Origin of the sequence: Rhizomonospora bruguierae (assembly GCF_018397995.1) — a bacterium.
Lineage (GTDB): Bacteria > Actinomycetota > Actinomycetes > Mycobacteriales > Micromonosporaceae > Rhizomonospora > Rhizomonospora bruguierae.
The window spans coordinates 1-55,833 of record NZ_BBQH01000039.1 but is presented as its reverse complement, the minus strand read 5'-3'; the positions used below and the strand labels follow the sequence as shown (position 1 = coordinate 55,833).

Genomic DNA, 55,833 nt, shown 5'->3' with positions numbered 1-55,833 from the left:
CGGCGGGGGAGGAGCCGGTGGCGCTGGCCGAAGCGGGCCGGTTCCCGTTCGACGGCTCCATGCCGGACTTCCGCCCCGACCCGGCATGGCCCGACCCCACCCGCCCTCACGGCTGGGAAAGGCCCCGCGCGTCTTCGTGAACATCGGTCGCGTCCCGCGCGCCGGCGGGGAGCGGATCGAGCGGCAGGCCGACCCGAGCGGCCCACGCCGTGAACTCGCCCGGGCCGCAGGGCAGTCGCGCTCGCGGACGCGGCCGTCAGCCCGCACGAGGCACCGTTGCCCTCGCCGCTGCGTCGGCATAGTCATTCCGCGTCCTCCTGGCGCGGCGGTAGGTCCTCGGCCGTCACCTGCCCGTGCAGCAGCTCAACGGTGCGCGCGGCATTGATCAACCCGTGTGCGAAGGCGGCCAGAACGGCGCGGGCGTAACGTGGCGGAACCTGTCCTGGGAGAAGGTCCGGCCGGGGTTCCCATCCCGCGGCGTCTAACAGCTCCGCTCTGGTCGGAGCGGTGTTGCGCCAGCGGGTGAGCGGCTCGGCGCCGACGGCCCGTGCGTTGCGTAGCTGCTGGAGGGTGAGGGTCCAGGAGACGCGGTACCGCGCGGACAGCCTGACCGCTGCCGTCCTGCCGTTGCCGGGATCTGCCGTGACGGTGCTCCATTGTGCCCGGACGGCGCCCCGCGGCAGGAGGAACTCGGCGGCGAACGAGTTGATCAGTGCCTCCCGCTCACTTCGTGACGCGTGCACGGCGAGGTCGGACGAGTACTCGTCACCGATCAGGAAACGCCCCAGTTCGTGCGCGGCGACGACCCGGATCGCCGGCCGTACTGATCACCGCCACGCCCAGGCCGCCCACACTGACCGAAGCGCCGTCACCGGGAAGCTGCGTAGGCAGAACCAACAGGCCGAGCCTTTCGCAGGTGTCGGACATGGACGGGACGGGCTCGAGACCGATGCCGAGTACCTCGCGCACCGCCCGCGCCGCGTCCGCCGCCGACGACGCGTCGGTGACGGCCGGGACCGCGGGGGGGGTGCCGCCACGGACAGCAGCCCCAGGTCGACCATCTGGCGGACGTTCCCCGGTACCAGGAGGTCAGCCTGGTATCGATGTGGAATGTGGCGGGAATCTTGCGAGGGCTGGCTTGGCTGCCACTCGTCCGGGTACGGGCGGACCAGCACGATCAACGGCATGACGATCGCATTGGACGCAGGCGCCGCGCTGCTGGTCATCGACGTGCAGGCCGCCTTCGACGACGAGTCCTACTGGGGTAAGCGCAACAACCCGGAGGCCGAGGCGAACATCGCGGCCCTCGCGGCGGCCTGGTCGGCGGCGGGGCGGCCGGTCGTGCGGGTCCGGCACGCGTCCACCAATCCCGCGTCGCCGCTGCGCCCGGAGCACCCCGGTCACGCGTACAAGGCGGTGGTGGCGGGGCTGTCGCCGGCGCTGGAGGTCGTCAAGAGCGTGCACTCGGCCTTCCACGGCACGCCGGATCTTGGGGCCTGGCTGACCGCCAACGGCGTCCGGCAGGTGGTGGTGACGGGGGTGCAGACCAACCGCTGCTGCGAGACCACCGCGCGGCTGGCCGGCGACCTCGGGTACGACGTGCTGTTCGCGCTGGACGCGACGTACACCTTCACCGAGGGCGATGTCACGGCGGACCAGTTCGCCGCCGTCACCGCCGCGAACATCGAGGGCAACTTCGGGCGCGTGGTGAGCGCGGCCGACCTGCTCTAACCCGCTCCCGCGCCGCCAATCTTGGAGTCGTAGCCGGTGTATAAGCCCGAAACCGGACGCCATAACCCCAAAGTCGGCGAAGGGGTCGGCGGGGTGGGGGCGCCGATTCGGTGGGCGGGGGTGGCGTCTGGCAGAATGGTGCGCTGGTATCCGGTGCGCGTCCGGCGCCCTCTAACCCGGACGCGATGCCAGTCCCGAGCCGCCGCTTGGCGCCACCCCACGGTGCCTGCCGGTGCGCTCAGCTTTCAGCCAGGTAGGAGCGAGCACAACGTGGCCGTAAAGATCCGGCTCATGCGGTTGGGTAAGATCCGCAACCCGCAGTACCGCATCGTCGTCGCCGACTCGCGCACCAAGCGCGACGGCCGGGCGATCGAGTACGTCGGGATCTACCACCCGAAGGAGGAGCCCTCGCTGATCGAGGTCAAGTCCGACCGGGTGCAGTACTGGCTGTCCGTCGGCGCCCAGCCCAGCGAGGCCGTCCAGCGGCTGCTGGAGAAGACCGGCGACTGGCAGAAGTACAAGGGCCTGCCGGCCCCGCCGCCGCTGCTGACCGCGCCGGAGCGGGCCGACCGCAAGGCGCGGTACGAGGCCGAGGCGCAGGCCGCGGCTGGCGTGGCGGCCGAGGCGCCGGCCAGGGCGTCGAAGAAGGCGGCCAAGGCGGCCAAGCCCGTCGAGGGCAAGGGCGACCGGGCCGAGGCAACCACCACCGAGGAGCAGCCTGGTGCGGACGCAGGCCAGCAGCAGGGCTGAGGCCCCGCTGCGCCCGGCGCTGGAACACCTCGTCAAGGGCATCGTCGATCATCCGGATGACGTGCGCGTCCGGATGATCGACTCCCGGCGCGGCAAGCGCCTGGAGGTGCGGGTGCACCCCGAGGATCTCGGCACCGTGATCGGGCGCGGCGGCCGGACGGCCAAGGCGCTGCGGCAGGTGATCGGGTCCATTGGCGGGCGCGGCGTGCGCGTGGACATCGTCGATTCGTACTGATGCTCCTGTACGTCGGGCACGTGGCGAAGCCGCACGGTATCCGCGGCGAGGTCATCGTCGCCGTCCGCACCGACGAGCCGGCGGCCCGGTTCACGCCCGGGGCGGTGCTGGCCACCGAGGTGGACCGGCCCGCGCCGCCGGGGGCGTGGCAGGTGCCGGCGACGCTCACGATCGAGGCGGTCCGGGCACACCAGGACCGCCTCATCGTCGCGTTCGAGGGCGTCCACGACCGCAATCTGGCCGAGGCGCTGCGCGGCGTCGTGCTCGGCGTGGACAGTTCGCGGGTCGGCGCCCCCGAGGACCCGGACGAGTTCAACGACCACCAGTTGATCGGGCTGAGCGCCGTCTCCCCGGCCGGGGAGACGCTCGGCGAGGTGGTCCGGGTCGACCACGCCCCCGCGTCCGACCTGCTGGTGCTGCGCCGACCCGAGCACCGGGAGTCGCTGATCCCGTTCGTCAAGGCGATCGTGCCCGAGGTGGACCTGGCCGGCGGCCGGGTCGTGGTGGACGCCCCCGAGGGCCTGCTCGACCTGTGATAGGACGCCACCCGTGCGCACCGACATCGTCACCATCTTCCCCGAGTACCTGGCGCCGCTGGACCTGTCCCTGATCGGGCGGGCCCGGCAGGCCGGGCTGCTCGAGGTGGCCGTGCACGACCTGCGCACCTGGACCAGCGACGTGCACCGGACCGTGGACGGCAGCCCGTACGGGGGCGGGCCGGGCATGGTCATGCGCCCGGAGCCGTGGGGGTTGGCGCTGGACGGGCTCGCCCGCGCCGATTCGACCCTCGTGGTCCCGACGCCGGCCGGTCGTCCATTCACCCAGGCGATCGCCCACGACCTGGCCGGCGCCCCGCACCTGATCTTCGCCTGCGGCCGGTACGAGGGCATCGACCAGCGGGTCCTGGACGAGTCGGCGGACCGGATGCCGGTCCACGAACTGTCGCTCGGGGATTACGTGCTGTTCGGCGGTGAGGTGGCGGTCCTGGTGATCCTGGAGGCGGTGACCCGGCTGCTGCCCGGGGTGCTCGGCAACGCCGAGTCGCTGACCGAGGAGTCGCACGCCAACGGCCTGCTGGAGGCGCCGGTCTACACGAAGCCGGCGGTGTGGCGGGGGCGGGAGGTGCCCCCGGTGCTGCGCTCCGGCGACCACGGGAAGATCGCCCGCTGGCGCCGGGAGGAGTCCCTGGCCCGGACCGCGCAGCGCCGGCCGGACCTGCTGCCGCCGCCCTGATTTCGGGTCCGAGGGACTCATGTGGCAAAGTAGGGAGGTTGCCGCGACCGGCCGCGCTCGCGGGCGGGCGGCGAGCCCAAGGTTTCGTGAAAGATCGCACGCCGGGTGTGCCGGGTGTGCCCCTTAGTCGTGAGGAAGCAGCAGCGATGAACACGCTGGACTCGCTCGACGCCCAGTCGATGCGGACCGACATCCCGGACTTCCGCGCCGGCGACACGCTCAAGGTGCACGCCCGGGTCGTCGAGGGCAACCGCTCCCGGGTGCAGGTCTTCCAGGGTGTGGTGATCCGCCGCCAGGGCTCCGGGCTGCGCGAGACGTTCACCATCCGGAAGATCAGCTTCGGCGTCGGCGTGGAGCGCACCTACCCGGTGAACAGCCCGGGCATCGACCGCATTGAGATGGTGACCAGGGGCGACGTGCGCCGGGCCAAGCTCTACTACCTCCGCGAGCTGCGCGGCAAGGCCGCCAAGATCAAGGAGAAGCGGGAAAAGCTGCCCAGCTGATCGACGAGCATCAGCGGTCTCGAGCGGTACGCTGGCCACGGTGACGTACGGGGAGAGCTTCGACCGCGAACGCGGCGCGCGCGATCATTCGCCCTACCGCCCGCAGGACACCGGATCCGGTGCCGCGGGCGGTAGTCGTGCCGTGGGTCGCGTACCCCAGGGCGCGGCGCCCCCGGATGAGCCGGAGCCGCTGCCGGGCCGGCGGATGCGTCGCCGCCGGCAGCACATGCCGCTCTGGCAGGAGCTACCGCTGCTGCTGATCGTCGCGTTCTGCCTCGCCGTGCTGATCCGCACGTTCCTGCTCCAGGCGTTCTTCATCCCGTCCGGATCGATGCAGGACACCCTGCTGATCGGCGACCGGGTCCTGGTGAACAAGGTCGTCTACGACGTGCGGGACCCGCACCGCGGCGAGGTGGTGGTGTTCCGCGGCACCGACCGGTGGGCGCCCGAGCCCGGCACCACCGCCACGCCGACCGGCTTCGCCGGCAAGCTCGGCCAGACCATCGGGGATCTCGTGGGCGTCAGCCGCCCCAACGAGAAGGACTTCATCAAGCGGGTCATCGGCCTGCCCGGCGACCACGTGGCGTGCTGCGACGGCCAGGGCCGGGTCACGGTCAACGGGTACCCGCTGAACGAGCCGTACGTAGTGCGCGACTCGCCGCTGGACGTGCCGCCGAGCAGCAACGGCGAGTGCGGGCCCCGCCGGTTCGCCGAGGTGGTGGTGCCGCCCGGCCATCTGTGGGTGATGGGCGACCACCGCGCCATCTCGCAGGACTCCCGCTGCCAGGGCCCGGTGCCCATCCGCAACGTGATCGGCCGGGCCTTCGTGATCGTCTGGCCCAGCAACCACTGGGACACCCTGCCGCTGCCCGGCGACACCTTCGACGGCGTGCCGGCGGCACCGGCGTCCGGGTCCGCGCCGGTGGCGCCGCAGGTGGTCCCGCAGGGCTCCGAGCGGGCCGCCCCGGCGAACCCGGGCGGCTCCGCCCCGCCCAAGGGAGGGGGCGGAATCGTCGTGATCCTCCCCGTCCTCCTGGCGCTGCCGTTCGCCGCGCGTTCCGGACTTCGGTCACCACGCCGAGGACGTAGGCTCTGACGCGTGATTGACGAGCACACCCAACGCCGCCGCAGTTCGTTCTGGAAGGAACTGCCGATCCTGCTGGGCGTGGCGATCCTGGTCGCCATCCTGGTTCGGACGTTCGTGCTGCAGACGTTCTATATTCCATCCCCGTCGATGGAGCACACGCTCAACATCGACGACCGAGTGCTCGTCTACAAGCTCGTCTACGACTTCCGCTCCCCGCACCGCGGGGAGATCATCGTCTTTGAGGCCCCCGCGGACTGGCGCACCGGCCCCGAGGGCGAGGACTTCATCAAGCGCGTCATCGGCGTCGGCGGCGACCGGGTGGTCTGCTGCGACCCGCAGAACCGCCTGGTCATCAACGGCCAATCGCTGGACGAGCCGTACATCTACACCAACGAGGGCGGTATCCAGGACGCCCCCGCCAAGGAGCCCTTCGACATCACCGTCCCCGCCGGCCGGCTCTGGGTGATGGGCGACCACCGGGCCGCCTCCGGCGACTCCCTTGAGCACTACAGCGGCGGCGACGTCAACGACGCCACCATCAGCGAGGACGCGGTGATCGGCCGGGCGTTCGCGATCTTCTGGCCGGTGGGGCGCGCCACCTGGCTCACGGTCCCCAAGCCGTTCGACAAGATCCCCGACCCGGCGCCGAAGTAGCCCGTGCGGGGGCTCTCGCCGCCGGCGGGTGTCTGTCGTGGGCGGTCCCGGGGCGGTGCGTACTCTGGGCGGGTGACCGAGGTGCCGTTGCGGCGTTCCGCCGCCCGTGTGATCCTGGTCGACGAGGCGGACCGCGTCCTGCTGTTCCGGGGCTGGGATCCCGTTACTCCCGAGGTCCGCTACTGGTTCACCGTCGGCGGCGGGCTGCGCGACGGCGAGTCCGCGGCGGAGGGCGCCGCGCGCGAGGTGGCCGAGGAGACCGGTCTCGCGGTCACCCCCGCCGATCTCGGCGCCCCGGTCTGGCGCGATGTGGCCGAGTTCCCCTTCGACGGTCACCGGTACCGGCAGGAGCAGGTGTTCTTCCTGCTCCGTGCACCGGCGTTCGAGATCGACACGGCCGGCTTCGACCCGGTCGAGCGCCGCTCGATCGATACCCACCGCTGGTGGACGGTCACCGAACTGGTCGCCGCCGACGAGCCCGTCTACCCGCGCGACCTGCCCGAGCTGATGGCACGCCTGCTGTCCCCCGCTGGCGGCGAGATCGGTGGTGCCGGCGCGGCGGTCGCGGACGGGAAGGGGATTCACTCGTGCTGACGCCGCCGCGCACCGTGGTGCGCCGCGAGGCCGGGATCTACGCCCTGGAGCGGGCCCTCCAGCGCCGCGGCTTCCGCTACGTCGCCGGCGCCGACGAGGCCGGCCGCGGCGCCTGCGCCGGCCCGCTGGTGGCCGCCGCCGCCCTGCTCCCCGAGGGCCGCCGCGGCGAGATCGAGGGGCTCACCGACTCCAAGCTGCTCACCCGTGCCGCCCGCGAGCGCATCTACGCCGAGGTCGTCGCCCGCGCCCTGGCGTACGCGGTGGTCGTCATCCCGCCCGGCGACGTCGACGCCCGTGGCCTGCACGTCTGCAACCTGGCGGCGATGCGCCGGGCCCTCGCCTCGCTGGCGGTCCGCCCCGACTACGTGCTCACCGACGGCTTCGGCGTGGACGGCCTCGGCGTGCCCGGCCTGGCGGTCTGGAAGGGCGACCAGGTCGCCGCCTGCGTGGCCGCCGCCAGCGTGCTTGCCAAGGTCACCCGGGACGGGCTGATGCGCGACCTGCACGAGCGGTACCCGGACTACGGCTTCGCCGAGCACAAGGGCTACGTCACGCCCGAGCACGCCGCCGCGCTGGAGCGCCACGGGCCCTGCCCGGAGCACCGCTTCTCGTACGTGAACGTCGCCGCCGCGGACCGCAGGCGCCGCGGGCTCCTCCCGCCGGAGCCGCCCGCGCCGGGTCAATCGGACCCGCCAGGGGGTACGGTCGGCGTGGCGTGCGGCGACACGGCGCGGTCGCCGATGCTGGTGGGGGAAGATGGGGCCATGGAAGGCGGGGTTCGATGAGCGCGGAAGATCTCGAGAAGTACGAAACCGAGATGGAGCTGCAGCTCTACCGCGAGTACCGGGACATCGTCCGCCAGTTCTCCTACGTGGTGGAGACCGAGCGCCGCTTCTACCTGGCCAACCAGGTCGACCTGCACGTGCGCAACTCGGACGGCGAGGTCTACTTCGAGGTGGAGATGCACGACGCCTGGGTCTGGGACATGTATCGTCCGGCCCGGTTCGTGAAGAATGTCCGAGTAATGACGTTCAAGGACGTGAACGTCGAGGAACTGGAGAAGCCCGACATCTCGCTCCCCACGGACTCCAGCTTCGGCGGCTGACGGCGCCGTGACCGAACGCCACCTGGTCGCCATGCCCCTCAGCAGCCAGGACCCCATCGCCGTCCGGGCCGAACTGCTGGCCGCCCAGCGGGACTTCTGGGACGGCCGTGACACCACGCATCTGCACCACCCGGTCTGGTTCCGGCAGTTCGCCGGCCACGGCCTGGTCATCCGCGACCTGACCGTGCCCGTCGCCCCGGTCTCCGGCGCCGTTCCGGGCCTGCTGAACCCGCCACGGTCGGCCGCCGTCGCCTACCTGCTGGGGGCCGTCACCGCCGATGGCATCGGCTACGTCCACGTCGTCGCGGCCCGCCGCTCGCACCGCGGTCGCGGGCTGGCCCGCCGGATGTGGGCGACCTTCGAGACGCGCGCCCGCGAGGCCGGCGCCAAGGAACTGCACGCCATCACCACCCCCGGCAACACCGGTTCGATCGCCTTCCACACCGCGATCGGCATGACCGCCGTGCGCCTGCCCGACTACAGCGGCCCGGGCGAGGACCGCATGCTATTCCGCCGGACCCTCTAGCCCGGCGGTTGTCCACAGGTCGCCCGCCGTCCACAGGTTGATGGCGGCGCGGTGGCAGCGGGCACGGCGGGCGGCCATGCTGCCGCCATGAAGGTGTACCGATGGGCTGCCGCGGTGGCCGTCGCCCTCTGCATCGCACTGTCCCCGTCGGCGGGCATGGCTGGCAGCGCCCGTGTTCTCGCGCGAGCGCCCGGCGAGGCGCCCTATCGCTGGCCGCTGGACGGGTCCCCGGCCGTCGTCCGCCCGTTCGACCCGCCGGCCGCGCGGTGGCTCGCCGGTCACCGCGGCGTCGACCTGGCGGCCACCCCGGGAGCGGTGGTCCGTGCCGCCGGTGCGGGCAGCGTCCACTTCGCCGGTCGGGTCGTGGACCGCGGTGTGGTGAGCGTCGACCACCCCAACGGACTGCGCACCACCTACGAACCGGTGGAGCCGACGGTGAGAACCGGAGAGATCGTGTCCGCCGGCGCGCCGATCGGCGTCCTGATGCCGGGTCACGCCGGCTGCCCGGCGCCCGCCTGCCTCCACTGGGGTCTCCGGAGCGGCTCCGTCTACCTTGACCCGCTCGCCCTCCTCGGCCAGGCCCGGGTGCGCCTCCTACCGTCGCCGCTGGCCGTTTCCCGTCTGCCGGCCCGATCCGGCCGTGCGCGCCTGCGGGCCGGCTTGCGGGGATCGGGGCCGCGCGGGTGGGTGGGTCAGCCCAGCAGGGTGGGCAGCGACCGGGCCAGGCGCTCGTACTCCTCGGGTCGGTTGTAGACCTGGGCGCACACGCGCAGGTAGCCGCGACCGTTCCAGGCCGCGATGTTGACTTCGGCCGCGAGTTGTTCGCCGATCCGCTGCCGCAGCGCCGCGGCGGCGTCCTGGGTGGTGGCGATGCCCGCCGGGAGGGGAATGAGGCGCATGGCGACGGGGCCACCCGGGTCGGGCAGCTCGGCGGGCGGGAGGTTGAGAGCCTCACCGATGACCCGCTGCCCGTAGGCGGCGAGGGCGGTGTTGTGGGCCCGGACGGCGTCGACGCCCAGGGTGCGGAGCGTGAACAGGCCGGCGGGCGCGGCCAGCCAGCTGGTGTAGTCGGCGGTGGCTCGCCACTCGACGTTGGTGGGGAAGCCGGACTCCTGCTCCCAGGAGACGACGAGGGGTTCCATCCGTTCCCGCCACGCCGGGGCGACGGTGAGCAGCGCGGTGCCGCGCGGGGCGAACGCCCACTTGTGGAAGTTGCCGACCCAGAAGTCGGCGCCGATGGCGGTCACGTCGACGGGCAGCATGCCGGGCACGTGCGCCCCGTCGACCAGGATCGGGACCCCTTGCGCGCGGGCGGCGGCGGCGATGCGGGTGACCGGGAGCAGCCGGGCGGTCGACGAGGTGATCTGGTCGACGATGAGCAGTTTCGTGCGGCCGGGGCGCAGGGCGGCGGCCAGCGCGGCGACGATCGCGTCGTCGGCGGCGTCCAGCGGGATGTTGACGGTGCGGGAGGTGGCGCCCGTGCGCCGGCAGGTGACGTCGACGGCGAGCCGCACCGCGCCGTACCCGCGGTCCGTGGTGAGGATCTCGTCGCCGGCACCGAGGCGGAGGCTTCCGAGCACCAGGTTGGTGCCAACGGTCGCGTTCTCGACCAGCGCGGTGAGCGCGGGGTCCGCACCGACGAAGGACGCCAGGTGCCGGCGGGTGTGCGCGATGCGGTCGACGAGGCCGACGGTGTGGAAGCGCAGGGGGTTGCTTTCCGCTTCGTCCCGCAGCCGCTGCTGCGCCCGCTGAACGCTGATCGGCACGCTGCCGAACGAGCCGTGGTTGAGGTGGGCGACGGCCGGGTCGAGGGAGAACAGCAGCCGGCCGCCGGGGATCGCCGCCGGCGGCTGGTGACCTCGGTCTCCCACAGGCAGATCGTACGGGTCGGGGGCCGTTCAGGCCCGCGGATGCGCCTGCCGGTACGCCGCCCGCAGCCGCTCGACCGAGACGTGGGTGTAGATCTGGGTGCTGGACAGGGCTGAGTGGCCGAGTAGTTCCTGCACCGAGCGCAGGTCCGCACCGCCCTCGAGCAGGTGGGTGGCGGCGGAGTGGCGCAGGCCGTGCGGCGCCGTGTGCGGGAGCCCGGCGGCCCGCGCGTAGCGGCCGACGAGGCGGCGCACCCCCGTGGTTTGCAGGCGCCCGCCGCGCGCGCCGAGGAAGAGCGCGTTGCCGCTGTCGGGTGCGGCCAGGGCGGGCCGGCCCAGGCGCAGGTAGCCGGCGAGCGCATCGTCGGCCGGCTGTCCGAAGGGGACGGTTCGTTCCTTCGCGCCCTTGCCGAGCACCCGCACCACCCGGCGGCCGTGGTCCACGTCGGGCAGGTCCAGCCCGCACAGTTCGGATACCCGCACGCCGGTTGCGTACAGCAGTTCCAGCACGGCCCGGTCCCGCAGCAGGACCGGGGATGTCTCCTCGCCGGGTGCGGTCAGCAGTTTGGTGGCCTGGTCGGCGCGCAGCACCGAGGGCAGTTCGCGGTGCGCCCTCGGGCTGGCGAGCTGAGCCGCCACGTCGGTGTCGAGCAGGCCCTCCCGGTGCGCCCAGACGCTGAATGTGCGCGCCGCCGCCGCCCGCCGGGCCAGCGAGGAGCGGGCGGCGCCGAAGGTGCGCATCTTCGCCAGCCAGCTCCGCAAGACCGTGATGTCCAGTCCGCGCGGGTCCGGGCAGCCCATGCGGACGGCGTGGTCGAGTAGGGCGACGATGTCCGCCACGTAGGCCCGGACGGTGTGCGCGGACCTGTTCTCCACGCTGGACAGGTGCCGTGCGAACGCGTCTACCGCGTCGCGCATTTCGCCCGGCAGCTCCGTGTGTGTCTGTTCGGTGCCGCGCCCACGCCGAACCATGCCCATGAGCATTGACCGTACGGCCTGAACTGTTAAGCACGCGCGTCATCACCGCCCCTCTTTCCATGCCGTGCGCCACAGCTGCGGGATCGCGGACCGGATCACCCGCGCTTGCGGCGCGGGGCGAGGGTGAAGAGCCCGCCCGGCTCCTGCCGTACGAAGCCCTGGAGGACCAGCGCGGGGAGGGCGCGCATGGCGCTGCGCAGGTCGACACCGGCCCGCGCCGCGATTTCCTCCGCTCCGGCGGGCGTACGGGTCGGCACGCCGTCGAGGATCCGGTTCAGCACCGGGTCCAGCCGGTCTTCGGGGCGCTCCGGGCCGCGTACCGGCGGGGCGAGGTCGGCACCGATCCGCCCCACCTCCTCGAGGACGTGCGCCACGCCGGTGACCAGGCGGGCGGCCGGCTCGTCGCGGAGGAACTCGTGGCAGCCGACCGACATCGCCGACGTCACCGGCCCGGGGACGAGCATCGCCGGGCGCCCGATCCGCGCCGCGCGGCGCAGGGTGTGCAGCGCCCCGCTGCGCTCCGACGCCTCGACCACCACGGTTCCGGCGGTCGCCGCCGCGATGACCCGGTTGCGGATGAGGAACCGGTGGCGGTGCGGTGCGGCGCCTGGTGGCCATTCGCTGATGACGAGGCCGGTCTCGGCGATCCGGTCGAGCAGCGCGGCGTTGCCGACCGGGTAGCTGCGGTCGATGCCGCAGGCGAGAATGGCCACGGTCCGGCCGCCGGCGGCGAGGGCGCCCCGGTGGGCGGCGGCGTCGACGCCGAAGGCGCCGCCGGACACGACCGTCCATCCCCGGTCCGCCAGCCCGTACGCGAGGTCCGACGCGATGTGCGCGCCGTACGGGGTGGCGGCCCGCGAGCCCACCACCGCCACCGACCGTTCCAGCGCCTCCGCCACCGGCCAGCCTCCGCGCACCCACAGGCACAGCGGCGGGAACGCGTCCCGGTCGGTCGCGGTGGCGCCGGCGCGCGCCATCCGGGTCAGGTCGGCGACCTGGGCCGGCCACTCCTCGCCGTCCTCGGGGATCAGCACGCGGGCGCCGAGCCGTTCGGCGCGTTCCAGCGCCAGCGCGGCGACCTGGCGCGGGTCGGCGTCGGCGAGCCTGGTCCGCGCGGCGGCGCGCAGGGCACCGTCGGCCAGGGTGCCGTCCATGAGCCCGGCGAGCGCGGCCACGGGGCCGTGCCGCTGGACCAGCCGCCAGATCGCCTCGTTGCCCGGTTCGATCAGCCAGGTCAGCGCGGTCCGCGCCGCCCGGATCTCGTGCAGCGGCTCCGTCATGGCCGGCTCCCCGTGCGTAGCATCGTGGCCTCACCGAGGTCGCTCGCGTCCGGACGGCTCCGGCCGTCCAGGTCCGCGATGGTCCACGCGAGCCGCAGAACCCGGTCGAAGCCGCGGGCCGAAAGCTCGCCACTGTCCATGAGCCGGCGCAGGCCGGTGGTGTCCCGGTTCGGCAGGCGCCACGGCGAGCGGCGCAGGACCGCGCCCGGCACCCGTGCGTTCGTGCGCCAGCCGCCCTCGCTCCACCGCGCCGCGGCGGCCGCCCGCGCCTTGGCGACCCGCTCCGCGACCGGACCGGACGGCTCGTTCGGCGTGCCGCCGGCCAGCAACTCCGCGGCGCTGAGCGGAGGCAGGTTCACCTGGACGTCGATCCGGTCCAGTAGCGGGCCGGAGAGCCGGCCGAGGTACCGCCGGCGCACCGCGGGGGCGCACTCGCAGAACTGCTTGCCGCCCGGCTTCGCGCAGGGGCACGGGTTCGCGGCGATGACCAGTTGGATGCGGGCGGGGTACTTGGTGGTGCCCCGGCTGCGCGCGATCAGGACCGTGCCGTGCTCCAGCGGCTGGCGCAGCGCATCCAGTGCCCGGGCGCTGAACTCGGGGCACTCGTCCAGGAAGAGCACGCCGTGGTGGGCCAGCGACAGTGAACCCGGGCGGGCCAGCCCGCTGCCGCCACCCACGAGCGCGGCCACGCTCGTGGTGTGGTGCGGCGCCTGGAACGGCGGCCGGCGCAGCAGCGGTGCGCCGGGCGGCAGCGTGCCGGCGATCGAGTGCACCGACGTGACCTCCAGCGAGGTCTCGTCGTCCAGTTCCGGGAGGATCGACGGCAGTCGCTCGGCGAGCATGGTCTTGCCCGCACCCGGTGGACCGATCAGCGCGAGATGATGCCCGCCGGCCGCGGCCACCTCCAGCGCCCGCCGGCCGAGCAGTTGGCCGCTCACGTCGGCCAGGTCGAGCCCCGCCGCCTCGTTTCCCGGCGGTGCCTCGGGCGGCTCCAGCAGCGGGGCACCGTCGCGGACATAGGCGATCAGCCGGTGCAGCGTGTCGGCCGCGCGGACCCGCAGGCCGGGCACGAGCGCCGCCTCACGGGCGTTGGCGACCGGCACCACCACCCGCGCCACCCCGGCCCCCGCCGCCGCCGCGACCATCGGCAGCACGCCGCGCACCGGGCGGACCGTTCCGTCCAGGCCCAACTCGCCGAGGACGGCCACACCCTGCAGCGGCGCCAGCGGCAACTCGCCGGCGCCGGCTAGCAGGGCGAGCGCGATCGCGACATCGAACCCCGAGCCAAACTTCGGCAGCGTGGCGGGGAGCAGGTTCACGGTGATGCGGCGGTTCGGCCACGACTCGCCGGAGTTCACGATCGCCGCGCGCACCCGGTCCCGCGCCTCGTGCAGCGCGGTGTCGGGCAGCCCGGACAGGGCCACGGCGGGTAGCCCGGCGGCCAGGTCCGCCTCGACCTCGACCGGATGGCCGGCGAGGCCCACCAGGCCGGCGGAGAGCACCTTCGCGTAGCTCATCAGAAGGCCCCACGCACGTGCTCCACCCGGGCCGGCCCCTGCCGCTGGGGCAGCACCGACACCACGTCGAAACGGACCTCCCGCGGCTGCACCCCGGTGGCGGCCAGCCAGGCGGCGGCGAGCCGGCGCAGCCGCCGCGCCTTCGCCGGGTGCACCGCCAGGATCGGCGGCCCGAAGGCGCCGGTGCGCCGCGTCTTCACCTCGCAGATGACCAGGGTGCCCGCCCCGTCCCGGGCGACGATGTCCAGTTCGCCCTCCGGGCAGCGCCAGTTGCGGTCCAGCACCACCAACCCGGCGGCCCGCAGGTGCTCGGCGGCGACCCGCTCCCCGTACGCCCCGACGGCCCGTCTCACCTTCGTCATGCGCCCACCGTGGACCGCCCGCCCCGCCCCGCCAACCGCCCACTCATCAACCTGGGGACAACCCGCCCACTGTGGGCAACCACCCCCACCACAGGTGGATCTGCTACGGCAGCACGCCTGCCCCGCGCTCCGCCGCCCACGGCCCCCGGCGCTCTCCCGCGCAGCTCACGCCCCTCCCGCACTGCCTGTATCCTTCTGCGTCGCATCCTCCCGCGCTCGCGTCGCACCCGTGAAAGCGTGCGCTTGGGGCCCCGATGGGTTGGCCTGGCGATCGACGAGGCGGGTGTGGGGAGGTCGCGCGCTGTGTTCGGCCCGCTGTCCGTGGAGAGCTCGACGATGAGGTAGCAGGCGTCGCGGACGGCCCTGTCGCGGCGCTGCTGGTCGGCCCGGCCCTTGGGTGGAGGGGTGGGGCCGTGTTACGTCGCGCTTTGCTCTGCCTCCCGATGGAAACACCGCCCTTACACCGCCGCCCGGAGGGCAGCCCGGGCTGGCCGAGCGGCTGGCGGTCCGCGGGAGAGGGACCTTGGTACGACACGGTGGGGCTCGTGCTGCCCGGCAACACCGGCGAGGGGGTGCGGCGGCTGTAGCGGTGGCGGTACTGGCGCAGGTCGCATACGGTCCGGCCGTGGACGAGCAGCGGGAGTCGATGCCCGGCGAACGGTACGGCACGCCGGGGCCGGACACCCGGAACGGGCACCTGCCGGCCGGGCAGGGGCGCGCCGAGAAGGGCCGCCCGGCCGGGCAGCGGCAAGTGGAGGAGGGCTATCCGGCCCGCCAGGAGCACGTTGGGGAGGACTACCACGCGCCAGAGCCGCGCCATGGGGTGCCGGATGGCGGGTGGAGCAGCGGGTCGGAGCCGACCGGTGCCGTCCCGGCGGTCGTGCCGTCGGCGGCGGGCGAGACCGGGAGCATTCCACGGTTCCGGACCGAGCCGATCGACCGGGCGGCCCTGCGCCGCGATGGGCCGCGCGGTGACGCGACGGCTGTCCCCCAGCGCGCGGAGACCCAGCGCGCGGAGACCCAGCGCGCGGAGACCCAGCGCGCGGAGACCCAGCGCGCGGAGACCCAGCGCGCGGAGACCCAGCGCGCGGAGACCCAGCGCGCGGAGACCCAGCGCGCGGAGACCCAGGGCACAGAGCCCACCTATGCAGCGCCCCCGCATACAGCACCCCCGCGCATGGAGCCTCCGGCCGGCGAGGCGTTCTACCGGGCCCGGCGGCCGGCGTTCGCGGTCCTGCTCGGCCTGGGGGTTCTGGTGCTGGAGGTTCCGGCGCTGCGGATCCTGATCACCGCCGCCCTGCGGGAGCCGGTGTCCGGGCCCGGGGTCGTGGTCGTGGTCGGCACCTTCCTGGTGCTCGGGCTGCCCCTGTTCGGGGCGGGGCTGTACGGGCTGGCCGGAGGGGCGGGGAAGGTGCCCCAGCGGGCCGGCGAAGCCTGGTTGCGGCCGCCCGTTGCCTACCTCCTTGTCGCCCTCGTTCTGTTTGTCGCCGCCGGCCTGGCGGTCGGGTGAATTCGCGACACCGCCGTCCCGGGGGCAAACATGCTGGTTGAGCCGCGGCGCGAGCTGTCCTGATCACCCCGCGAGGCGGGCGGACGGGCCCACCGGTCGGGGTTCGGCTTTGGCGGGTAGACTTTCCCGCTGGCGACCACCTTGCGTGGTCGACCTCGCGTGCCCGAATCCCCCGAGATGTGTCGGGGGCCGGCGGCCACCCTGGTCCCGAGCGTTCCCATCGTTCCGGGTCGGCAGGCCGGCGGCCGGGCGCCAGGGCGGGGGCCGACCGGTGCCCCGCGACAACCAGGGACGTACGAGGAGTGCATCGACCATGGCCGTCGTGACCATGCGCCAGCTGCTGGAGAGTGGTGTCCACTTCGGGCACCAGACCCGACGCTGGAACCCGAAGATGAAGCGCTACATCTTCACCGAGCGCAACGGTATCTACATCATCGACCTGCGTCAGACCCTCGATTACATCGAGAAGGCGTACGAGTTCATCCGCACCACGGTCGCCGAGGGCGGCACGGTGCTGTTCGTGGGTACCAAGAAGCAGGCCCAGGAGGCCATTTCCGAGCAGGCCACCCGGGTGGGCCAGCCGTTCGTGAACCACCGCTGGCTGGGCGGCATGCTGACCAACTTCCAGACGGTGTACAAGCGGCTGCAGCGGATGAAGGAGCTGGAGTCGATCGACCTGACCGGCACGGCGGCCGGGTACACCAAGAAGGAGACGCTCCAGCTCTCGCGCGAGAAGGAGAAGCTGACCCGCACCCTGGGCGGCCTGCGCGACATGCAGAAGGTGCCCTCGGCGATCTGGGTGGTGGACACCAAGAAGGAGCACATCGCCGTCGACGAGGCCCGCAAGCTGGGCATCCCGGTGATCGCGGTGCTGGACACCAACTGCGACCCCGACGAGGTGGACTTCCCGATTCCGGGTAACGACGATGCGATCCGCTCCGCCGAGCTGCTGACCCGGGTGGTCGCGGCGGCGGTCGCGGACGGCCTGATCGCGCGTTCCGGCAAGGCGCAGCGCGGCGGCGCGGAGGAGAAGCCGCAGCCGGGCGCGGTGGCCTCCGGCGAGCCGCTCGCCGAGTGGGAGCGGGAACTGCTGGAGGGCCCGGAGGCCAAGGGCGACTCCGAGGCGCCGGCACCGGCGAACGCCAGCTGACCCCGACCCCGATAACTCCAAGAGAGAGTCAAGAGAGAGTCATGGCCAACTTCACCGCCGCGGACGTCAAGAAGCTCCGCGATCTGACCGGCGCCGGCATGATGGACTGCAAGAAGGCCCTGGAAGAGTCGGCGGGCGAGTTCGACAAGGCCGTCGAGATCCTGCGCGTCAAGGGCGCCAAGGATGTCGGCAAGCGGGCCGGGCGGACCACCGCCAACGGGCTGGTGGCGCACTCCGGCAACGCGCTGCTGGAGCTGAACTGCGAGACGGACTTCGTGGCCAAGAACGCGGACTTCATCGCGCTGGCCCAGCGGCTCGTCGAGGCGGTGGACGCGCAGCGTCCGGCCGGCGTCGACCAGTTCCTGGCCGCCACCCTGGCGGACGGGCGCACGGTCGCCGACACGGTCCAGGAGCAGTCCGCCAAGATCGGCGAGAAGCTGGTGATCAACCGGATCGGCGTGCTGGAGTCGCCGGTCGCCGTGTACATGCACCGCAAGAGCCCCGACCTGCCGCCGCAGGTGGGCGTGATGGTGGCCTACCGGGGTAAGACGGACGAGGCGGCCGAGTCGGACGCCCGGGGCATCGCGATGCAGATCGCGGCGATGCGGCCGAAGTACGTCATCCGGGACGAGGTGCCGGCGGACGTGGTCGAGTCGGAGCGGCGGATCGCCGAGCAGACCGCCCGCGAGGAGGGCAAGCCCGAGGCCGCGATGCCGAAGATCGTGGAGGGCCGGGTCAACGCCTTCTTCAAGGACTTCGTGCTCGTGGAGCAGGCGTCGGTCGCGGACCAGAAGAAGTCCGTCAAGCAGGTGCTCGCCGACGCGGGCATCGAGGTGACGGGCTTCGTCCGCTTCGAGGTCGGCCAGGCCTGAGGCCGCGGGTCGCCCGCCCACGGCCGGAGCGGGCCGGGCGGCCGGCGGAGCGTGACGAACAACCGGGGAGGTCGCGGTGTCCTCGATGAGCACCGCGACCTCCCCGTCACATAGTGTCTGAAGCGGGTCGTTGGAGGGCGGGTAGCGATGACGGTGGCCACGGAGCAGGACCGCGGGATCGAGCCCATGTCGCTTCCGCTCACGCGGGGGCGCCGGGTGGTGCTGAAGCTGTCCGGCGAGGTCTTCGGCGGCGGCGCGATCGGCGTGGACCCGGACGTGGTGCAGTCGATGTCGCGGCAGATCGCCACGGTGGTGCGCCGGGGCATCCAGGTCGCGGTGGTGGTCGGCGGCGGCAACTTCTTCCGCGGCGCGGAGTTGCAGAAGCGCGGCATGGACCGGGCCCGCGCCGACTACATGGGGATGCTCGGCACGGTGATGAACTGCCTGGCCCTGCAGGACTTCCTGGAGAAGGAGGGCATCGAGACGCGGGTGCAGACCGCGATCACGATGGCCCAGGTGGCGGAGCCGTACATTCCCCGCAGGGCGATCCGGCACCTGGAAAAGGGGCGGGTCGTCATCTTCGGCGCCGGCGCCGGTATGCCGTTCTTCTCCACCGACACGGTCTCCGCGCAGCGCGCCCTGGAGATCCACGCCGATCTCGTGCTGATGAGCAAGAACGGGGTGGACGGGGTCTACACGGCGGACCCGCACACCGACCCGACCGCGCGCAAGCTGGACACCATCACGTTCTCGGAGGTGCTGCGCCGCGGGCTTCGGGTGGCCGACGCCGCCGCGTTCAGCCTGTGCGAGGAGAACGGCCTGCCGATGCTCGTGTTCGGCGCGGAGGGCGCCGACACGCTCATCAAGGCGGTCGGCGGAGAGCAGATCGGTACCCTCATTACCGCCTAGGGCGGGGGAGGCATTCGCAAGCGCCCATGAAGGAGGCGAGGGACCAGGTGATCGACGATACCCTCCTCGAAGCCGAGGACAAGATGGATCGGGCGATCGAGCACGCCAGGGAGGAGTTGGCGGCGATCCGCACGGGCCGGGCGAACGCCGCCATGTTCTCCCGGATCGTCATCGACTACTACGGCAGCCCCACGCCGCTGACGCAGATGGCGTCGGTGGGCACGCCGGAGCCGCGGATGGCCATCATCAAGCCGTACGACGCGTCGCAGCTGTCCGCGATGGAGAAGGCGATCCGGGATTCGGACCTCGGGGTGAACCCGAACAACGAGGGCAACCAGCTGCGCATCCTGCTGCCGCAGATGACCGAGGAGCGGCGGCGCGACATGATCAAGGTCGCCCGGGGCAAGGGCGAGGAGGCCAAGGTGGCGGTCCGCAACATCCGCCGCCGGGCCAAGGAGGAGCTGGACCGGATCGTCAAGGACGGCGAGGCCGGCGAGGACGAGGGGCGCCGGGCCGAGAAGGAGCTGGACGACCTCACCCACCGGTATGTTTCGAACGTGGACGAGCTGGTCAAGCACAAGGAAGTCGAGCTGCTCGAGGTCTGATGGCACGCCTGGACCCTCTCGAACCCCTCGACGACCCCGAGTACGGCCGGCATCGGGCGCGGCAGGTCAGTGCCGCGCCCGACGCGTACCCGGAGCCGGACACCCCCACGGCGGACCTGCCGCGGGTCGACAACCCGGACGACCTGCCGGATCTGGAGCGGGAACTGGACGAGGTGGCGCAGCGTCGCGGCCGGCCGCCGGGCGGGCGCCGGCGCGCGAAGCACAGCCGCGCCGGGCGGAACCTGCCCGCCGCGATCGGCGTGGGCGTCGCCCTCGGTGCGGTGGTGCTCGCCTCGCTGTTCGTCTGGCGTCCCGCCTTCCTCGGCGTGGTGGGCCTGGCGATCGTGGTCGCGGTGTGGGAGATGGTCCGGGCGCTGCGCGCCTCGACCGGGGCCAACCCGCCGCTGGTGCCGCTGATCGCCGGGGGCCTGGCGATGGCCGGGCTGGCCTGGTATGGCGGCCCGGACGCGCTGATCCTGGGGCTGCTGGTGACCGTGCTGGCCGCGATGGTGTGGCGGCTGGCCGACGGCCCCGCCGGCTACCAGCGGGACGTTACCGCGACCGCCCTGATCGCCGTGTACGTGCCGTTCCTCGGCGGCTTCGCGGTGCTGTTGGCCGAGCCGCAGGACGGGCAGTGGCGGGTCCTGGTCACGCTCGCCGCGGTGGTGCTCTCCGATACCGGCGGCTACCTGTTCGGGGTCCTGTTCGGCAAGCACCCGATGGCGCCCAGCGTGAGCCCGAAGAAGTCCTGGGAGGGGCTGGCCGGCTCGATGCTGACCGCCGCCGCGGGCGGCGCGCTGCTGCTGTGGCTGCTGTTCGACGTGGCACCGTGGTGGGGTGCGGTGTTCGGCGCCGCGCTGTCGGCGGCCGCGGTCCTCGGTGACCTGGCCGAGTCGATGCTCAAGCGGGACCTCGGCATCAAGGACATGAGCAATCTGCTGCCCGGGCACGGCGGCGTGATGGACCGGCTCGACTCCGTCCTGTTCACCGTGCCCGTCGGGTACATCCTGTTGGCGGTCCTGACCTGACCGTTCGTCGGCCGGACTTGCCCTCGGGCGGCAGCGCCGGAGCGCAAGGGAGTGCCTGGCCAGGCCAGATGTGGCAGATCCGGGCGGGGTCCCGACGGTGCCGGGTCCGGGCGTGGGAGACTTGACGCGCGATGACGACGACCCCCCTGAGCCCGCCGACCGAGCCCGCCGGGATGCCCGCCGCCGGCCCGGCGCTGCCCGTGCTGGGCGCGCCCCGGCGCCGCGCGGCCATGCCGCCGCGCCACCTCGCCGACCTGGATCTCGCCGGGCGTCGGGCCGCCGCCGCCGAGCTGGGCGTGCCCGCGTTCCGCGCCGCCCAGCTCTCCACCCACTACTTCGGCCGGCTGGTGCGCGACCCGGCCGGGATGACCGACCTGCCGGCCGCCGCCCGGGAGCGGCTCGCCGCCGAACTGCTGCCCCCGCTGCTCACCCCGGTGCGCGAGCTGGCGTGCGACGACGGGGCGACCCGCAAGGCGCTGTGGCGGCTGCACGACGGCTCGCTGGTGGAGAGCGTGCTGATGGGGTACCCGGACCGGGTCACCGCCTGCGTCTCCAGCCAGGCCGGCTGCGGCATGGCCTGCCCGTTCTGCGCCACCGGCCAGGCCGGGCTGACCCGCAACCTGTCCACCGCCGAGATCGTCGACCAGGTGGTGTACCTGGCGGGCGTGGCCGCCGGCGGGGCCGTCGCGGGCTCGCCGCCGCGGCTGTCGCGGGTGGTGTTCATGGGCATGGGCGAGCCGCTGGCGAACTACCCGCGCGTGGTCGAGGCGGTGCGCCGGCTCACCGCCCCCGCGCCGGAGGGTCTGGGCCTGTCGCAGCGGCACATCACGGTGTCGACCGTCGGTCTGGTGCCGGCCATCCACCGGCTCACCGAGGAAGGGCTGTCGGTGACACTTGCGCTCTCGCTGCACGCGCCCGATGATGGCCTGCGCGACGAGCTGGTGCCCGTCAACCAGCGGTGGAAGGTCGCCGAGGTGCTGGAGGCCGCGTGGCGGTACGGGGCGCGCACGGGGCGGCGGGTCTCCATCGAGTACGCGATGATCAGAGACGTGAACGATCAGCCGTGGCGGGCCGACCTGCTGGGTCGGCTGTTGGCCGGCCGGCTGGCGCACGTGAACCTCATCCCGCTCAACCCGACTCCGGGCAGCCGCTGGGACGCCAGCCCGAAGCCGGTGGAGCGGGAGTTCGTCCGCCGGCTGCGCGCGGCCGGCGTCCCGACGACGGTGCGCGACACCCGGGGTCGGGAGATCGACGGGGCGTGTGGACAGCTTGCTGCCAGCGAACCCGGCAGCGCGAACGGAAGGTGACTTAAGTGGCGAGTCAGGGTCAGCGGTTCCGGCGCCGGGCGCTCCGCCGCGGGTACAAGGTTGACGAGGTGGACTCGTTCCTTGACCGGGTCGAGTCGACCCTGAACGGTGACCCGATGGGCGCGCCGGTCACCTCGCAGGAGGTCCACGACGTGGTCTTCCGGGTGCGCTTCGGCGGTTACGACGAGTGGCAGGTCGACCTGCACCTGGACCGGGTCGAGCGCCAGCTCGCCGAGTTGGAGGACCGGGGCGGCTTCGCCCGCGGCCCCGAGCCCCGCACGGCCGGCATGCCGGGTGGCGGCATGGACCGGATGGGTCCGCCGGAGCGCATGGGCCCGCCGATGCGGGATGACCGCATGCAGCCCCCACCCCGTCCGATGTCCCCGCCGCCGGCGCAGCCCGCCCCACCGCACGACCCGCGGTACGGCGGGTACGAGGAGCCGTCGTACGCGGGCGGCGGTTACGACGGTCCGGGGGGTTACGACGGCCCGGGTGGCGGCTACGGTCCCCCGCCCGGCGGCGGCTACGACCCGCGCATGTACGACGCGCCCCGCGGCTTCGACGGTCCGCCGTCCGGTGGGTTTGACGGTCCGCCGCCCGGTGGTTTCGATGGCCCGCCGTCCGGTGGGTTTGACGGGCCGTCCGGTGGTTTCGACGGCTTCGAGGCCGGCCGCCACGGCAAGATGGACATGACCGCTGAGATCCGCATGCCGGAACGCGGCGACCCGTACGGCGCCCCGATGGGCGGCCCCGCACCCATCCCCGGCCTTCCGGTCGAGCTCCAGCGCATCGACCAGCTCCGGCGCACGTTCCAGGTCCGGCGGTTCGGCAGCGGCTACGACCCCCACCAGGTTGACCGGCTGTTCGACGGCCTACTCAACGCGATGGCCGGCCGCGGCTCGATGCCGATCACCGAGAACGAGCTGGACTCGACGCAGTTCAGCCTGGTGCCGGGGGGCTACTTCGAGGCCGAGGTGGACGCGGCGCTCCGCGAGGTCCGTGACCTGCTGCGCCGCCATTGATCCGGTGACCCCGCCGCCGATCCCGCACCCGTGTCGCCACGGGGCGGTCGGCGCGGGTGGGTCAGCGGAGGCCGTTGCGGCGCAGGACGGCGTCGCCGATGACGATGGCGACCAGGCCGGCGGCCAGGGCGATGAGGAAGTAGTCCTCGACGTGGCCGCGGTGGTTGCCGATCGTGAGCAGCAGCAGCGCCGCCGCGGTGCCCAGCGCGCCGATCCGGCCGAGCTTGCGGTTGCCCGGCTTGTGCTGGTCGGGGGAGGTTACCGGCTCGTCGCCCGCCACGGTCGGTCCTTTCGTCGTCGGTGCGATCAGTTTGGCATGACCACCGCCGTAGCCGGCTGCCCGGGTCCCGTTTAGGCTCCGGTAGCTTCGGAACGTATGTCAGTGTCAGCGACCGAGGGAGTTGCACGGTGCGGATCACGGGTACCGGTCACGCGAGCATGCGGATCGACACGCCAGCGGGGAGCATCCTCTGTGACCCGTGGGTGAACCCCGCCTATTTCGCGTCCTGGTTCCCGTTCCCGGATAATTCGGGGCTGGACTGGGAGTCCCTCGGCGACACCGACTACCTGTACGTCTCCCACCTGCACCGGGACCATTTCGACGCCAAGCACCTGCGCCGCTTCGTCTCGAAGAAGGCGACCGTGCTGCTGCCGGAGTTCCCGACCAGCGAGCTGGAGGACGAGCTGCGGGAGCTGGGCTTCACCAGCTTCCTGCGGACGAAGACCGAGCAGGTCGTCGAGCTGGACGGCGGCCTGAAGGTGATGATCCAGGCGCTGACCAGCCCCACGGACGGCCCGATCGGCGACTCCTCGCTGTGGGTGGAGTACGACGGGATCCGGTTGCTGAACCAGAACGACGCCCGCCCCACGGATCTCGGGCTGTTCGCCTCGCTCGGGCATGTGCACGCGCACATGCTCCAGTTCTCCGGCGCGATCTGGTACCCGATGGTGTACGAGCTGCCGGAGTCGGCGAAGCGGGCGTTCGGCAAGCAGAAGCGGGACCGGCAGTTCGACCGCACCTGGCGGTACATCGACGACCTGAAGGCGTCGTCGGTCTTCCCGATCGCCGGGCCGCCGTGCTTCCTCGACGACGAGCTGTGGCAGTTCAACGACATTTTCGGGGACGAGGGCAACATCTTCCCGGACCAGGGCAGGTTCCTGGAGGAGTACGCGAAGGTGGGTGGCACCAACGCGGTGGTGCTGCTGCCGGGCTCCGTGACGGAGGTGACCGCCGAGGGCGCGACCGGCGTGACCCACCCCGACGGCGTCACGCTCGAGGAGTTCTTCGCCGACAAGGAGCGGTACCTGCGCGAGTACCGGGACCGGCAGCGCGTGGTGATCGCGGCGGAGAAGGAGTCGTGGCGGCACCCGGAGATCGACATCCTGAAGGAGATGAAGCGGCGCATCGAGCCGCTGCTGGAGGAGTCGGTCTACCTGGCCAAGGGCGTCGGCGGGCCGGTGCGCTTCGACCTGGTCGGGTCGTCGGGAGACGCTGGCGAGGAGACCGTTGAATCCATTGTGGTGGACTTCCCGGGCAAGGAGGTGCGGCGGTACGCGGACGAGAAGGTGCGCTACCGGTTCCGCACCGAGCGGGCGCTGGTGGAGCACCTGCTGCACACCGGCGAGGTGGACTGGGTCAACTCGCTGTTCCTGTCCTGCCGGTTCTCGGCGGCGCGGATCGGCCAGTACAACGAGTTCGTGTACGCGTTCTTCAAGTGCCTGTCCGAGGAGCGCCTGCAGTACGCGGAGGGCTGGTACGCCGAGCAGAAGCCGGACGCCGAGGACGTCAAGCTGGGCGACTGGATCGTGCAGCGGCGCTGCCCGCACCTGAAGGCGGACCTGACCCGGTTCGGCGTCATCGACGGCACCACGCTGACCTGCCAGTTGCACGGCTGGAAGTTCGACCTGCCCAGCGGGCGCTGCCTGACCAGCGTGGGCCACGAACTGCGCTCCAAGCCGGCGGCGGACGCGCCCGCCGAGGTGGTCGAGGTGGCCGAGGCCACCGACGTGGACGGCTGATCCACCGGCCGGGTCAGCTGCCCTGACCGGCCCCCAGATCCGCGAGGACGCGGCGGGCCGCGTTGTGGCCCGCCGCACCGATCACGCTTCCGCCCGGGAAGCAGCCGGCGCTGCCCGCGTACAGGCCGTCCAGGCCGGTCGCGTACGGCATCCGGTCGGTGAACGAGACGGTGTTGTCCACGTGGTGGATGTGCCCACCGGTGATCCCGAACCGCTGCTCGATGCCGGGCGGGGTGAGCGGCAGGGTGTCCGCCACCAGGTCCGACGTGCCGGGGGCGTATCGGTCGCAGAGCGCCAGCAGCGACTCCACGTACCCCGGGAGCGCCTGTTCCCAGGTGCCGTCTGCCAGTTCGTAGGGGACGGACTGCACGAACAGCGCCGACGAGTGGTGCCCCGCCGGGTCCCGCAGCGACGGGTCGACCGTCGTGTGCAGGTACCACTCGATGGTGGGCTCGGCGGGCAGCCGGCCGGCGCACACGTCGGCCCACATCCGGCGCAGTTCGGCCATCGGCTCGCCACCGCCGTCCGACCCGGGCAACAGGTGGATCGTCGCGCCGAACGGGCTCGGTGCCTCCGGCGGCAGGCAGGAGAAGCGGGGCAGGTCGCGCAGGGCCAGGTTCACCTTGAGGGTGGTGCCGGTGCGGCGGGCCGCCGCCATCCGCCCGGTCAGCGCGGCCGGCAGCGCGCCGTCGGGGGCCAGGGCCATCAGCCGGTACGGGTCACAGGCGCCGAGGACGGCCCGGGCGGCGATGTGGTGGCCGCCGGCGAGGACCACGCCGGCGGCGGCGCCGGCGTCGACCGCGATGGACTCGACCGGCGTGCCGGTGAAGATCTGCGCGCCGGCCGCGCGGGCCGCGTCGGCGAACACCCGGGAGACGGTGCCCATGCCGCCCTGGGCGATCATCCAGGTGCCGTCCGCGCCGGGCAGCCGGCACATGTTGTGGACCAGGAAGTTGTGCCCGGTGCCGGGGTCGTCCGGGCCGGCGTTCAGCCCGGACAGGCCGTCGGTCACGGCGTACATGGCGACCAGCAGGTCGGAGCGGAACTGGAAGCGGGCCAGGTAGTCGGCGACCGAGCCGCGTACCAGGTTGATGAACGTGCTCTGCAGGGCGGGCCGGATGTACCGCTCGGCGGTCTCCTCGACCGGCAGCGGCTCGGCCAGCCAGGCCGGGCCGAGGTCGTTGCGCATCGCGCCCAGTTCTTCCTGGAGGGCGTCGTCGGCGGAGACATCCTCGGGGGTGAAGAACGAGGCCATCTGCTCGCGGATCGCCTCCCGGTCCCGGCCGAACAGCAGGTACGGCGAGCCGGATCCGCCCGGCGTGGGCAGGAAGTAGTGCGGATCCCGCCGCAGGGTCGGGATCGTCACGTCGAGGGTGCGCAGCAGCTCCGGCGGCATCAGGCCGAGCAGGTAGGAGCCGGTGGAGTGGCTCAGTTCCGGCACCTTGGGGAAGGGCCGCTCGGTGCGGGCCGCGCCGCCGATCACGTCGGTGGCCTCCAGTACCACGACCTTCAGGCCGGCGCGGGCGAGCAGGACGGCCGAGACCAGGCCGTTGTGGCCGGCACCGACCACGACGACATCGGCGCGCGAGGGGAGCTGCGGAGCGGTCATAGCAGGCGAGCGTAGCGGTGCCGGTCAGGCCGGCGCCCCGCCCAGGGACTTGACGACCCGCCGGACTTCTATCTCGAACAGTGGCGTCACGTCCGAGACCGCCCAGTGCAGGTGCCCGAACACCTCCATCGCCACCATGCCGTACAGGCGGGTCCAGGCGGCCAGGAACTCGTAGATGACCTCGACCGGCAGTTCGGGCTCGCCGTGCCTGAGCCGGAACGGTCCGAGGGTCGGGGCGAACGCCTCGGCCAGGTGGGGCGGGGGTGTCGTGGGGAACGGGCGCTGCGCCCACAGGTGCGCGAGCGTTTCCAGGAAGGGTGCGCCGAACCGGGCGGCGGCCTCCCCGCCCGGGCGGCAGGCCGAGGCGGCGGCCGCGTAGGCGTCGATGCCGGGCACCGGGTTGCCGAAGATCAGGCCGAATTCGGCCGGGTGCGCCAGGGACCACGCCCGGAACGCGTGCGTCATCGCGATGAGTTGCTCGACCGGGTCGGCGCCGGCGGCGTGCCGCGCGTCCTCCACGGCCACCCGCAGTTCCTCGTAGATGTCCTCGGCCAGGTGCAGGACCAGCGCGTCCAGGCTGGGGAAGTACCGGTAGATGGCCGGCGCGGTCATGCCCATGTCCCGCGCGATGGCGCGCAGCGAGATGGCTGGGACGCCGCCGGTGGTGAGCAGCCGCCGGGCGTGGTCCTTCAACTCCGTCACCGTGGCGGCACGCAGTCGTTCGCGGCGGCTGGGTGACGCCATCGTCATAGTTCCGCTCACTCCCTTGACCGGGCGAACGCCGCTTGCGATAGTGAACGGCGTTTATGGGGGTAAAGCCTGTGTGCAGCTTACCCGGTAGTCGAGGGGGTGCGCGATGTTCGCGTGGTGGGGGGCCGCCGTCGTCCGGGCGCGGTGGCTGGTGCTGATGGCGGCGGTGGTGTTCACCACCGTCGGCGCCCTGTGGGGGACCGGCGTATTCGGCCGGCTGCACGGGGGCGGCTTCGACGACCCGGACAGCGAGGCGGTCCGGGCCGCGAGCCGGATCTCCGCGGAGTTGGGTCACCAGAACGTCGACCTGCTGCTGCTCTACAGCAGCCCGGACCGGACCGTCGACGATCCGGCCTTTCGCGAGCCGGTCACCGCCAAGCTGGCCGAACTGCGCGCCCGGCCCGAGATCGGCAACGTCGTGAGCTGGTACGACACCCAGGCGCCGGACCTGATCTCGGCCGACCGGCACGCCACCTACGCGGCCGTCCGGTTGCGCGAGTCCGACCAGGACAAGCAGAGCGCGGCGTACAACGCGCTCAAGCCGGACCTGGCCGTGCCCGGCCTCACCAGCCAGGTCGGCGGCAACGCCGCGTTCATGGTCTCCGCCAACGAGCGGACCCGGGCGGACATCGGCCGGGCCGAGCTGCTGTCGATGCCGGTCCTGCTGATCCTGCTGATCCTGATCTTCGGCGGCCTGGTGGCCGCGTCGATGCCGCTGCTCACCGGCGTGCTGGCCATCCTCGGCGCGTTCATGGCCGTGCGGCTGCTCAACCTGGTCACCGACGTCTCGGTCTTCGCCATCAACATCATCACGCTGATCGGCATGGGCATGGCGATCGACTACGCGCTGTTCGTGGTCAGCCGGTTCCGCGAGGAACTGGCCGCCGGGCACGGGACCCCCGAGGCGATCCGGCGAACGATGGCCACGGCGGGCCGCACGGTCCTGGTCTCCGGGCTCACGATCGCGCTCGCCCTGGCCAGCCTGCTGATCTTCCCGCAGCCGTTCCTGCGCTCGATGGGACTCGGCGGGATCGCCGCCGTCCTGGTCGCCATGGTCGCCGCGCTGACCGTGCTGCCCGCGCTGCTGGCCGTGCTGGGTCACCGGATCAACGCGCTGCGCATCCCGCTGCCGTGGCGCCGCCGGGCCGCCGGGCCCCGCTCCGTCACGGACGGGGGCTGGGCGCGACTGGCCCGCAGCGTCATGCGCCGGCCGGCGCTGTACCTGGTGGGCGTGTTCGCGGTGCTCGCCGTGCTGGCGTCCCCGTTCCTGCGGGTCGAGTTCGGCGGCATGGACGAGCGGGTCCTGCCGACCGGCACGGAGTCGCGGGTGGTCAGTGAACGGATCCGCGCCGAGTTCCCCAACGGCACCGTCGCGCCGATCCAGGTCCTCATCTCCGGCGACGCCGCCGGGGCTGCGGCCGCCGCGCCGGCGTTCGCCCAGCGCGTCGCCGCGCTGCCGGACGCCTCCGGCGCGACCGTCATCGCCCAGCGCGGCGGGTCCGCCCTGATCTCCGTCACGTACCCCGGCGAGCCGGCCGGTGGGGCCGCCGAGAACCTGGTCCGCGCCATCCGCGACCTGCCCGCGCCGACCGGTGCGGAGGTCCTGGTCGGCGGGCGCACCGCGCAGAACATGGACCTGCTGTCCAGCATCGGCGCCCGGCTGCCCTGGATGGCCCTGATCATGGCGGGCGCCACGTTCACGCTGCTGTTCCTGGCCTTCGGCTCGGTGGTCCTGTCGCTCAAGGCCGTGCTGATGAACCTGGTCTCCATCGGCGCGTCGTTCGGCGTGGTCGTCTGGGTCTTCCAGGAGGGGCACCTCGCCGGCCTGCTGAAGTTCACCAGCCTGGGCGCCATCGAGCCGTCCAACCCGATCCTCATGCTGGCCGTCCTGTTCGGGCTTGCGACCGACTACGAGGTGTTCCTGCTCTCCCGGGTCCGGGAGGAGTACGACAGCACCGGGGAGAACCGCACCGCCGTGGCCAACGGCATCCAGCACACCGGACGCCTCATCACCGCCGCCGCGCTGCTGCTCATCGTCGTGGTCGCCGGCTTCGCCACCGGCGGCGTGCAATTCATCAAGCTCATCGGCGTCGGCATGATCGTCGCGATCGCGGTGGACGCGACGCTGGTCCGGGCGTTGCTGGTGCCGGCGACCATGCGCCTGCTGGGCCGCTGGAACTGGTGGGCGCCGGGGCCGCTGGCCCGGGTGTACCGGCGCTACGGCATCCGCGAGTCAGCGGGCACGCCGGAGATCCGCGAGCCCGTGCCGGCGAGCTGACGACAGAGGCGGCGGGCGAGGCCCCGGCCCCTGCCCGCCGCTTGCCCGTGGCCCCTGCCCTTCGAGATCACCCGCAGGGGTTTCCAGGCCCTGGGCGGCGGTGGAGCACAATAGCGCCGTGACCGTACCGCGCGACATAGTCCTGCTCGGCTCGACCGGCTCCGTGGGCACCCAGGCGATCGACCTCGTGCGCCGCAATCCGGACCGGTTCCGGGTGGTGGCCCTGGGCGCCGGCGGCGGGAACGTGGAACTGCTCGCCGCGCAGGCCCTTGAGCTGGGGGTGGAGGCCGTCGGGGTGGCGAGGGCCACCGCCGCCCAGGATCTCCAGCTCGCCTTCTACGCGGAGGCGTCGCGGCGCGGCTACGCGACGGGCGACTACAAGCTGCCGAAGATTGTTGCTGGGCCGGACGCGATGGCCGAGTTGGCCAGCTGGCCGTGCCACACCGTGCTGAACGCCGTCGTCGGCTCGCTGGGCCTGGCGCCCACGCTGGCGGCCCTGCGCGCCGGGCGCACCCTGGCGCTGGCGAACAAGGAGTCGCTGATCGCGGGCGCCCCGCTGGTCCGCGCCGCGCTGACCCGTCCCGCCCTGCTGGACCAGATCGTGCCCGTGGACTCCGAACACTCCGCGCTGGCCCAGTGCCTGCGCGGCGGCGCCCGGGGCGAGGTCAGCCGGCTGATCCTGACCGCCAGCGGGGGCCCGTTCCGGGACCGCCGCCGGGAGGAGTTGGCCGAGGTCACGCTCGTCGACGCGCTCGCGCACCCCACCTGGGACATGGGGCCGGTGGTCACGATCAACTCGGCGACCATGGTGAATAAGGCGCTGGAGGTCATCGAGGCGCACGAGTTGTACGCGGTCCCGTACGACCGGATCACCGTGATGGTGCACCCGCCGTCGGTGATCCACTCGATGGTGGAGTTCGCGGACGGCTCCACCCTGGCCCAGGCCAGCCCGCCGGACATGCGCCTGCCGATCGGCCTGGCGCTGGCCTGGCCCGAGCGGCTGCCCGGCGCCGCCCGGCCGGTGGACTGGACCGCCGCGCACACCTGGGAACTGCGCCCGCTGGACGACGAGGCGTTCCCGGCGGTCCGCCTCGCCAAGCAGGCGGGCGCGGCCGGGCACTGCCGCCCGGCGATCTACAACGCGGCGAACGAAGAGTGTGTGGCCGCGTTCCGCGCCGGCGCCCTGCCGTTCCTGGGCATCGTGGACACTCTCGAACGCGTCCTTGAGGGTGCACCGGAGTTCGCCGAACCGGGTACCGTCGAGGAGGTGCTCGCCGCCGAGTCCTGGGCGCGAGCGCGGGCTCGCGAGATCATCGACACCGTCCGCACGGCGGCGAAAGGGAGCTGAATGTACCTGCTTGGGGTGGTTCTGTTCGCCCTGACGATCCTCATCTCGGTGAGCCTGCACGAGGCCGGCCACCTGCTCACGGCCAAGGCGTTCGGGATGAAGGTCACGAGGTACTTCGTCGGCTTCGGCCCGACGCTGTGGTCCTTCCGGCGCGGCGAGACCGAGTACGGCGTCAAGGGCATCCCGCTCGGCGGCTTCTGCAAGATCGTCGGGATGACCCCGCAGGACGACGACGTGGCCCCCGAGGACGAGCCGCGCGCCATGTGGCGGTATCCGGTGTGGAAGCGCACGATCGTGATGTCCGCCGGCTCGATCACGCACTTCCTGCTGGCGTTCGTGGCGCTCTGGCTGGTCGCCATGTTCATGGGGCTGCCGAATCCGGCGATCAAGACCCCGCTGGCCGCCTACGTGAAGGTCACCGACTGCGTCGTGGTGCCCAACGAGGTCCGCGACTGCCAGCCCGGCGACCCGCCCAGCCCGGCCAGGCAGGCCGGCCTGCGCGACGGCGACGAGATCACGGCGGTGAACGGCACCCCGGTCACCACCTACGACGACCTGCTGGTCCAGTTGCGCGCCGCGAAGCCGGACAGCCCCGCGAGCATCACCTACGTCCGGGACGGGCAGCCGCACGACGCCCGGGTGACCCTCGGCGCGGTCCAGCGGCCCCCGCTGGACGATCCGGCCGGCTCGACCACCGCGGTCGCCGCGCTCGGCGTCTCCGGCCCGAACCTGCCGCCCGGCGTCCCGCCCACCGTGACGTACGGCCCGGTCGATGGGTTCAACGCCTCGGTGAAGTTCACCGGGCAGGCGTTCCAGGCCACGTTCGCGGCGCTCAAGCAGTTCCCGAAGAAGATCCCCGCGCTGTGGACCGCGATCACCGGCGGTGAGCGGGACGTGAACACCCCGATCAGCGTGGTCGGCGCCACCCGGATCGGCGGCGAGGCGGTGGAGCACGGCGCCTGGGAACTGTTCGTCTCGCTGTTCATCACGCTGAACTTCTTCATCGGCGTGTTCAACCTGCTGCCGCTGCTGCCGCTGGACGGCGGGCACATCGCGATCGCCTGGTTCGAGCGGGTCCGCTCCTGGCTCTACGCCCGGATCGGCCGGCGGGACCCCGGCCGGGTGGACTATCTCAAGCTCATGCCGGTGACCTACGCGCTGATTCTCGTCGGCGGCGTGTTCACCCTGTTGACAATCACCGCAGACATCATCAACCCGATCAGGCTCTTCCCGTGAGTGAGACCACCGTGACCGCAGTCAGTCTGGGCATGCCCGCCGTCCCACCCCCGCCGCTGGCCCCCCGCCGGGCCAGCCGGCAGATCATGGTCGGCCCGGTGGCCGTGGGGGGTGGCGCACCGGTGTCGATCCAGTCGATGACCACCACGGTCACCGCCGACGTGAACTCCACGCTCCAGCAGATCGCCGAACTGACCGCGGCGGGCTGCCAGATCGTCCGGGTCGCGGTGCCGTCGCAGGACGACGTGGAGGCGCTGCCGGCGATCGCGAAGAAGTCGCAGATCCCGGTCATCGCGGACATCCACTTCCAGCCGAAGTACGTGTTCGCCGCGATCGACGCCGGCTGCGCCGCGGTGCGGGTCAACCCCGGCAACATCAAGAAGTTCGACGACAAGGTCGCCGAAATCGCCCGCGCCGCCTCCGACGCGAAGGTGCCGATCCGGATCGGCGTCAACGCCGGCTCGCTGGATGCCCGCCTGCTCGCCAAGTACGGCAAGCCGACCGCGGAGGCGCTGGTCGAGTCCGCCCTCTGGGAGTGCTCGCTGTTCGAGGAGCACGGCTTCCGGGACATCAAGATCTCCGTGAAGCACAACGACCCGGTCGTCATGATCCGGGCGTACCGGCAGCTTGCCGAGCAGTGCGACTACCCGCTCCACCTGGGCGTCACCGAGGCCGGTCCGGCGTTCCAGGGCACGGTCAAGTCGGCGGTGGCGTTCGGCGCGCTACTCGGCGAGGGCGTGGGGGACACGATCCGGGTCTCGCTGTCCGCCCCGCCGGTCGAGGAGGTCAAGGTCGGCGCGGCGATCCTCGAGTCGCTCGGCCTGCGCGAGCGCGGCCTGGAGATCGTCTCGTGCCCGTCCTGCGGTCGGGCCCAGGTCGACGTGTACACGCTCGCCGAGCAGGTCACCGCCGCCCTGGAAGGGCTGCCGGTGCCGCTGCGGGTGGCCGTGATGGGCTGCGTGGTGAACGGGCCGGGCGAGGCCCGCGAGGCCGACCTCGGCGTCGCCTCCGGCAACGGCAAGGGGCAGATCTTCGTCAAGGGCGAGGTCATCAAGACCGTGCCGGAGTCGCAGATCGTCGAGACGCTTGTCGAGGAGGCCCTCCGGTTGGCCGACGAGATGGGTGCCGACCTCCCGGAGGACCTGCGCGACCTCCTGCCCGCCAAGCCCACCGTCACGGTCCAGTAAGCCCCGGTAAGCCCCGCGCGGTCAGCGCTGCGGCGGGTTACTCGGCCTCGGCGAGGATGGCGTAGAGCTTGCGCTTGGTCTCGTTGAGGACCTCCAGGGCCCGGGTGCGCTGCTCCGGGGTGCCGCTGAAGCCGACCTGGCGCAGCGCGTTCATGATCCCGAAGGCGGCGTCCCGGAAGTCCTGCGCCTGGGAGACGGTGTCGTCGGCGTACTCCTCCCATGGCGCGTTCTGCGCCGCCTGGGTCGCCTCCGCCTGCCCGGTCTCGGTCAGGGTGAACCGCTTCCGGCCGTTCTCCGTCTCGCTGGTGATCAGGCCCTCGTCCTCCAGCAGTTGGAGGGTCGGGTAGATCGAGCCCGGGCTCGGCCGCCAGATGCCGCCGGTGCGGCTCTCCAGCTCCTGGATCATTTCGTACCCGTGCATCGGGCGCTCGCTGAGCAGGGCGAGCACGGCGGCGCGCACGTTGCCGCGCCGGCCGCCCCGGCCGCGCCCCCGACCCCGCCAGTCCCCGTGGCCGTGCGGCCCGGGCGGGAAGGGGGGCCGGAACCCGAAGCCCCGGTGCCGGGCCTCGTGCATGGCCCAGAAGTCCCGCTTGAAGTCACGCATGTCGTTCCCCCATGGTCGATGTGTTGCCGATATATCGGAAGTGTATCGGCGACATTCTTGTGTGGGCAAGCCCTCGTTCTAACAGTACGGGCGTACGGCTAGAGTCGGCGCCGTGCCGCTTCTCCCCGAACCCGGTCCGACCCGGGTGCTCAGCCTCGCGACGCTGGTCAACACCGTCGGCCGGGGCGTGTACCTGGCCGCCAACGCGCTGTTCCTGACCCGCTCGGTCGGGCTGTCCGTCAACGAGGTCGGCCTCGCGCTGACGCTCGCCGCGCTGGTCGGCGTGATCCTCAGCACCCCGGCGGGCCACCTGGCGGACCGGTACGGCGCGAACCGGCTCCAGTTGCTCGCCCTGGTCTGGTCGGCGCTGGCGACCGTGGCCCTGCTGGCCGTGCGCACGTTCCCCGCGGCCCTGCTCGTCGCCGCCCTGGCCGCCGTCGGCGACGCGACCGTCCGCGCCGCCCGCGGCGCGGTGATCGCCGCTGCCGTCCCGGCCGGCCAGCGGGTACGCACCCGCGCCTACCTGCGCGCCACCACCAACGTCGGCATCTCCCTCGGCGCCGTGCTGGCCGGCGTCGGCCTCACCCTGGACACCCGGCCCGCGTACGTGGCGATGATCCTGGTCGATGCGGCCTCGTTCCTCGCCGCCGCCGCGATCCTGACCCGGCTGCCGGCGCTGCCGCCCGCCCCCACGGCCCCTGGGCAGCGCCGCGGGCTGATCGTCCTGCGCGACCGGCCGTTCCTCACCTTCGCGGTCCTCGACGGCCTGTTCATGATCCACCATTCGCTGCTGACCATCGGGTTGCCGCTGTGGATCGCCGAGCAGACCCGGGCGCCGCGCTGGATGGTCTCCGTGCTGCTGCTGCTTAACACCGTGATGGTCGTGCTGTTCCAGGTGCGCGCCTCCCGGGGTACCGAGAGCCTGGCCGGCGCCGCCCGGGCGGCCCGCCGCGCGGGACTGGTCATCGCGCTCGCCTGTGGACTGTTCGGCCTCAGCGCCGGCGTCCCGGCGGCCGTCGCCGTCCCGCTGCTGCTGATCGGCGCGCTGGTGCACGTGGTGGGCGAGTTGTGGCAGTCCGCTGCCGGCTGGGGCATCTCCTTCGGCCTCGCCCCCGCCCACGCGCAGGGCCAGTACCAGGGTGCCTACGGCATGGGCGCTCAACTCGGCGGCATGGTCGCCCCGGTCGTGGTGACCAGCCTGGCGCTCGGTTGGGGGCTGCCCGGCTGGCTGGTCCTGGGCGCGGCCTTCCTGCTGATCGGCGCGCTCGTCCCCGCCGTCGTCCGCTGGGGCGAGCGGACCCGGGCGCCCGAAGGGGAGCTGGTGACGATCAGCTGACCACCCACCCCCGCGGTGGGGCAGCATCTGGCAGTCTTGATTGGTGCTGACGATGCCGGTCCGCCATCTCGGTGACGCCGAGCGGGGCGCCGTGGAACGGCTGCTGGAATGCGACCCGTACGCCGCCGCCCAGGTGGCCGAGCGGGTGGCCGCCCGCGGCCTGTCCTGGTGGCGCGCCGACGGGCGGATCTTCGGGTACGGCGGGCGCCGGCAGCTCGAGTCCGTGTGCTGGCTCGGCGCGCACTGCACCCCGGTCCTGGCCGCGCCGCCCGCCGTCGCCGCCTTCGCCGACCAGCTTGGCACCGAGGAGCGAGCCTGCTCCTCGGTGGTCGGCCGGGCCGACCAGGTGCTCGGGCTCTGGGAGCGGCTCGGCGACGTCTGGGGCCCAGCCCGCGACGTGCGCCCCGACCAGCCCCTGCTGGTCGTGGACGCCCCGCCCGCCGTCCAGGCCGACCCGGGCGTCCGCCTCGTCCGCCCCGACGAGGTCGACGCCCTGTACCCCGCCTCCGTCGCCATGTACGCCGAGGAGGTGGGCGTCTCCCCGGTCGCCGAGGACGGCGGGCGCGGCTACCGCCGCCGGGTCGTCGAACTGGTCCGGGCGCGGCGGGCGTACGCCAAAATCGTGGATGGCGAAGTGCTGTTCAAGGCCGAACTGGCCGTGGTCACCCGGCAGACCGCCCAGTTGCAGGGCGTGTGGGTGGCGCCCGAGTTCCGTGGTCGCGGCTACGCCATCGCCGGCGTCGCCGCCGTCGTCCGCGACGCCCTCCGCCGCGTCGCCCCCACCGTCAGCCTCTACGTCAACGACTACAACGCCCCCGCCCGCCGCGTGTACGACCGCTGTGGCTTCCGCTCCGCCGGCACCTTCGCCACCATCCTCTTCTGACGCCCCACCCCGCCCGTGTCTCGCGAATCATGGTGGTGGATCGTTAGAGTCGCCCCGTGGATCTGGACGACACCGCCGCCCGGCTCGGGGTACCCGTCGAGGACGTCGAGCGCGTGCACCGGCTCGCCGGCGACCGGCCATCGGCTCCGCTGCCCGCCAAGGCCGACGCGCCCGCGATCCTCGACCGGCTCGCGGTGCGGCCGGACGACGCCGCCGAGATCATGGCGGGCTGGCCCGACCCGGACTCCCCACTATGGACCCCCGAGCTGCGCTGGCTGCTCGACCGCTCGATCGCCCTGGTCAGCGCCGATCTCGGGGGTCACGGCTGGCTGGTGCCCGGCCCGGAGCTGCCGCGCGAACGGGGTCCCGCCTGGCGGCATCTCTACGTGTACGCGTACCTGGCCCTGGTCGACGTCGTCACGGGGTACCACCGCGCCCACGGCATCGCCGATGCCGTGTCCTGGGCGACCCTCGCGGACCTGGGCCGCAACCTCGCGATCGACCGGCGGATGCAAGGCGAGGGCTGGCCGGTCACGCAGAGCTGGCTGACGCTGCACGCGCGCGGCGGCGTCTACGAACTGGGCCGGCTCCAGTACCAGCGCGGCAGCACCACCATCGACCTGCACATCCCGGACAACGGGCCGCTGACTCCGCAGGCCGTCTCGGCGTCGCTCGACGAGGCCCGGGCGTTCTTCCCCCGCCACTTTCCCGACGAGCACTACACGGCGTTCGGCTGCGGCTCGTGGCTGCTCGACCCGCAACTGTTGGATTACCTGCCGGGGGACGCCAACATCGCCCGGTTCCAGCGGAGGTTCGAGCTGGAGCCGTATGAGGAGCCGGAGGGGCTGGACGGCGACGTCGAGGTGCTGCGGTTCGTGTTCCGCACCCTGACCACGCCGCTCGACCAGCTCCCGCGCCGCACCGTGCTCCAGCGCGCGGTCGTCGACCACCTGATGGCCGGCCGCCACTGGCAATGGCGCCGCGGCCGCTTCCCGATCTAGCGGCACCCCTGGATCCCGTCTCGCGGATCTTGCCGGGTCGGGACAGCGCCGGACCCTAGGTGGGCTGCTGATCTGGGCGGCCGGCTACCGAGTTCAGGTGCGCCAGGGCGAGCCGGTACGAGGTGAGCAGGCCCGTCTCGGTGTACGGCAGACCCAGTTCGGCGCAGTACTCCCGGACAACGGGCCGGACGCGGCGCAGATTGGGCCGGGGCATGCTGGGGAACAGGTGGTGCTCGATCTGGTAGTTGAGTCCGCCCAGGAGCACGTCGACCACCCGGCCCCCGCGCACGTTGCGGGAGGTCAGGACCTGCTTGCGGAGGAAGTCGAGGCGCTGGCCCGGACCGATGATGGGCATGCCCTTGTGGTTCGGCGCGAACGAACATCCCATGTAGACGCCCCACAGTCCCTGGTGGACGGCTATGAACAGCAGCGCCTTGCCGGGCGACAGGACGGCGAACACCGCGGTCAGGTAGGCGGCGGCGTGCAGGAGCAGCAGGACGGCCTCGGCGGTGCGGTGGCGCACGGGCGTGCGGCGGATGGCCAGGCCGCTCGCCACGTGCAGGTTCAGGCCCTCGAGGGTCAGCAGGGGGAAGAACAGGTACGCCTGTCGGCGGGCCAGCCAGCGGCCGGCGCGGCCCCGCCGCTCCGCCGCCTGCTCCGGGGTCCAGGCGAGGACGCCCGCGCCGACGTCGGGGTCCTCGTCCTCGTGGTTGGGGTTGGCGTGGTGGCGGGTGTGCTTGTCCATCCACCACCCGAAGCTCAGCCCGATCGCCAGGTTGCCGAGCAGCAGGCCGCTGATCTCGCTCGGGCGCCGGGTGCGGAACACCTGCCGGTGCCCCACGTCGTGGCCGAGGAACGCGACCTGGGTGGTGGCGACGGCCATCGCGGCGGCCACGGCGAGCGTCCACCAGGAGTCGCCGACCAGCGCGAACGCCACCCAGGTGGCGGCCAGTGCGCCGATGGTGGCGGCGATGGCGACCGTGTAGAAGCCGGGGCGGCGGCGGGTGAGCCCGGCGGCGGTGACGCGCCGGGACAGGTCGGCGAAGTCGCTGCCCCGGGTGCGGGTGGCGGGTGGCGCGTCGAGGGTCGTGCTCGCGGTCATCTGGGCTCTCCCGTTCCGGCCGGCGGTCGGCGCCCCTTCAGCGTTCCGGTCCGAAGGCCCGGCGGACATGGCGTCGACCCCCCAAGATCTGGTCGGGTTATCCCTACCCCGTGCCGGCCGCCCGCGGGGATCCCAGCCGCGGTCGCCCGCGCCTAGTGCCATTCGGCGGGGGCGGCGGCGCGGCGCTCGCCGGCCGCCACGAGCGAGGTGGCGAGCGACTTCGCCACCAGTGGCAGGGTCTCGCCGCGGCGGATGGTCTGGATGCCGGCCAGGTTGCGCTGCCGAACCTCGCGCAGGAAGTCCGACAGGGGGGACCGGAACACGCCGTAGTCGTCGTAGTGGATCGGCACCGTGACGGCGGGCCGGATCATCTGGACGGCGTCCGCGCCCTGCCCCGCGTCCATCGTCAGCAGGACGCCCGCCACCCGGGCCCCGCCGAGGTGGATCAGCATCGCGTCGATGCCGGGGAACCGGCGGGGGATCTCCGACAGGAACGGCCGGCGCAGCGTGTCCCCGGTGATGTACAGCCGCAGCCGGCGCTTGCCGTCCACGGTCAGGTCCAGGAGGCTGCCCATCACGTCGGGCATCAGCCGGTCGACGGGCCCGGGGCCGTGCTGGCCCGGGGTGGCGGTGATCCGCAGCGCGGCGGAGCCCCGGCGCCACTCGTGGCTGTCCCAGGTGTTCAGCGGCCGGAGCGCGAAGAAGCCCCGCCGGCGCAGCCTACGGGCCGCCTGCGGGGTGGTGACGATCGGTAGGCCGCGGGCGAGGCGGCCGCTGGCCACCCGGTCGAAGTGATCGCCGTGCAGGTGGGACAGGACCACCGCGTCCAGCGGCGGGAGTTGGGTGATGTCCAGCGCGGGTTCGGTGCGGCGCTTGGACATCAGCCCGTACCCCAGGTGTACCCGCTGCCCGGCGTGCAGGAAGTTAGGGTCGGTGAGCAGTGTGAACGGGCCCAGCCGCAGCAGCGTGGTGGCGGTGCCGATGAAGGTGACCGTGTCGGTGGCCATTGCCGCGGGCTACCCCACCCGCCCGGAACCATGCGGTTGCGGGCACGGGAACTGCGCGGTGCGGGTGGCGTGGGGCGTCGACGCGGTGCACACCACCGCGGCCGCCCCACGCCACCGCGATGCCCGCGGGACCGGGGCGGCGCGGGCGTTAGGGCGCCGTCTTCCCGATGCCGGTCGCGGGCCGGTCGCGCCGCCGGTAGCGGAGGCGGCGCTCGCGGAACGTCTCGGTCACGCCGGTAACGATGCCGGAAATCGCCCGGCGCCGGCAACGCATTTATCGATCTCCCGGGCGTCGGCTGGACGCACCCTGTCCGGCCGTAGACCATTGACCCCCATGAGAGGACGACCGTGACCCAGCCCCCACTCACCGTCGAGGAGTTGCGCCTCGCGGTCGACGCCGGCGAGATCGACACCGTCGTCCTCGCCCTGGTCGACATGCAGGGGCGGCTCCAGGGCAAGCGCTTCCATGCCCGGTTCTTCCTGGACGAGGTGGTGGCGCACGGCAGCGAGGGCTGTACCTACCTGCTCGCCGTGGACGTCGACATGAACACCGTGGACGGGTACGCGATGTCGGGATGGAGCCGGGGGTACGGCGACTTCGCGATGCGGCCGGACCTGACCACGCTGCGCCGGGTGCCGTGGCAGCCGGGCACCGCGATGGTGCTCGCCGACCTGGCGTGGCCGGACGGCTCCGGCGAGGTGGTCGCCTCGCCGCGGCAGATCCTGCGCCGGCAGGTGGCGCGCCTGGCCGAGCACGGCTTCACCGCGTACGCCGGGACCGAACTGGAGTTCATCGTCTACCGGGACTCGTACGAACGGGCGTGGCAGCGGGGGTATCGGGAGCTGACCCCGGCGAACCTGTACAACGTCGACTACTCGCTGCTCGGCACCGCCCGGGTGGAGCCGCTGCTGCGCCGGATCCGCAACGACATGGCCGGCGCCGGGCTGGTGCCGGAGAACGCCAAGGGCGAGTGCAACCTCGGCCAGCACGAGATCACGTTCCGGTACGACGAGGCGCTGCGCTGCGCCGACCACCACGCCGTCTACAAGAACGGCGCCAAGGAGATCGCCGCCCAGGAGGGGATGGCGCTCACCTTCATGGCCAAGCCGAACGCCCGCGAGGGCAACTCCTGCCACATCCACTTCTCGCTTCGGTCGGCGGACGGCCGCCCGGCGATGCACGGTGACGGGCCCGGGCACCTGTCGCCGACGGGGCAGCGCGTGGTGGCCGGGCTGCTGGCCACGCTGCGCGACTTCAGCGTGCTGTATGCCCCGAACATCAACTCGTACAAGCGGTACCAGCCGGGCTCGTTCGCGCCGACCGCGCTGCGCTGGGGTGGCGACAACCGCACGTGCGCGTTGCGGCTGGCCGGCCACGGCGCGGGGCTGCGGGTGGAGAACCGGATGCCGGGCGGCGACGTGAACCCGCACCTGGCGATCGCCGCGCTGATCGCCGGCGCGGTACACGGGCTGGCGAACGACCTGCCGCTGGAGCCCGAGTACCGGGGCAACGCGTACGAGGACGCGGAGGCGCCGCGCGTACCGGCCACGCTACGGGACGCGCTGGCGCGGTGGGAGTCCTCCGACCTGGCCCGGGCGGCGTTCGGCCCCGAGGTGGTCGAGCACTACGCCAACAACGCGCGGGTCGAGGTCGCGGCCTTCGACGCGGCGGTCACGGACTGGGAACTGGCCCGGGGATTCGAGCGCCTGTGAGCGCGAGGAGCGCCCGGAGCGCGTCGGGCCGGAGGACCGGTGGTTGCGGAGGAAGTACCGCAGTCGCGAGCGAAAGGATGGCTCTGTGAGCGCGAGGAGCGCCCGGAGCGTGCCGGGCCGCAGGACCGGTGGTTGCGGAGGAAGTACCGCAGTCGCGAGCGAAAGGATGGCTCTGTGAGCGCGAGGAGCGCGGCGGCTGGTGACCGCGTGCACCAGGTGATCAACCCGGCGACCGAGGAGGTGGTCGCGGAGGTGCCGTCGGCGACCGCGGCGCGGGCCGACGCCGCCATCGAGCGCGCGAGGGGAGCGTTCGAGGGTTGGCGGGCGGTCACGCCCGGCGACCGGGCCCGGCTGCTGCGCCGGTTCGCCGCGGTGGTTGACGCGCATGTCGAGGAGCTTGCCGGCATCGAGGTGCGCAACGCCGGGCACACCATCGGCAACGCGCGCTGGGAGGCGGGCAACGTCCGGGACGTGCTCGACTACTACGCGGGCGCGCCGGAGCGGTTGTCCGGCCGGCAGATCCCGGTGCCGGGCGGGCTGGATGTGACGTTCCACGAGCCGCTCGGCGTGATCGTGCCGTGGAACTTCCCGATGCCGATCGCCGGCTGGGGTTTCGCCCCCGCGCTCGCCGCCGGTAACACGGTTGTGCTCAAGCCCGCCGAGTTGACCCCGCTGACCGCGTTGCGCCTGTCTGAGTTGGCGCTGGAGGCGGGGCTGCCGGCGGGGGTGCTGACGGTGATTCCGGGGCGCGGCTCCGTGGTGGGGGAGCGGTTCGTCACCCACCCGGCGGTCCGCAAGGTCTGCTTCACCGGCTCCACGGATGTGGGTAGGCGCATCATGGCCGGCTGCGCCGGGCGGGTGAAGCGGGTCACCCTGGAACTGGGCGGCAAGAGCGCGAACATCGTGTTCGCCGATGCCGACCTGGAGCGTGCCGCGGCGTCCGCGCCGTCCGGCGTCTTCGACAACGCCGGCCAGGACTGCTGCGCCCGCTCGCGGATCCTGGTCCAGCGTTCGGTGTACGAGAAGTTCCTGGCGTTGCTGGAGCCGGCGGTGAAGGCGTTCCGGGTGCTCGACCCGGCGTCGCCGGACGCCGAGATGGGTCCCCTGATCTCGGCCGCGCACCGGGCCACCGTGGCGTCTTATGTGGACGGCGCGACGGTGGCGTACACGGGGAGCGCCCCGGCCGGGCGTGGCTACTGGTATCCGCCGACGGTGCTGCTGGCCGGGTCGCCGGCGGACCGGCACTGGCGCGAGGAGATCTTCGGCCCGGTCGTCTCCGTGCTGCCGTTCGACGACGAGCCGGACGCGATCCGGCTCGCCAACGACACCGAGTACGGGTTGTCGGGCTCGCTGTGGACCCGGGACGTGGGCCGGGCCATCCGGGTCGCCCGCGCCGTGGAGACCGGCACGCTCAGCGTCAACTCGCACTCGTCGGTGCGCTACTGGACCCCGTTCGGCGGGGTGAAGCAGTCCGGTCTCGGCCGCGAACTGGGTCCGGACGCGCCGCTCGCCTTCACCGAAACCAAGAACGTGTTCATCGCAACGGACTAGTGGGGGTCGCAAGTGGAGGGTCGGCTGGACGGGCGGGTGGCCGTGGTGACCGGCGCCGGCAGCGGGATCGGGCTGGCGAGCGCGCGTCGGCTGGCTTCCGAGGGCGCCAGGGTGGTGTGCGTCGACGTGAACCCGCGGGGCGGCAAGGAACTCGCCGATGAGCTGGGTGGCGAGTTCGTCGCCTGTGACGTGGCCGACGAGGCCCAGGTGCGGGACCTGTTCGACGGGGTGGCCGAGCGGCACGGCCGGATCGACATCGCGGTCAACAACGCCGGCATCTCCCCGCCGGACGACGATTCGATCCTCGTCACCGGGCTGGAGGCGTGGGAGCGGGTGCTGCGGGTGAACACCACCAGCGTGTACCTGTGCTGCAAGTACGTGATCCCCCACATGCGCCGCCAGGGCAGGGGTTCGATCATCAACACCGCCAGCTTCGTGGCCCTGATGGGCGCCGCCACCAGCCAGATCGCCTACACCGCGAGCAAGGGCGGGGTGTTGGCGATGACCCGGGAACTGGGCGTCCAGTTCGCCCGGGAGGGCATCCGGGTCAACGCGCTGTGCCCCGGGCCGGTCGCCACCCCGCTGCTGCTGGAACTGTTCGCCAAGGATCCGGAGCGGGCCGCCCGCCGCCTGGTCCACGTGCCGATGGGGCGGTTCGCCGAGCCGGGCGAGATCGCCGCCGCGGTGGCGTTCCTGGCCAGCGACGACGCGTCGTTCATGACCGCCGCCGAGTTCGTCGTGGACGGCGGGATCACCGGCGCGTACGTGACCCCGCGATGACCCGTCCGGTCGTCGGCATCACGTCCTACCTGGAGCCCGCCAGTTGGGGTCCGTGGCGGGGCGTGCCGGTCGCGTTCGTGCACGAGCGGTACGTGCGGGTCATCAACGGGGCGGGCGCCCGCTGCGTGGTGCTCCCGCCGGACCCGGTCGACGCGGACGTGCTGCGCATCCTGGACGCCCTGGTGATCGCCGGCGGCCCCGACGTGGATCCGGGGAACTACGGCGCCCCCCGGCATCCACTGACCGACAGCCGCCCGGACCGGGACCGCGCCGAGCTGGCCCTGCTCGCCGCCGCGCTCGCCGCCGACCTGCCGGTCCTCGGCGTCTGCCGGGGGATGCAACTGCTCACCGTCGCGTACGGCGGGTCGCTGCACCAGCACCTGCCCGAGGTGATCGGCGACGACCGGCACCAGCCCGCGCCGGCGGTGTACGGCACGCACCGGGTGCGGTTCGCCCCGGGGAGCCGGATCGCCGGGATCATGGCCGGCGACGGCGAGGTCAACTCGTACCACCACCAGGGCGTCGCGGACCCGGGCCGGCTCACGGTGACCGGCTGGGCCGACGACGGGGTGGTCGAGGTGGCCGAGGACCCGGCGAAGCGGTTCGTCCTCGGCGTGCAGTGGCACCCGGAGTACCTGGACGATGTCCGCCTGTTCAGGGCGCTGGTCGCGGCCGCCGGATGACGGGATCGCCGTTCCCCTCCGGATCGGTGATGGAGCACGATCGGTGGATGGGGAAGATTTACGAGTCCATCGATGGCCGGCTGCGGGAGTTCATCTCGGCGCAGCGGATGTTCTTCGTGGCCACCGCGCCGAGCGGGGACGGCGGTCACGTCAACCTCTCGCCCAAGGGCATGACCGGTACGTTCGCCGTGCTGGGCCCGCACCGGGTGGCGTACCTGGACTTCCACGGCAGCGGCGCGGAGACGATCGCGCACCTGCGGCAGAACGGCCGGATCACGCTGATGTTCTGCGCGTTCGAGGGGCCGCCGAAGATCGTCCGGCTGCACGGCACGGGGTCGGCGGTGGTGGTCACCGACCCGCGCTGCGCCGACCTGCTTGCCGCCTTCCCCGACCCGCCGGACCCGCACGGCCTGCGCGCGGTGATCACTGTGGACGTGCACCGGGTCAGCGACTCGTGCGGCTACGCCGTGCCGCTGATGGCCTACCAGGGCGACCGGGACCTGCTGGTGCGCTGGGGCGAGCGGCGGGACGCGGCGGCGCTGTCCGAGTACCGGGCGACCCGCAACGGGGTGAGCATCGACGGCCTGCCCGTATTCTCCTGACTCGCGGGGAGGGCTGCGGTCTCCCACCCGCCGCGTACCTCGACGTGCCGGGCGCCGGGCACCGCCAGCACCGCTCGCGCGGAGCGGGTGAGTGGAGATCCCGGCGCGGGCGGCGTAGCTCGGTCACGGTGGCGCGTGACCGGAGGGAGGGGGCCAAGCGACCTCGGCGCGGAGTGGGCGCTGGGCGCCGAGGCCAAACCACGTCGAGGACGCCGGCCAGGGCCGGCCCGACAGCCCGCTAGTCTGGGTGGCATGAGTGTCCGCGCAGCGCTGGCGCCCGGCAAGCAGACCCCGCGGCGCACGGTACCCCCGCACATCACCCGCCCCGAGTATGTGGGCAGGCCCGGCCCCCGGCCGTGGCGGGGGTCGCACGTGCAGAGCGCCGAGACCATCGAGAAGATGCGACTCGCCGGTCGGCTCGCCGCCCAGGCCACCCAGCTCGCCGGCGAGCACTGCAAGCCCGGCGTGACCACCGACGAGGTCGACCGGGTGGTACACGAGTTCCTCTGCGACCACGGTGCCTACCCGTCGACGCTGGGCTACAAGAACTTCCCCAAGTCGTGCTGCACCTCACTGAACGAGGTGATCTGCCACGGGATCCCGGACAGCACGGTGATCGAGGACGGCGACATCGTCAACGTGGACGTGACCGCCTTCATCAACGGCGTGCACGGCGACACGGACGCCACATTCTGCGTCGGCGAGGTGTCGCAGGAGGCGAGCCAGCTCGTCGAGCGCACCCGCGAGGCGACCATGCGGGGCATCCGGGCGGTGGCGCCGGGGCGCCCGCTGAACGCGATCGGCCGGGTGATCGAGGCGTACGCCAAGCGCTTCGGCTACGGGGTGGTACGCGACTTCACCGGCCACGGCATCGCCGAGACCTTCCACAGCGGCCTCTACGTGCCGCACTACGACAACCCGCGGCTCACCACGATCATGGAGCCGGGGATGACCTTCACCATCGAGCCGATGATCACGCTGGGCACACACGAGTACGACATGTGGCCGGACGGCTGGACCGTGGTCACCAAGGACCGGCGCTGGACCGCCCAGTTCGAGCACACGGTGGTCGTCACCGACGACGGCTACGAGATCCTGACGCTGCTGTGACGGCACCCCCCGCCGCGCTCATCGAGCGCCACCACGCGGACGTCTCCGGCGGCTGGCTGCGCCCGGCCGTGTTCGGCGCGATGGACGGCCTGGTCACCAACATCGCCCTGATCGCGGGCGTCGGCGGCGGCGCCGTGCGCCCCGGCACCATCCTGCTGACCGGGGTGGCCGGCCTGGTCGCCGGCGCGGTCTCGATGGGCCTGGGCGAGTACACCAGCGTCAAGTCCCAGAACGAGCAGGTGGCTGCCGAGGTGGCCAAGGAGCGGCTGGAGCTGGAGCTCAACCCGGAGGCGGAGGCGGAGGAGCTGGCCCAGATGTGGGTCGCCCGCGGCCTGTCCGAGGAGCTGGCCCGCCAGGTCGCGGAGGAACTGCACCGCCGGCCGGAGGAGGCGCTGCGCTTCCACGCCCGGGAGGAGCTGGGCGTCGACCCGGACGAGCGGCCCAGCCCGTGGGCCGCCGCCGTCTCCTCGTTCATCTGCTTCTCGATCGGCGCCGCGGTACCGCTGGTCACGTACCTGCTGGGCTTCACCTCCCTGCTGCTGGCGCTGGGCACCGGCGGCCTCGGGCTGTTCGTGGCGGGCGCCGTGACCGCCCGGTTCACCGGGCGGCGCTGGTGGTGGAGCGGGCTGCGGCAGCTCGTCCTGGGCGCGGCGGCGGCCGCCATCACGTACGCCATCGGGGCCATGATCGGCATCGGCGGGGGCCTGGGCTGACGGCGTCGACCGCCGCCCGCCCGGGCCCGGCGTCCCCCCGTGACTACTCCAGCCGGCGTTCGATGGGCAGGCGGGAGCGGGTGAGCAGGCCGGCGCCGAGCATCGCGACCAGCGGCACGACCAGCACCACGAGCAGATTCCGCCACGGCACCGTCAGCGGGAACGCGATCATGACCGGCCAGGAGTCCACCGCCGCCCGGTTGAACGCGGTGAGTATCGCGAAGGCGACGCCGAGCCCCGCCGCGACCCCGAGCACCGCGCCCAGCCCGGCGATCACCCCGGACTGGCTCAGCGACAGCAACCGCCGCAGCCGCGGGCTGGCGCCCACCGCGGCGAGCGTGGACAGGTCGGCCCGCCCGTCCGCGGCGGCCAGCCCGGTCGCGATGCCGGCCGCGCCGAGCGTGATCAGCGCGGCGGCCGCCGCGAGCACGTAGAGGAACGGGTCCTCCTGCGGATCCGCGCCCCGCTCCACGCCGATGTTGTTGCCGATCGTCGGCTCGATCCGCTGCACCGCCGCGCGCAGGGCGTCCTCCTGCGCCTGCGTCGGGACCGACGCGGTCGCCGCGACCAGCGCGCTGGGCAGCGCCGCGAGCCCGGTGCGCTCGGCCAGCGCCGGTGAGACGAACCAGGTGGGGAACCGGATGCCGCTGGTCATCAGGTACGCCGGCACCGTCAGGTGCGGCAGCTTCTCCTCCGACACGTCCGGATGCTGGCCGTCCTGCACGACGACGGTCGTGTGGCCGTCCTTGACGTACCGCGGATCCGCCACCACCACGCCGCCCGCCGCCAGCGCCCGCCGCGCCCCCGCCACGTCGGCCGGGGAGGCGTCCAACACGGCGGCGACCAGGGTGCCGTCGTCGACGGCGGGGAAGCTGTTGTTGCTGAACACGAACTTGCCGCTGGAAGCGTTACACCGCCAGTCGGCCAGCGCCGCCCGTCGCTGCTCCACGGTCAACGGCTGCGTCAACTGGTCCACGAAGCACCGGTTCTCGTCCGGGACCGCCAGCCACAGCGAGCAGTAGACCTCCGGGTCGGTGCCGGCCGGGCAGCCGTAGTCGCGTACCTGGTAGGTGTCGCGCACCCACGGCATGGACCGGGCCGCCTGCTCCACGCGGCTCGCGATCTCGTCCCGCGACTGGTCGGTGTAGTAGCTGATCTTCACGTACCCGGTCGGCAGCCCCGGCGTGTAGGACGCCTCCTGCCTGGCGGTGCTGCTGGTCAGGTACACCCCGAGGGCGACGCTGCCCGCGACGGCGGCCATGACCGCGGAGATGGCGGGCGCGGCGGCGGCCCGGTTGCGGGCGGCGTCCCGCAGCGCGATCCGGGGCGCCAAATGCAGCCGGGCCCCGAGCCGCGCGATCAGCCCAACCAGGGCCGGCGTGCACAGCACCAGCCCCAACTCCACGACCGTCAGGCCGGCCAGGATCGCCCGGCGGTCCGTCCCCCGCGCGCCGTAGGCGCCGATCGCCGCGCCGACCGCGGTGAGGGCCAGCCCGAGCAGCAGCCAGCGCTTGCGGGAGCGGACCGCCCCCCGGCGGCCGGTCAGCGCCGCCACCAGGTCGAACCGGGCGGCGGTGACCGCCGGCACCAGCGCCGCCAGCAGGCCGGTCACCACCGCCAGGACGGCGATCACCAGCAGCGCCACCGGCCAGACCCGGTACCCGGCGGCGCGGGATTGCAGCAGATACTGCTCGGCCAGCGGCCGGGTGGTGAAGGCGAGCACGATACCGAGCGCGATGCCCACCACCGCCCCGACCGCCCCGAGGACCACCCCGTCGGCGAGCACGATCCGCCGCAGGTGCGCCGGGGTGCCCCCGTTCGCCGCGACCAGCGCGAGGTCCCGCTGCCGCCGCCGGGCGCCGACCGCGAACGCCGGACCCGCCAGCAGCACCACCTCCAGCAGCCCCAACCCGGCGATCAGCCCACCCATGCTCAGGGTCTCGCCGTTGACCGAGCGGCCCGGGTCGTCAAACGGGTAGGCGGTCTCCTCGGGTGACGGCGGGTTCTTGGACACGGCCCGGGACGCCACGACGATGCCGCGCTCGTTGTAGCGCTCCACGTCCGCCCAGGTGACCGGGTGCGGCGTGTCCGCCAGCCAGGTCGCTCGCGGCTCCCTGCCAGACCCCGCCGGCACCGGGACGTGCCCGGGCGCGAACACCACCCGCTGGCCGAGGTCGGCGGGGAACTCGACCACACCGGTCACCCGCCACGCGCCGCCCGCGGTGCCGGCGACGCCCCGGACCGTGTCGCCAATCCGCACGCCGAGCCGCTTTCGGGCGGCCACGGTCACCGCGATCTCGCCGGGTTGCCTCGGCGCGGCGCCGTCCAGCAGCTTGACCATGCCGGCAACCAGTGGGTCGGTGATGTCGACCCCGACCGCGTCCAGATCGCCCGCACCGGTCCCGGTCGCCAGCGGTACGTGACTCTCCGCCACCGGAATCACCCGGCTCCCGACCGGCAGTTCGGCCAGAATCTCCCGCTCGGTGACGGGCTCGTGCAGCGGCGCATCGCTCATCGAGCTCCAACCGTCCCAGGTCTGGGTGGTGGGGCCGGCGTACTGCCAGGTGAGCGACGCGTCCGCGGCACCGTGCCGCTGGACGAACTCCTCCTCGGGGGTGAGCGTGAACATGTCGTAGCTGACCGCCGCGTACGTCAGCGCCAGCACCGGCAACGCGATCATGGCCAGGACCATGGCCGAGCGTCCCTTCGACCGCCGCGCCTCCCGCCGAGCGATCCGCAACGCCGACAACCAAGACCTCACAGTGCCAGCCTTTCGTTCGCGACTGCGGTGCTTCCTGCGCGGCGGCCGGTCCTGCGGTCCGGCGCGCTCCGGGCGCTCCTCGCGCTCACTGTGCCAGCCTTTCGTTCGCGACTGCGGTGCTTCCTGCGCGGCCGCCGGCCGGCGCGCTCCGGGCGCTCCTCGCGCTCACTGTGCGCTCTCCAGCAGGTCCTCGGGCCGGGCGAGCGGCCCGGCCGTGTCGACCAGCACCCCGTCCCGCAGGAACAGCACCCGGTCCGCCCACGCCGCGTGGCGGGCCTCGTGGGTCACCAGCACCCCGGCCGCGCCCGCGTCCACCCGCGTCCGCAGCAGGCGCAGCACCGCCTCGCCGGTCTGCGAGTCCAGCGCGCCAGTCGGCTCGTCGGCCAGCACCAGCCGCCGCTCACCCACCAGCGCCCGCGCGATCGCCACCCGCTGCTGCTGGCCGCCGGACAGCTCGTCCGGGAACCGCCCGCCCAGCCCGTCCAGGCCGACCTCGTCCAGCGCCTCGGCCGCCGCCCGCCGGCTGGCCCGGGGGCCCGATCCGTCCAGTTCGAGCGGCAGGGCGATGTTCTCCATCGCGGTCAGGCTGGGCAGCAGGTTCAGCGCCTGGAAGACGTATCCGACGCTGCGCCGGCGCAGCCGCGCCAACTGCCGCTTGGACAGCCCGCCCAGCGACGCCCCCTCGACGCACACCTCGCCCGCGGTGGGCCGGTCCAGCCCGCCGGCCAGGTTCAGCAGCGTCGACTTCCCGGACCCCGACGGGCCCATCACCGCGACCAGTTCGCCGGGGGCCACGGCCAGCGAGACGTCTCGCAGCGCGTGCACGGCCGTCTCGCCCGTGCCGTGCGTGCGCGTCACCCCCCGAAGTTCCAGGACCGGGTTCATCGGCGCACCCCGCTCTCGTCCCGGCTGTCGTCGTGGCTCGCGGGCTCGTCCGCCGTGGCGGGCCGTGCCTGCGACGGGATCGGCGTGTGCCGGACGAGGCTCGCCTCGCAGTGGTCCAGCCACCGGATCTCCGCCTCGGCCCGGAAGACCATCGCGTCCAGGACCAGCCGCCACGGCAGGTCCGCCGGGCGCTGTTCGCCGCCCTTGAGCCGGGTGTACTCCTGGAGCATCCGCATGCTCGCCGTCCGCTGCGTCTGGACCACGGCGCGCACGTCCACCCCGGGGGTGGTCAGCGCCAGCGCCAACTTGATCGCCAACTCGTCCCGCGGCCGGTCCGCCCGGTCGATGGGCGTGGCGAACCACAGCGTCAGTTCGGCCCGGCCGCCGTCAGTGATCTCGTACGGCCGCTGCCCCGCCTCGCTCTCCGCCAGCGCCCGGACCAACCCGTCCCGGTCCAGGCGGTTCAGCGTCGTGTACACCTGCCCGATGTTCAGCGGCCATGCGCCGCCGGTGGACTCCTCGAAGGCCGCCCGCAGCTGGTAGCCGTACATCGGCCCCCGCTCCAACAGCGCCAGCAAACCGTGCCGAATGGACATGGCTACGCAGTATGCATACCGAGTATGTTCTCGGCAACCCCGCTCACCCCGGGAGTACCCGACGGGATCGATCAGACGGGGCGGCCGGGATAGGTGGTGGTGAGCGGCGTGATCGAACCCGCGCGGCGCCAGGTGGTCGCCCGGACGGCGCAGTCGACGAGGGCGTCGAGGGCGGTGCGGCGCTGCTCGCCGTCGGTGTCGGCGAGCGCCGCCCGCCACAGGGCCGCCGCCTTCTCCTCCACCTGGACGGCGAGCTTGATGGCGGACGCGCTGTCCGTGACCGGGAAGGGCAACTGGTACCCGGCGTTCGCGGCTGGACCGGGGGTGCCGAGCCCGGCGAGCGCCGCCATCAGGGACTCGCGGCGGGCCCGGTGGGCGGCCTCGGCGCTGCGCGCGGCCGTGGCGAGGGAGTTGTCCGTGAGGCGGACGCCGAGGACGCCGTAGGCGTAGACGGCGGCGTGCTCGCCGGCCAGCGCGGCGCCCAGGCTCTTGGCCGCGGACCCGCTCATTGGTCCACCATGGTCTCGCTCGATCCGATGAGGGTTCGGGCGCACCGGTGACCGTCGGGCCATCGCCCAGCTCGCTCGACCTGTGAGGTCCAGCATGAGTTCTGCGAGGCCCGACGGCCCGGGACACCCCGACTGGCAACAGGGCTATGCGCTATCGAGCGCCGCTCAATGAGCGACCGGCAGTGGTGTCCCGGAACCGCCAGGTGCTTCCCCACTGGTAGCGCAGCGGAGAGGCGATTATGAGTTTGACTGACACCACCGGCTCGGCGCGAGGAAACTCCGCGGGCGTGGACTGGGCCAAGGACGACTACGCGGTCTGCGTCGTGGACGTCGACGGTGAGCCGCTGGAGCGCTACGGCTCGGCCGGCAACAAAGACGACCGGTTCGACGCCTACGTCCTGGCCGACACCGTCCGCACCGACCGGCGTCGACTCACCCCCCTCGTCCTGGACAGCCCGGACACCACCGCGCTGCGCAAGCTGCGCCGGGCCCGCAAAGACCTCGTCGCCCACCGCGTCGCGGTGGCCAACCAACTGCGCGCCCACCTGGCCACCGCCCTGCCGGCCGCAGTGGACCTCTTCCGCGACATCGACTCCACGATCAGCCTGCGGTTCCTGACCCGCTTCACCACCCAGAACGCCATGGACTGGCTCTCGCCCAAGCGCCTGGCCGCCTGGCTGTCCAGCGTCGGCTACAGCGGCCGCACCGACCCCACCGTGCTGCACACCCGGATCACCGCCGCGCCGCGCGGCGCCACCGACGACCACGGCCAGGCCCTGGCCGGCATCACCCGCGCCTACCTGACCACCCTCCAGGCCATCACCACGCAGATCGACGCCCCGACCCAGCAGACCAGCGAAGCCCTCACCCTGCACCCCGACCGGGACATCTTCACCAACCTGCCCAAAACCGGCACCGTCCGCGCCGCCCGACTCCTCGCCGAGATCCGCGACGCCCGCGGCCGATTCCCCACCCCGGACTCCCTGGCCTGCCTCGCCGGCGTCGCACCCTCCACCCGCCAATCCGGCAAAGTCACCGTCGTGGCCTTCCGCTGGGCCGTCGACAAACAACTGCGCGACGCCGTCGGCGACTTCGCCGGCGACAGCCGCCACGCCAACCCCTGGGCCGCCGATCCGTACAACCGCGCCCGCGCCCGCGGCTGCGACCACCCACACGCCGTACGCATCCTCGCCCGCGCATGGCCGAACATCATCTGGAAGTGCTGGACCACCAACACCCCCTACAACCCCGACCGCCACGGAGCCCTCCAACACCTGCCCAACCAAGATCAACCGGCAGCGGCTTGACACAGGGCAACTCATGCCAGGACCGCCTGGTGCGTGGCGCGGGCGGCGACGATCGAGCCGAGCAGGGCCGCCCGGTCGCCCGGGGCGGTCAGGCACGCCTGGGTGGCGGTGCGCTGGGCGGCCTGTTCGGCGGCGCGCAGGTCGACCAGGGCGTCGACCGGTGAGGCCGGCGGTGTGGCCGGTGCGGACGGGCCGGGGGAGGTCGCGGGTGGGGTGGTGGATCCGCTCAAACCGATCAGCTTGGCCAGCGCGGTGGCGTGTTCGGCGGTAGCCTCGCGCAGCGGCGTCAGCCGGGCGGTGAGGCTGGGCTGGGCGGCGATCGCGGCGTCGTACCGCGCCGTCAGGTCGCGGGTCTCGGCCAGCATGGGCAGCAGCGGGTCCGGCTGGTCCGGCTTGGGTTTTCTCCGGTCCAGCAGGCCGCAGCCGGCCGCTGTGACCGACATCGCGCCGGCGGCCGCCGCGCCGAGCACCAACCGCCGCGAGCGCCCCCGCCCGTCCCCGTATCCGCCTGTTCCGCCCATCACCGCCAAGTCAACACCATCCGGGGCCCTCGCCGCAGGCCACCCGGAGCCTATCTTCGGTGCGCCGCCCGGTCGTGCGCACTGATCTCGCGTTACGCTCTGCGCAGCCACCGTGCGCACCGCCCGGTGGCGTATCGGCGTGGTTCCTTGAGACGGGTCCGGCAGGGGGTGGTTCCAGATGGCTCAGCGCGGCGGCTCGCAGCGCAGCGGCGCGGGTCGGGGCGGCCCGCGGGGCGCCCGGCGACCGGGGCCGGAGCGGCAGCGCACCGAGGACCGGTTCCCACCGGCGCCCCGGATCGACCAGGCGGCGGCGCGGGCCCGACTGCGCGAGGTGATCGAGCCCGTGGTTGGTGCGGTCGGCTACGACCTGGAGGACGTGACCCTGTCCCGGGTGGGGCGGCGGTACCTGGTCCGGGTGCTGGTGGACGCCGACGGCGGGGTCAGCCTGGACGCGGTGGCCGTGGTGGCCCGCGCGGTGTCGGCGGCCCTGGACCGGGCGGACGAGACCGGCGGGGAGATCCTGCCCGGCGAGTACCAGTTGGAGGTCGGCTCCCCGGGGGTGGACCGCCCGCTGACCCTGCCCCGGCACTGGCGGCGCAACGTGGGGCGGCTGGTGAAGGTGCGCGCGGGGGAGCGGCAGGTGACCGCCCGGGTCAGCGCCGCGGACGCCGAGGGCGTCGTGCTGGCGCCGGAGGGCGGCGAGCCGGTCGAGGTGGAGTACGGCGCGCTGGGCCCCGGCCACGTGCAGGTGGAGTTCAGCCGGCTGGCGGAGATCTCCGACGAGGAGTTGGCGGCCGCCGGCGCGGACGACGAAGCCGACACCGACGATGACGATTTCGAGGACGACGGCGAGACCGAACTGGAGGACGAGCAGAGGTGAACATCGACCTCGCGGCGCTGCGCGCGTTGGAGCGCGAGCGGGAGATCCCGTTCGAGACGATCCTGTCGGCCATCGAGACCGCGCTGCTGACCGCGTACCGGCACACCGAGGGCGCCCAGCAGTACGCCCGGGTGCAGATCGACCGCAAGACCGGCGCGGCCACCGTCCTGGCGCAGGAGCAGGACGCCGAGGGCACCGTGGTCCGGGAGTGGGACGACACCCCGCACGACTTCGGCCGGATCGCGGCGATGACCGCGAAGCAGGTGATCCTCCAGCGGCTGCGGGAGGCCACCGACGAGGTGCACTTCGGCGAGTACGCCGGCCGCGACGGCGACCTGGTGACCGGGGTGGTGCAGGCGCACGAGGCGCGCACCGAGAAGGGCATCGTCACGGTCGACCTGGGCAAGCTGGAGGCGGTGCTGCCGCAGGCGGAGCAGGTGCCGGGCGAGGTCTACGCGCACGGCCAGCGGATCCGGTGCGTGGTGGTGCACGTGGCGAAGGGGTTCCGGGGGCCGCAGATCACGCTCTCCCGGTCCCACCCGAACCTGGTGAAGAAGCTGTTCGCGCTGGAGGTCCCGGAGATCGCGGACGGGGTGGTGGAGATCGCCGCGATCGCCCGCGAGGCCGGCCACCGGACGAAGATCGCCGTGCGGTCGGTGGCCCCGGGGGTCAACGCCAAGGGTGCCTGCATCGGGCCGATGGGCCAGCGGGTCCGGGCGGTGATGAGCGAGCTGCACGGCGAGAAGATTGACATCATCGACTGGTCCGAGGACCCGGCGGCTTTTGTCGGGAATGCGCTGTCGCCCGCGAAGGCGCTACGGGTGGACGTGGTGGACGCCCTCAACCGCACCGCCCGGGTCACCGTGCCGGACTACCAGTTGTCGCTGGCGATCGGCCGGGAGGGGCAGAACGCCCGGCTCGCGGCGCGGCTCACCGGTTGGCGGATCGACATCCGCCCGGACACCGAGCAGGCGGCTCCGACGGTCCGCCAGGCGTCGCCGGCCGAAGATCGCGCCGGGGAACCGGGCGGCGCGGTCACCGGCGGCTAGGGGTAGACTTACTCGGTGGTTGGTCCCGCGTCCCCGGTGCGCACCTGTGTGGGCTGCCGGGAACGGACCACCGCCACGCACCTTCTGCGCGTCGTCGCGGTCGGCAGTGAGACTGGTTACAGCCTCCGGCCCGATCCGGCGCGCAGAATGCCGGGCAGGGGAGCGCATCTGCACCCCGATCCGGCTTGTCTCGCGCTGGCGGAGCGGCGCCGCGCCTTCGGGCGGGCGCTGCGCGTCACCGGTGTCCTCGACACCGGGCCGGTGGCCGAGCATGTCCATGCGGTAACCACTACGACCGGCCAGCAGGTCGGGCGAGGGTCGCAAACGAGCAAGGTAGGACGACCGACATGAGCACACGATGAAGTCGCTCAGATGACCAGGCTTCAAGTGCACGAGTGAGGTCGCTGCGGGTCCCGCCCGCACGGCCTCGGAGTGAGGAGTGCAGTGGCAGGCAAGGCCCGCGTACACGAGCTCGCGAAGGAGCTCGGGGTCGAAAGCAAGATCGTACTCGCCAAGCTCAAGGAGATGGGCGAGTTCGTCAAATCCGCGTCGAGCACGGTGGAGGCGCCGGTCGCGCGCCGGCTCCGCCAGTCGTTCGTCGCGTCCTCCTCGGCGCCGGCACCGGCCGCGCCGAGCCCTTCTCCCAGTCCCGCGCCGCCGCGCAGCGCGCCGCGGAACAACGGCGGCCCCGCACCCGCGGCGCCCGCCGAGCCCCGGATCTCCGCCCGGCCGACGCCGCCGCGTAAGGCGACCCCGCCGGCCCGGCCCGGTCCGCGTCCGCAGCCGCCCACGCCGGCCGCGCCGGTGACCAAGCCGGCGAGCGCGCACGACATCGAGGTGGCGGCCGCCGAGGCGCGCGCTGCCGCGCTCAAGGCGGAGCAGGACGCCGCCCTCAAGGCGCAGCAGGCCGCCAAGGCCCAGCAGCAGCAGGCTCCGCGCCGGCAGCCGCCGGCCGAGGGTGGTGCGCCCGCCGCGCCGCGTCCCGGC

The 55,833-nt window shown here is 73.0% G+C and carries 58 protein-coding genes and 1 pseudogene (1 of these 59 only partly in view); 42 read left to right on the top strand and 17 right to left on the bottom strand.

The window, feature by feature from the left end:
• Positions 1-140, top strand: the 3' portion of a protein-coding gene (locus KJS59_RS20535) for a hypothetical protein (RefSeq protein ID WP_213454568.1). It extends 64 nt beyond the left edge of the window; only the last 140 of its 204 coding nucleotides appear in the window; its start codon lies off the left edge, out of view; its stop codon occupies positions 138-140.
• Positions 141-302: 162 nt separating this feature from the next.
• Here the strand turns inward: KJS59_RS20535 and KJS59_RS20530 are convergent, their stop codons facing one another.
• Positions 303-812 (bottom strand): ImmA/IrrE family metallo-endopeptidase, encoded by a 510-nt coding sequence (locus KJS59_RS20530; RefSeq protein WP_213454592.1) that lies wholly within the window; start codon positions 810-812, stop codon positions 303-305.
• Between the two features lie 373 nt (positions 813-1,185).
• On the opposite strand from KJS59_RS20530, the gene KJS59_RS20525 reads away from it, so the two are divergent.
• From KJS59_RS20525 to KJS59_RS20465, 13 genes and pseudogenes are all read left to right on the top strand, one after another.
• Positions 1,186-1,731, top strand: coding sequence for an isochorismatase family protein (locus KJS59_RS20525; RefSeq protein WP_213454567.1), 546 nt, complete (start codon positions 1,186-1,188; stop codon positions 1,729-1,731).
• Positions 1,732-2,001: 270 nt separating this feature from the next.
• On the top strand, positions 2,002-2,481 hold the full coding sequence (gene rpsP / locus KJS59_RS20520) for a 30S ribosomal protein S16 (RefSeq protein WP_213454566.1): 480 nt from the start codon (positions 2,002-2,004) through the stop codon (positions 2,479-2,481).
• Positions 2,453-2,716, top strand: coding sequence for an RNA-binding protein (locus KJS59_RS20515; RefSeq protein WP_213454565.1), 264 nt, complete (start codon positions 2,453-2,455; stop codon positions 2,714-2,716). The genes rpsP and KJS59_RS20515 overlap by 29 nt, the downstream gene beginning before the upstream one ends.
• On the top strand, positions 2,716-3,252 hold the full coding sequence (rimM, locus tag KJS59_RS20510; protein ID WP_213454564.1) for a ribosome maturation factor RimM: 537 nt from the start codon (positions 2,716-2,718) through the stop codon (positions 3,250-3,252). Before KJS59_RS20515 ends, rimM begins: the two co-directional genes overlap by 1 nt.
• A gap of 13 nt (positions 3,253-3,265) precedes the next feature.
• Positions 3,266-3,937: pseudogene (trmD, locus tag KJS59_RS20505) on the top strand (tRNA (guanosine(37)-N1)-methyltransferase TrmD); the annotation flags it as partial.
• Positions 3,938-4,095: 158 nt separating this feature from the next.
• Complete coding sequence (gene rplS, locus KJS59_RS20500) at positions 4,096-4,452, top strand: 50S ribosomal protein L19 (protein ID WP_213454562.1); 357 nt, start codon at positions 4,096-4,098, stop codon at positions 4,450-4,452.
• A 205-nt stretch (positions 4,453-4,657) separates the two neighbouring features.
• Positions 4,658-5,548, top strand: coding sequence for a signal peptidase I (lepB, locus tag KJS59_RS20495; protein WP_213454591.1), 891 nt, complete (start codon positions 4,658-4,660; stop codon positions 5,546-5,548).
• Between the two features lie 3 nt (positions 5,549-5,551).
• Entirely contained in the window at positions 5,552-6,193 is a 642-nt protein-coding gene (gene lepB, locus KJS59_RS20490; RefSeq protein ID WP_213454561.1) for a signal peptidase I, read from the top strand.
• A gap of 72 nt (positions 6,194-6,265) precedes the next feature.
• Positions 6,266-6,787, top strand: coding sequence for an NUDIX hydrolase (locus tag KJS59_RS20485; RefSeq protein ID WP_249714537.1), 522 nt, complete (start codon positions 6,266-6,268; stop codon positions 6,785-6,787).
• On the top strand, positions 6,781-7,572 hold the full coding sequence (locus tag KJS59_RS20480; RefSeq protein WP_213454560.1) for a ribonuclease HII: 792 nt from the start codon (positions 6,781-6,783) through the stop codon (positions 7,570-7,572). The genes KJS59_RS20485 and KJS59_RS20480 overlap by 7 nt, the downstream gene beginning before the upstream one ends.
• Positions 7,569-7,892, top strand: coding sequence for a DUF2469 domain-containing protein (locus KJS59_RS20475; RefSeq protein ID WP_213454559.1), 324 nt, complete (start codon positions 7,569-7,571; stop codon positions 7,890-7,892). Before KJS59_RS20480 ends, KJS59_RS20475 begins: the two co-directional genes overlap by 4 nt.
• Positions 7,893-7,899: 7 nt before the next feature.
• The gene (locus KJS59_RS20470; protein ID WP_213454558.1) at positions 7,900-8,418 is read left to right on the top strand and encodes a GNAT family N-acetyltransferase; all 519 of its coding nucleotides are present in this window, start codon (positions 7,900-7,902) and stop codon (positions 8,416-8,418) included.
• An 87-nt stretch (positions 8,419-8,505) separates the two neighbouring features.
• Positions 8,506-9,171: a M23 family metallopeptidase gene (locus tag KJS59_RS20465; RefSeq protein WP_213454557.1), complete on the top strand. Its 666-nt coding sequence runs from the start codon at positions 8,506-8,508 to the stop codon at positions 9,169-9,171.
• On the opposite strand, the gene KJS59_RS20460 is transcribed toward KJS59_RS20465, so the two are convergent.
• The 5 genes from KJS59_RS20460 to KJS59_RS20440 all read right to left on the bottom strand — a co-directional run bounded on the left by KJS59_RS20460 (position 9,111) and on the right by KJS59_RS20440 (position 14,423).
• Positions 9,111-10,295 (bottom strand): aminotransferase class V-fold PLP-dependent enzyme, encoded by a 1,185-nt coding sequence (locus KJS59_RS20460; protein ID WP_376771217.1) that lies wholly within the window; start codon positions 10,293-10,295, stop codon positions 9,111-9,113. The genes KJS59_RS20465 and KJS59_RS20460 overlap by 61 nt on opposite strands.
• Positions 10,296-10,316: 21 nt before the next feature.
• Positions 10,317-11,258, bottom strand: a complete 942-nt coding sequence (locus KJS59_RS20455) for a tyrosine recombinase XerC (protein WP_213454589.1) — start codon at positions 11,256-11,258, stop codon at positions 10,317-10,319.
• Positions 11,259-11,359: 101 nt separating this feature from the next.
• Entirely contained in the window at positions 11,360-12,544 is a 1,185-nt protein-coding gene (gene dprA / locus KJS59_RS20450; protein ID WP_213454556.1) for a DNA-processing protein DprA, read from the bottom strand.
• Positions 12,541-14,061 (bottom strand): YifB family Mg chelatase-like AAA ATPase, encoded by a 1,521-nt coding sequence (locus KJS59_RS20445; RefSeq protein ID WP_213454555.1) that lies wholly within the window; start codon positions 14,059-14,061, stop codon positions 12,541-12,543. The genes dprA and KJS59_RS20445 overlap by 4 nt, the downstream gene beginning before the upstream one ends.
• Complete coding sequence (locus KJS59_RS20440; RefSeq protein ID WP_213454554.1) at positions 14,061-14,423, bottom strand: YraN family protein; 363 nt, start codon at positions 14,421-14,423, stop codon at positions 14,061-14,063. The genes KJS59_RS20445 and KJS59_RS20440 overlap by 1 nt, the downstream gene beginning before the upstream one ends.
• A gap of 625 nt (positions 14,424-15,048) precedes the next feature.
• Here KJS59_RS20440 and KJS59_RS20435 point away from each other — a divergent pair.
• The 8 genes from KJS59_RS20435 to KJS59_RS20400 all read left to right on the top strand — a co-directional run bounded on the left by KJS59_RS20435 (position 15,049) and on the right by KJS59_RS20400 (position 22,826).
• Positions 15,049-15,933, top strand: a complete 885-nt coding sequence (locus KJS59_RS20435) for a hypothetical protein (protein ID WP_213454553.1) — start codon at positions 15,049-15,051, stop codon at positions 15,931-15,933.
• Between the two features lie 313 nt (positions 15,934-16,246).
• A complete protein-coding gene (rpsB, locus tag KJS59_RS20430) occupies positions 16,247-17,083 on the top strand; it encodes a 30S ribosomal protein S2 (protein ID WP_213454552.1) in 837 nt (278 codons plus the stop codon).
• Positions 17,084-17,124: 41 nt separating this feature from the next.
• Positions 17,125-17,955, top strand: coding sequence for a translation elongation factor Ts (gene tsf / locus KJS59_RS20425; RefSeq protein WP_213454551.1), 831 nt, complete (start codon positions 17,125-17,127; stop codon positions 17,953-17,955).
• 186 nt (positions 17,956-18,141) lie between these two features.
• On the top strand, positions 18,142-18,864 hold the full coding sequence (pyrH, locus tag KJS59_RS20420) for a UMP kinase (protein ID WP_249714556.1): 723 nt from the start codon (positions 18,142-18,144) through the stop codon (positions 18,862-18,864).
• A 47-nt stretch (positions 18,865-18,911) separates the two neighbouring features.
• On the top strand, positions 18,912-19,469 hold the full coding sequence (gene frr, locus KJS59_RS20415; protein ID WP_213454549.1) for a ribosome recycling factor: 558 nt from the start codon (positions 18,912-18,914) through the stop codon (positions 19,467-19,469).
• Positions 19,469-20,497 (top strand): phosphatidate cytidylyltransferase, encoded by a 1,029-nt coding sequence (locus tag KJS59_RS20410; protein ID WP_213454548.1) that lies wholly within the window; start codon positions 19,469-19,471, stop codon positions 20,495-20,497. Before frr ends, KJS59_RS20410 begins: the two co-directional genes overlap by 1 nt.
• Positions 20,498-20,670: 173 nt before the next feature.
• Complete coding sequence (gene rlmN / locus KJS59_RS20405) at positions 20,671-21,804, top strand: 23S rRNA (adenine(2503)-C(2))-methyltransferase RlmN (RefSeq protein WP_213454587.1); 1,134 nt, start codon at positions 20,671-20,673, stop codon at positions 21,802-21,804.
• 5 nt (positions 21,805-21,809) lie between these two features.
• A complete protein-coding gene (locus KJS59_RS20400; RefSeq protein ID WP_213454547.1) occupies positions 21,810-22,826 on the top strand; it encodes a DivIVA domain-containing protein in 1,017 nt (338 codons plus the stop codon).
• Positions 22,827-22,887: 61 nt separating this feature from the next.
• Here the strand turns inward: KJS59_RS20400 and KJS59_RS20395 are convergent, their stop codons facing one another.
• Positions 22,888-23,106 (bottom strand): DUF2631 domain-containing protein, encoded by a 219-nt coding sequence (locus KJS59_RS20395; RefSeq protein ID WP_213454546.1) that lies wholly within the window; start codon positions 23,104-23,106, stop codon positions 22,888-22,890.
• Between the two features lie 128 nt (positions 23,107-23,234).
• Here KJS59_RS20395 and KJS59_RS20390 point away from each other — a divergent pair, with 128 nt between their 5' ends.
• Positions 23,235-24,845, top strand: coding sequence for a Rieske 2Fe-2S domain-containing protein (locus tag KJS59_RS20390; protein WP_213454545.1), 1,611 nt, complete (start codon positions 23,235-23,237; stop codon positions 24,843-24,845).
• Between the two features lie 13 nt (positions 24,846-24,858).
• Here the strand turns inward: KJS59_RS20390 and KJS59_RS20385 are convergent, their stop codons facing one another.
• Together KJS59_RS20385 and KJS59_RS20380 are read right to left on the bottom strand one after the other, a co-directional pair.
• Positions 24,859-26,454 (bottom strand): phytoene desaturase family protein, encoded by a 1,596-nt coding sequence (locus KJS59_RS20385; protein ID WP_213454544.1) that lies wholly within the window; start codon positions 26,452-26,454, stop codon positions 24,859-24,861.
• A gap of 24 nt (positions 26,455-26,478) precedes the next feature.
• On the bottom strand, positions 26,479-27,204 hold the full coding sequence (locus tag KJS59_RS20380; RefSeq protein ID WP_213454543.1) for a TetR/AcrR family transcriptional regulator: 726 nt from the start codon (positions 27,202-27,204) through the stop codon (positions 26,479-26,481).
• A gap of 106 nt (positions 27,205-27,310) precedes the next feature.
• On the opposite strand from KJS59_RS20380, the gene KJS59_RS20375 reads away from it, so the two are divergent.
• From KJS59_RS20375 to ispG, 4 genes are all read left to right on the top strand, one after another.
• Positions 27,311-29,482: an MMPL family transporter gene (locus tag KJS59_RS20375; protein WP_213454542.1), complete on the top strand. Its 2,172-nt coding sequence runs from the start codon at positions 27,311-27,313 to the stop codon at positions 29,480-29,482.
• 118 nt (positions 29,483-29,600) lie between these two features.
• Positions 29,601-30,830 (top strand): 1-deoxy-D-xylulose-5-phosphate reductoisomerase, encoded by a 1,230-nt coding sequence (gene dxr / locus KJS59_RS20370; protein WP_213454541.1) that lies wholly within the window; start codon positions 29,601-29,603, stop codon positions 30,828-30,830.
• The gene (locus KJS59_RS20365) at positions 30,831-32,066 is read left to right on the top strand and encodes a M50 family metallopeptidase (RefSeq protein WP_213454540.1); all 1,236 of its coding nucleotides are present in this window, start codon (positions 30,831-30,833) and stop codon (positions 32,064-32,066) included.
• A gap of 11 nt (positions 32,067-32,077) precedes the next feature.
• A complete protein-coding gene (gene ispG, locus KJS59_RS20360; RefSeq protein WP_213454586.1) occupies positions 32,078-33,253 on the top strand; it encodes a flavodoxin-dependent (E)-4-hydroxy-3-methylbut-2-enyl-diphosphate synthase in 1,176 nt (391 codons plus the stop codon).
• A gap of 37 nt (positions 33,254-33,290) precedes the next feature.
• Here the strand turns inward: ispG and KJS59_RS20355 are convergent, their stop codons facing one another.
• On the bottom strand, positions 33,291-33,857 hold the full coding sequence (locus KJS59_RS20355) for a PadR family transcriptional regulator (RefSeq protein ID WP_213454539.1): 567 nt from the start codon (positions 33,855-33,857) through the stop codon (positions 33,291-33,293).
• 112 nt (positions 33,858-33,969) lie between these two features.
• Between KJS59_RS20355 and KJS59_RS20350 the strand changes: the two genes are divergently transcribed.
• From KJS59_RS20350 to KJS59_RS20340, 3 genes are read left to right on the top strand one after another with little or no spacing between them, the layout of a single operon-like run.
• Complete coding sequence (locus KJS59_RS20350) at positions 33,970-35,193, top strand: MFS transporter (protein ID WP_213454538.1); 1,224 nt, start codon at positions 33,970-33,972, stop codon at positions 35,191-35,193.
• Between the two features lie 43 nt (positions 35,194-35,236).
• Positions 35,237-36,076: a GNAT family N-acetyltransferase gene (locus tag KJS59_RS20345; protein ID WP_213454537.1), complete on the top strand. Its 840-nt coding sequence runs from the start codon at positions 35,237-35,239 to the stop codon at positions 36,074-36,076.
• A gap of 56 nt (positions 36,077-36,132) precedes the next feature.
• The gene (locus tag KJS59_RS20340) at positions 36,133-37,077 is read left to right on the top strand and encodes an acyltransferase domain-containing protein (protein WP_213454536.1); all 945 of its coding nucleotides are present in this window, start codon (positions 36,133-36,135) and stop codon (positions 37,075-37,077) included.
• Positions 37,078-37,132: 55 nt separating this feature from the next.
• Here KJS59_RS20340 and KJS59_RS20335 read toward each other — a convergent pair whose 3' ends face one another.
• Both KJS59_RS20335 and KJS59_RS20330 read right to left on the bottom strand, forming a co-directional pair.
• Entirely contained in the window at positions 37,133-38,179 is a 1,047-nt protein-coding gene (locus KJS59_RS20335) for a fatty acid desaturase family protein (RefSeq protein WP_213454535.1), read from the bottom strand.
• A 152-nt stretch (positions 38,180-38,331) separates the two neighbouring features.
• Positions 38,332-39,186, bottom strand: a complete 855-nt coding sequence (locus tag KJS59_RS20330; protein WP_213454534.1) for an MBL fold metallo-hydrolase — start codon at positions 39,184-39,186, stop codon at positions 38,332-38,334.
• Positions 39,187-39,534: 348 nt separating this feature from the next.
• On the opposite strand from KJS59_RS20330, the gene KJS59_RS20325 reads away from it, so the two are divergent.
• The 7 genes from KJS59_RS20325 (at position 39,535) to KJS59_RS20295 (ending at position 46,338) form a co-directional block, all read left to right on the top strand.
• Positions 39,535-40,899: a glutamine synthetase family protein gene (locus tag KJS59_RS20325; protein ID WP_213454533.1), complete on the top strand. Its 1,365-nt coding sequence runs from the start codon at positions 39,535-39,537 to the stop codon at positions 40,897-40,899.
• Positions 40,900-41,106: 207 nt separating this feature from the next.
• Positions 41,107-42,450 (top strand): aldehyde dehydrogenase family protein, encoded by a 1,344-nt coding sequence (locus KJS59_RS20320; RefSeq protein WP_213454585.1) that lies wholly within the window; start codon positions 41,107-41,109, stop codon positions 42,448-42,450.
• Between the two features lie 12 nt (positions 42,451-42,462).
• Positions 42,463-43,230 carry a 3-oxoacyl-ACP reductase gene (locus KJS59_RS20315; protein ID WP_213454532.1) on the top strand — a complete coding sequence of 256 codons (768 nt, stop codon included), beginning with the start codon at positions 42,463-42,465 and terminating at the stop codon, positions 43,228-43,230.
• Positions 43,227-43,913: a gamma-glutamyl-gamma-aminobutyrate hydrolase family protein gene (locus KJS59_RS20310; RefSeq protein ID WP_213454531.1), complete on the top strand. Its 687-nt coding sequence runs from the start codon at positions 43,227-43,229 to the stop codon at positions 43,911-43,913. Before KJS59_RS20315 ends, KJS59_RS20310 begins: the two co-directional genes overlap by 4 nt.
• Before the next feature lie 47 nt (positions 43,914-43,960).
• Positions 43,961-44,515, top strand: coding sequence for a pyridoxamine 5'-phosphate oxidase family protein (locus KJS59_RS20305; protein WP_213454530.1), 555 nt, complete (start codon positions 43,961-43,963; stop codon positions 44,513-44,515).
• 252 nt (positions 44,516-44,767) lie between these two features.
• Positions 44,768-45,625 carry a type I methionyl aminopeptidase gene (gene map / locus KJS59_RS20300; RefSeq protein ID WP_213454529.1) on the top strand — a complete coding sequence of 286 codons (858 nt, stop codon included), beginning with the start codon at positions 44,768-44,770 and terminating at the stop codon, positions 45,623-45,625.
• Positions 45,622-46,338: a VIT1/CCC1 transporter family protein gene (locus tag KJS59_RS20295; protein WP_213454528.1), complete on the top strand. Its 717-nt coding sequence runs from the start codon at positions 45,622-45,624 to the stop codon at positions 46,336-46,338. The genes map and KJS59_RS20295 overlap by 4 nt, the downstream gene beginning before the upstream one ends.
• Positions 46,339-46,381: 43 nt before the next feature.
• On the opposite strand, the gene KJS59_RS20290 is transcribed toward KJS59_RS20295, so the two are convergent.
• The 4 genes from KJS59_RS20290 to KJS59_RS20275 form a co-directional block, all read right to left on the bottom strand.
• Positions 46,382-49,018 carry an FtsX-like permease family protein gene (locus KJS59_RS20290; RefSeq protein WP_213454527.1) on the bottom strand — a complete coding sequence of 879 codons (2,637 nt, stop codon included), beginning with the start codon at positions 49,016-49,018 and terminating at the stop codon, positions 46,382-46,384.
• A gap of 246 nt (positions 49,019-49,264) precedes the next feature.
• Positions 49,265-49,984: an ABC transporter ATP-binding protein gene (locus KJS59_RS20285; protein ID WP_213454526.1), complete on the bottom strand. Its 720-nt coding sequence runs from the start codon at positions 49,982-49,984 to the stop codon at positions 49,265-49,267.
• On the bottom strand, positions 49,981-50,580 hold the full coding sequence (locus KJS59_RS20280; RefSeq protein WP_213454525.1) for a PadR family transcriptional regulator: 600 nt from the start codon (positions 50,578-50,580) through the stop codon (positions 49,981-49,983). The genes KJS59_RS20285 and KJS59_RS20280 overlap by 4 nt, the downstream gene beginning before the upstream one ends.
• Before the next feature lie 71 nt (positions 50,581-50,651).
• Entirely contained in the window at positions 50,652-51,089 is a 438-nt protein-coding gene (locus KJS59_RS20275; protein WP_213454524.1) for a ferritin-like domain-containing protein, read from the bottom strand.
• Positions 51,090-51,328: 239 nt separating this feature from the next.
• On the opposite strand from KJS59_RS20275, the gene KJS59_RS20270 reads away from it, so the two are divergent.
• Positions 51,329-52,396, top strand: a complete 1,068-nt coding sequence (locus tag KJS59_RS20270; protein ID WP_213454523.1) for an IS110 family transposase — start codon at positions 51,329-51,331, stop codon at positions 52,394-52,396.
• An 11-nt stretch (positions 52,397-52,407) separates the two neighbouring features.
• Here the strand turns inward: KJS59_RS20270 and KJS59_RS20265 are convergent, their stop codons facing one another.
• A complete protein-coding gene (locus KJS59_RS20265) occupies positions 52,408-52,917 on the bottom strand; it encodes a hypothetical protein (RefSeq protein WP_249714552.1) in 510 nt (169 codons plus the stop codon).
• Positions 52,918-53,095: 178 nt separating this feature from the next.
• On the opposite strand from KJS59_RS20265, the gene rimP reads away from it, so the two are divergent.
• The 4 genes from rimP to KJS59_RS20245 all read left to right on the top strand — a co-directional run.
• Positions 53,096-53,797: a ribosome maturation factor RimP gene (gene rimP / locus KJS59_RS20260; protein WP_213454522.1), complete on the top strand. Its 702-nt coding sequence runs from the start codon at positions 53,096-53,098 to the stop codon at positions 53,795-53,797.
• Positions 53,794-54,846, top strand: coding sequence for a transcription termination factor NusA (gene nusA, locus KJS59_RS20255; RefSeq protein WP_213454521.1), 1,053 nt, complete (start codon positions 53,794-53,796; stop codon positions 54,844-54,846). Before rimP ends, nusA begins: the two co-directional genes overlap by 4 nt.
• A 15-nt stretch (positions 54,847-54,861) precedes the next feature.
• Positions 54,862-55,197, top strand: coding sequence for a YlxR family protein (locus tag KJS59_RS20250; protein WP_213454520.1), 336 nt, complete (start codon positions 54,862-54,864; stop codon positions 55,195-55,197).
• Between the two features lie 93 nt (positions 55,198-55,290).
• The coding region (locus KJS59_RS20245; RefSeq protein WP_213454519.1) for a translation initiation factor IF-2 N-terminal domain-containing protein at positions 55,291-55,833 on the top strand (543 nt) is incomplete at its 3' end.

Excerpts from the sequence above, each read along its gene's own strand:
- KJS59_RS20445 (WP_213454555.1), bottom strand. The coding sequence starts at position 14,061 with ATGAGCTACGCGAAGGTGCTCTCCGCCGGCCTGGTGGGCCTCGCCGGC.
- KJS59_RS20310 (WP_213454531.1), top strand. The coding sequence starts at position 43,227 with ATGACCCGTCCGGTCGTCGGCATCACGTCCTACCTGGAGCCCGCCAGT.
- KJS59_RS20410 (WP_213454548.1), top strand. The coding sequence starts at position 19,469 with ATGGCACGCCTGGACCCTCTCGAACCCCTCGACGACCCCGAGTACGGC.
- KJS59_RS20290 (WP_213454527.1), bottom strand. The coding sequence starts at position 49,018 with ATGATCGCGTTGCCGGTGCTGGCGCTGACGTACGCGGCGGTCAGCTAC.
- KJS59_RS20285 (WP_213454526.1), bottom strand. The coding sequence starts at position 49,984 with ATGAACCCGGTCCTGGAACTTCGGGGGGTGACGCGCACGCACGGCACG.
- KJS59_RS20440 (WP_213454554.1), bottom strand. The coding sequence starts at position 14,423 with ATGACGAAGGTGAGACGGGCCGTCGGGGCGTACGGGGAGCGGGTCGCC.
- lepB (WP_213454591.1), top strand. The coding sequence starts at position 4,658 with ATGCGTCGCCGCCGGCAGCACATGCCGCTCTGGCAGGAGCTACCGCTG.
- rimP (WP_213454522.1), top strand. The coding sequence starts at position 53,096 with ATGGCTCAGCGCGGCGGCTCGCAGCGCAGCGGCGCGGGTCGGGGCGGC.
- rimM (WP_213454564.1), top strand. The coding sequence starts at position 2,716 with ATGCTCCTGTACGTCGGGCACGTGGCGAAGCCGCACGGTATCCGCGGC.
- KJS59_RS20465 (WP_213454557.1), top strand. The coding sequence starts at position 8,506 with ATGAAGGTGTACCGATGGGCTGCCGCGGTGGCCGTCGCCCTCTGCATC.
- KJS59_RS20355 (WP_213454539.1), bottom strand. The coding sequence starts at position 33,857 with ATGCGTGACTTCAAGCGGGACTTCTGGGCCATGCACGAGGCCCGGCAC.
- pyrH (WP_249714556.1), top strand. The coding sequence starts at position 18,142 with ATGTCGCTTCCGCTCACGCGGGGGCGCCGGGTGGTGCTGAAGCTGTCC.
- rplS (WP_213454562.1), top strand. The coding sequence starts at position 4,096 with ATGAACACGCTGGACTCGCTCGACGCCCAGTCGATGCGGACCGACATC.
- KJS59_RS20270 (WP_213454523.1), top strand. The coding sequence starts at position 51,329 with ATGAGTTTGACTGACACCACCGGCTCGGCGCGAGGAAACTCCGCGGGC.
- KJS59_RS20365 (WP_213454540.1), top strand. The coding sequence starts at position 30,831 with ATGTACCTGCTTGGGGTGGTTCTGTTCGCCCTGACGATCCTCATCTCG.
- KJS59_RS20380 (WP_213454543.1), bottom strand. The coding sequence starts at position 27,204 with ATGACGATGGCGTCACCCAGCCGCCGCGAACGACTGCGTGCCGCCACG.
- KJS59_RS20335 (WP_213454535.1), bottom strand. The coding sequence starts at position 38,179 with ATGACCGCGAGCACGACCCTCGACGCGCCACCCGCCACCCGCACCCGG.
- KJS59_RS20265 (WP_249714552.1), bottom strand. The coding sequence starts at position 52,917 with ATGGGCGGAACAGGCGGATACGGGGACGGGCGGGGGCGCTCGCGGCGG.
- tsf (WP_213454551.1), top strand. The coding sequence starts at position 17,125 with ATGGCCAACTTCACCGCCGCGGACGTCAAGAAGCTCCGCGATCTGACC.
- rpsB (WP_213454552.1), top strand. The coding sequence starts at position 16,247 with ATGGCCGTCGTGACCATGCGCCAGCTGCTGGAGAGTGGTGTCCACTTC.
- KJS59_RS20375 (WP_213454542.1), top strand. The coding sequence starts at position 27,311 with ATGTTCGCGTGGTGGGGGGCCGCCGTCGTCCGGGCGCGGTGGCTGGTG.
- KJS59_RS20275 (WP_213454524.1), bottom strand. The coding sequence starts at position 51,089 with ATGAGCGGGTCCGCGGCCAAGAGCCTGGGCGCCGCGCTGGCCGGCGAG.
- KJS59_RS20385 (WP_213454544.1), bottom strand. The coding sequence starts at position 26,454 with ATGACCGCTCCGCAGCTCCCCTCGCGCGCCGATGTCGTCGTGGTCGGT.
- KJS59_RS20525 (WP_213454567.1), top strand. The coding sequence starts at position 1,186 with ATGACGATCGCATTGGACGCAGGCGCCGCGCTGCTGGTCATCGACGTG.
- rlmN (WP_213454587.1), top strand. The coding sequence starts at position 20,671 with ATGCCCGCCGCCGGCCCGGCGCTGCCCGTGCTGGGCGCGCCCCGGCGC.
- KJS59_RS20475 (WP_213454559.1), top strand. The coding sequence starts at position 7,569 with ATGAGCGCGGAAGATCTCGAGAAGTACGAAACCGAGATGGAGCTGCAG.
- KJS59_RS20455 (WP_213454589.1), bottom strand. The coding sequence starts at position 11,258 with ATGGTTCGGCGTGGGCGCGGCACCGAACAGACACACACGGAGCTGCCG.
- KJS59_RS20305 (WP_213454530.1), top strand. The coding sequence starts at position 43,961 with ATGGGGAAGATTTACGAGTCCATCGATGGCCGGCTGCGGGAGTTCATC.
- KJS59_RS20280 (WP_213454525.1), bottom strand. The coding sequence starts at position 50,580 with ATGTCCATTCGGCACGGTTTGCTGGCGCTGTTGGAGCGGGGGCCGATG.
- KJS59_RS20330 (WP_213454534.1), bottom strand. The coding sequence starts at position 39,186 with ATGGCCACCGACACGGTCACCTTCATCGGCACCGCCACCACGCTGCTG.
- map (WP_213454529.1), top strand. The coding sequence starts at position 44,768 with ATGAGTGTCCGCGCAGCGCTGGCGCCCGGCAAGCAGACCCCGCGGCGC.
- dprA (WP_213454556.1), bottom strand. The coding sequence starts at position 12,544 with ATGACGGAGCCGCTGCACGAGATCCGGGCGGCGCGGACCGCGCTGACC.